Origin of the sequence: Arthrobacter terricola (genome assembly GCF_004354015.1) — a bacterium.
Classification (GTDB): domain Bacteria; phylum Actinomycetota; class Actinomycetes; order Actinomycetales; family Micrococcaceae; genus Arthrobacter; species Arthrobacter terricola.
Window position 1 is genome coordinate 57,672 of record NZ_SMRU01000019.1, and the last position, 57,671, is coordinate 115,342.

Annotated in this window: 54 protein-coding genes (2 of these 54 cut by a window edge); 30 read left to right on the forward strand and 24 right to left on the reverse strand. The window is 62.5% G+C overall.

From position 1 onward, the window contains the following. From E1809_RS16105 to E1809_RS16115, 3 genes are all read right to left on the reverse strand, one after another. Nucleotides 1-848, reverse strand: partial view of a flavin reductase gene (locus E1809_RS16105; RefSeq protein ID WP_133205255.1) — the beginning only. It extends 892 nt beyond the left edge of the window; 848 of the gene's 1,740 nt are visible here — the first part of the coding sequence; it begins with the start codon at nucleotides 846-848; its stop codon lies beyond the left edge, outside the window. Nucleotides 849-894: 46 nt separating this feature from the next. Beyond that, nucleotides 895-2,136: a styrene monooxygenase/indole monooxygenase family protein gene (locus E1809_RS16110; protein WP_133205256.1), complete on the reverse strand. Its 1,242-nt coding sequence runs from the start codon at nucleotides 2,134-2,136 to the stop codon at nucleotides 895-897. 146 nt (nucleotides 2,137-2,282) lie between these two features. Further along, on the reverse strand, nucleotides 2,283-3,077 hold the full coding sequence (locus E1809_RS16115; RefSeq protein ID WP_133205257.1) for an SDR family oxidoreductase: 795 nt from the start codon (nucleotides 3,075-3,077) through the stop codon (nucleotides 2,283-2,285). A 314-nt stretch (nucleotides 3,078-3,391) separates the two neighbouring features. On the opposite strand from E1809_RS16115, the gene E1809_RS16120 reads away from it, so the two are divergent. Together E1809_RS16120 and holA are read left to right on the forward strand one after the other, a co-directional pair. Beyond that, nucleotides 3,392-4,375, forward strand: coding sequence for an AraC family transcriptional regulator (locus E1809_RS16120; protein ID WP_133205258.1), 984 nt, complete (start codon nucleotides 3,392-3,394; stop codon nucleotides 4,373-4,375). A 90-nt stretch (nucleotides 4,376-4,465) separates the two neighbouring features. Then, complete coding sequence (gene holA, locus E1809_RS16125) at nucleotides 4,466-5,482, forward strand: DNA polymerase III subunit delta (protein ID WP_133205259.1); 1,017 nt, start codon at nucleotides 4,466-4,468, stop codon at nucleotides 5,480-5,482. A 127-nt stretch (nucleotides 5,483-5,609) separates the two neighbouring features. Here the strand turns inward: holA and rpsT are convergent, their stop codons facing one another. Continuing rightward, nucleotides 5,610-5,870, reverse strand: a complete 261-nt coding sequence (gene rpsT, locus E1809_RS16130) for a 30S ribosomal protein S20 (RefSeq protein WP_133205260.1) — start codon at nucleotides 5,868-5,870, stop codon at nucleotides 5,610-5,612. A 170-nt stretch (nucleotides 5,871-6,040) separates the two neighbouring features. Beyond that, nucleotides 6,041-6,580 carry a type II toxin-antitoxin system PemK/MazF family toxin gene (locus E1809_RS16135; protein ID WP_133205261.1) on the reverse strand — a complete coding sequence of 180 codons (540 nt, stop codon included), beginning with the start codon at nucleotides 6,578-6,580 and terminating at the stop codon, nucleotides 6,041-6,043. A 146-nt stretch (nucleotides 6,581-6,726) separates the two neighbouring features. On the opposite strand from E1809_RS16135, the gene lepA reads away from it, so the two are divergent. After that, nucleotides 6,727-8,580, forward strand: coding sequence for a translation elongation factor 4 (lepA, locus tag E1809_RS16140; RefSeq protein WP_133205262.1), 1,854 nt, complete (start codon nucleotides 6,727-6,729; stop codon nucleotides 8,578-8,580). 63 nt (nucleotides 8,581-8,643) lie between these two features. After that, nucleotides 8,644-9,873, forward strand: a complete 1,230-nt coding sequence (hemW, locus tag E1809_RS16145; protein WP_133205263.1) for a radical SAM family heme chaperone HemW — start codon at nucleotides 8,644-8,646, stop codon at nucleotides 9,871-9,873. Nucleotides 9,874-9,935: 62 nt separating this feature from the next. On the opposite strand, the gene E1809_RS16150 is transcribed toward hemW, so the two are convergent. Both E1809_RS16150 and E1809_RS16155 read right to left on the reverse strand, forming a co-directional pair. Next, on the reverse strand, nucleotides 9,936-10,349 hold the full coding sequence (locus tag E1809_RS16150; protein WP_133205264.1) for a DUF4870 domain-containing protein: 414 nt from the start codon (nucleotides 10,347-10,349) through the stop codon (nucleotides 9,936-9,938). A 101-nt stretch (nucleotides 10,350-10,450) separates the two neighbouring features. Next, complete coding sequence (locus tag E1809_RS16155; protein ID WP_133205265.1) at nucleotides 10,451-11,311, reverse strand: DUF3097 domain-containing protein; 861 nt, start codon at nucleotides 11,309-11,311, stop codon at nucleotides 10,451-10,453. Between the two features lie 201 nt (nucleotides 11,312-11,512). On the opposite strand from E1809_RS16155, the gene hrcA reads away from it, so the two are divergent. The 3 genes from hrcA to E1809_RS16170 are packed head-to-tail and all read left to right on the forward strand — an operon-like array spanning nucleotide 11,513 to nucleotide 14,495. Then, nucleotides 11,513-12,526 (forward strand): heat-inducible transcriptional repressor HrcA, encoded by a 1,014-nt coding sequence (gene hrcA / locus E1809_RS16160; RefSeq protein ID WP_133205266.1) that lies wholly within the window; start codon nucleotides 11,513-11,515, stop codon nucleotides 12,524-12,526. Between the two features lie 59 nt (nucleotides 12,527-12,585). Further along, nucleotides 12,586-13,716: a molecular chaperone DnaJ gene (dnaJ, locus tag E1809_RS16165; protein WP_133205267.1), complete on the forward strand. Its 1,131-nt coding sequence runs from the start codon at nucleotides 12,586-12,588 to the stop codon at nucleotides 13,714-13,716. Nucleotides 13,717-13,718: 2 nt separating this feature from the next. Next, the gene (locus E1809_RS16170; RefSeq protein ID WP_133205268.1) at nucleotides 13,719-14,495 is read left to right on the forward strand and encodes a 16S rRNA (uracil(1498)-N(3))-methyltransferase; all 777 of its coding nucleotides are present in this window, start codon (nucleotides 13,719-13,721) and stop codon (nucleotides 14,493-14,495) included. A gap of 62 nt (nucleotides 14,496-14,557) precedes the next feature. Here E1809_RS16170 and E1809_RS16175 read toward each other — a convergent pair whose 3' ends face one another. Next, nucleotides 14,558-15,427, reverse strand: coding sequence for a GerMN domain-containing protein (locus E1809_RS16175; protein WP_133205317.1), 870 nt, complete (start codon nucleotides 15,425-15,427; stop codon nucleotides 14,558-14,560). 412 nt (nucleotides 15,428-15,839) lie between these two features. Between E1809_RS16175 and E1809_RS16180 the strand changes: the two genes are divergently transcribed. From E1809_RS16180 to E1809_RS16200, 5 genes are all read left to right on the forward strand, one after another. Further along, complete coding sequence (locus tag E1809_RS16180; RefSeq protein ID WP_133205269.1) at nucleotides 15,840-16,928, forward strand: PhoH family protein; 1,089 nt, start codon at nucleotides 15,840-15,842, stop codon at nucleotides 16,926-16,928. Further along, complete coding sequence (ybeY, locus tag E1809_RS16185) at nucleotides 16,925-17,398, forward strand: rRNA maturation RNase YbeY (protein WP_133205270.1); 474 nt, start codon at nucleotides 16,925-16,927, stop codon at nucleotides 17,396-17,398. Before E1809_RS16180 ends, ybeY begins: the two co-directional genes overlap by 4 nt. Then, nucleotides 17,395-18,726: a hemolysin family protein gene (locus E1809_RS16190; protein ID WP_133205271.1), complete on the forward strand. Its 1,332-nt coding sequence runs from the start codon at nucleotides 17,395-17,397 to the stop codon at nucleotides 18,724-18,726. Before ybeY ends, E1809_RS16190 begins: the two co-directional genes overlap by 4 nt. After that, a complete protein-coding gene (gene era / locus E1809_RS16195) occupies nucleotides 18,710-19,672 on the forward strand; it encodes a GTPase Era (protein WP_133205272.1) in 963 nt (320 codons plus the stop codon). The genes E1809_RS16190 and era overlap by 17 nt, the downstream gene beginning before the upstream one ends. A gap of 165 nt (nucleotides 19,673-19,837) precedes the next feature. Further along, nucleotides 19,838-21,313, forward strand: coding sequence for an LCP family protein (locus E1809_RS16200; RefSeq protein ID WP_205754215.1), 1,476 nt, complete (start codon nucleotides 19,838-19,840; stop codon nucleotides 21,311-21,313). Nucleotides 21,314-21,413: 100 nt separating this feature from the next. Here the strand turns inward: E1809_RS16200 and E1809_RS16205 are convergent, their stop codons facing one another. Beyond that, nucleotides 21,414-23,366 carry a M13 family metallopeptidase gene (locus E1809_RS16205; protein ID WP_133205274.1) on the reverse strand — a complete coding sequence of 651 codons (1,953 nt, stop codon included), beginning with the start codon at nucleotides 23,364-23,366 and terminating at the stop codon, nucleotides 21,414-21,416. Between the two features lie 251 nt (nucleotides 23,367-23,617). Between E1809_RS16205 and leuA the strand changes: the two genes are divergently transcribed. The 3 genes from leuA (at nucleotide 23,618) to E1809_RS16220 (ending at nucleotide 27,012) form a co-directional block, all read left to right on the forward strand. Then, the gene (leuA, locus tag E1809_RS16210) at nucleotides 23,618-25,357 is read left to right on the forward strand and encodes a 2-isopropylmalate synthase (RefSeq protein ID WP_133205275.1); all 1,740 of its coding nucleotides are present in this window, start codon (nucleotides 23,618-23,620) and stop codon (nucleotides 25,355-25,357) included. Nucleotides 25,358-25,441: 84 nt separating this feature from the next. Further along, on the forward strand, nucleotides 25,442-26,191 hold the full coding sequence (recO, locus tag E1809_RS16215; RefSeq protein WP_133205276.1) for a DNA repair protein RecO: 750 nt from the start codon (nucleotides 25,442-25,444) through the stop codon (nucleotides 26,189-26,191). Nucleotides 26,192-26,193: 2 nt separating this feature from the next. After that, nucleotides 26,194-27,012, forward strand: a complete 819-nt coding sequence (locus E1809_RS16220) for an isoprenyl transferase (RefSeq protein ID WP_133205277.1) — start codon at nucleotides 26,194-26,196, stop codon at nucleotides 27,010-27,012. 17 nt (nucleotides 27,013-27,029) lie between these two features. On the opposite strand, the gene E1809_RS16225 is transcribed toward E1809_RS16220, so the two are convergent. Genes E1809_RS16225 through E1809_RS16235 form a run of 3 tightly spaced genes read right to left on the reverse strand, consistent with a single transcriptional unit; the run spans nucleotide 27,030 to nucleotide 30,796 of the window. Further along, the gene (locus E1809_RS16225; protein WP_133205278.1) at nucleotides 27,030-28,103 is read right to left on the reverse strand and encodes an alpha/beta hydrolase; all 1,074 of its coding nucleotides are present in this window, start codon (nucleotides 28,101-28,103) and stop codon (nucleotides 27,030-27,032) included. Then, complete coding sequence (locus tag E1809_RS16230) at nucleotides 28,100-29,107, reverse strand: alpha/beta hydrolase (protein WP_133205279.1); 1,008 nt, start codon at nucleotides 29,105-29,107, stop codon at nucleotides 28,100-28,102. The genes E1809_RS16225 and E1809_RS16230 overlap by 4 nt, the downstream gene beginning before the upstream one ends. Before the next feature lie 9 nt (nucleotides 29,108-29,116). Continuing rightward, entirely contained in the window at nucleotides 29,117-30,796 is a 1,680-nt protein-coding gene (locus E1809_RS16235; RefSeq protein ID WP_133205280.1) for an FAD-binding dehydrogenase, read from the reverse strand. A gap of 69 nt (nucleotides 30,797-30,865) precedes the next feature. Between E1809_RS16235 and E1809_RS16240 the strand changes: the two genes are divergently transcribed. Continuing rightward, on the forward strand, nucleotides 30,866-31,933 hold the full coding sequence (locus E1809_RS16240) for a quinone-dependent dihydroorotate dehydrogenase (protein WP_133205281.1): 1,068 nt from the start codon (nucleotides 30,866-30,868) through the stop codon (nucleotides 31,931-31,933). 99 nt (nucleotides 31,934-32,032) lie between these two features. Here the strand turns inward: E1809_RS16240 and E1809_RS16245 are convergent, their stop codons facing one another. Continuing rightward, a complete protein-coding gene (locus tag E1809_RS16245) occupies nucleotides 32,033-32,632 on the reverse strand; it encodes a DUF3043 domain-containing protein (protein ID WP_133205282.1) in 600 nt (199 codons plus the stop codon). A gap of 120 nt (nucleotides 32,633-32,752) precedes the next feature. Between E1809_RS16245 and E1809_RS16250 the strand changes: the two genes are divergently transcribed. The 5 genes from E1809_RS16250 to E1809_RS16270 all read left to right on the forward strand — a co-directional run bounded on the left by E1809_RS16250 (nucleotide 32,753) and on the right by E1809_RS16270 (nucleotide 37,960). Then, on the forward strand, nucleotides 32,753-34,180 hold the full coding sequence (locus E1809_RS16250; RefSeq protein WP_133205283.1) for a dipeptidase: 1,428 nt from the start codon (nucleotides 32,753-32,755) through the stop codon (nucleotides 34,178-34,180). A gap of 206 nt (nucleotides 34,181-34,386) precedes the next feature. Beyond that, entirely contained in the window at nucleotides 34,387-34,773 is a 387-nt protein-coding gene (locus E1809_RS16255; RefSeq protein ID WP_133205284.1) for a HesB/IscA family protein, read from the forward strand. 184 nt (nucleotides 34,774-34,957) lie between these two features. Further along, entirely contained in the window at nucleotides 34,958-35,830 is an 873-nt protein-coding gene (ctaC, locus tag E1809_RS16260; RefSeq protein WP_133205285.1) for an aa3-type cytochrome oxidase subunit II, read from the forward strand. Nucleotides 35,831-35,840: 10 nt separating this feature from the next. Then, nucleotides 35,841-37,562 carry an aa3-type cytochrome oxidase subunit I gene (gene ctaD / locus E1809_RS16265; protein WP_133205286.1) on the forward strand — a complete coding sequence of 574 codons (1,722 nt, stop codon included), beginning with the start codon at nucleotides 35,841-35,843 and terminating at the stop codon, nucleotides 37,560-37,562. Continuing rightward, nucleotides 37,559-37,960, forward strand: coding sequence for a cytochrome c oxidase subunit 4 (locus E1809_RS16270; protein WP_133205287.1), 402 nt, complete (start codon nucleotides 37,559-37,561; stop codon nucleotides 37,958-37,960). Before ctaD ends, E1809_RS16270 begins: the two co-directional genes overlap by 4 nt. Nucleotides 37,961-38,060: 100 nt before the next feature. On the opposite strand, the gene E1809_RS16275 is transcribed toward E1809_RS16270, so the two are convergent. Further along, a complete protein-coding gene (locus E1809_RS16275; RefSeq protein ID WP_133205288.1) occupies nucleotides 38,061-38,354 on the reverse strand; it encodes an HPr family phosphocarrier protein in 294 nt (97 codons plus the stop codon). A 163-nt stretch (nucleotides 38,355-38,517) separates the two neighbouring features. Between E1809_RS16275 and E1809_RS16280 the strand changes: the two genes are divergently transcribed. Beyond that, the gene (locus E1809_RS16280; protein WP_133205289.1) at nucleotides 38,518-39,309 is read left to right on the forward strand and encodes a GntR family transcriptional regulator; all 792 of its coding nucleotides are present in this window, start codon (nucleotides 38,518-38,520) and stop codon (nucleotides 39,307-39,309) included. Between the two features lie 128 nt (nucleotides 39,310-39,437). Here the strand turns inward: E1809_RS16280 and qcrB are convergent, their stop codons facing one another. The 4 genes from qcrB to ctaE all read right to left on the reverse strand — a co-directional run bounded on the left by qcrB (nucleotide 39,438) and on the right by ctaE (nucleotide 43,772). Further along, entirely contained in the window at nucleotides 39,438-41,111 is a 1,674-nt protein-coding gene (qcrB, locus tag E1809_RS16285) for a cytochrome bc1 complex cytochrome b subunit (RefSeq protein ID WP_133205290.1), read from the reverse strand. Next, nucleotides 41,089-42,159 carry a cytochrome bc1 complex Rieske iron-sulfur subunit gene (qcrA, locus tag E1809_RS16290; protein WP_133205291.1) on the reverse strand — a complete coding sequence of 357 codons (1,071 nt, stop codon included), beginning with the start codon at nucleotides 42,157-42,159 and terminating at the stop codon, nucleotides 41,089-41,091. The genes qcrB and qcrA overlap by 23 nt, the downstream gene beginning before the upstream one ends. A gap of 99 nt (nucleotides 42,160-42,258) precedes the next feature. Next, nucleotides 42,259-43,047 (reverse strand): cytochrome bc1 complex diheme cytochrome c subunit, encoded by a 789-nt coding sequence (qcrC, locus tag E1809_RS16295; RefSeq protein WP_133205292.1) that lies wholly within the window; start codon nucleotides 43,045-43,047, stop codon nucleotides 42,259-42,261. A gap of 86 nt (nucleotides 43,048-43,133) precedes the next feature. Next, the gene (gene ctaE, locus E1809_RS16300) at nucleotides 43,134-43,772 is read right to left on the reverse strand and encodes an aa3-type cytochrome oxidase subunit III (protein ID WP_133205293.1); all 639 of its coding nucleotides are present in this window, start codon (nucleotides 43,770-43,772) and stop codon (nucleotides 43,134-43,136) included. 148 nt (nucleotides 43,773-43,920) lie between these two features. Between ctaE and trpD the strand changes: the two genes are divergently transcribed. Beyond that, nucleotides 43,921-44,979, forward strand: coding sequence for an anthranilate phosphoribosyltransferase (gene trpD, locus E1809_RS16305; RefSeq protein ID WP_133205294.1), 1,059 nt, complete (start codon nucleotides 43,921-43,923; stop codon nucleotides 44,977-44,979). A gap of 36 nt (nucleotides 44,980-45,015) precedes the next feature. Here the strand turns inward: trpD and E1809_RS16310 are convergent, their stop codons facing one another. Next, nucleotides 45,016-45,297 (reverse strand): Lrp/AsnC family transcriptional regulator, encoded by a 282-nt coding sequence (locus E1809_RS16310; protein ID WP_133205295.1) that lies wholly within the window; start codon nucleotides 45,295-45,297, stop codon nucleotides 45,016-45,018. Nucleotides 45,298-45,356: 59 nt separating this feature from the next. Then, the gene (locus E1809_RS16315; RefSeq protein WP_133205296.1) at nucleotides 45,357-45,755 is read right to left on the reverse strand and encodes a DUF3054 domain-containing protein; all 399 of its coding nucleotides are present in this window, start codon (nucleotides 45,753-45,755) and stop codon (nucleotides 45,357-45,359) included. 142 nt (nucleotides 45,756-45,897) lie between these two features. Between E1809_RS16315 and E1809_RS16320 the strand changes: the two genes are divergently transcribed. From E1809_RS16320 to E1809_RS16330, 3 genes are all read left to right on the forward strand, one after another. Beyond that, entirely contained in the window at nucleotides 45,898-46,269 is a 372-nt protein-coding gene (locus tag E1809_RS16320; RefSeq protein ID WP_133205297.1) for a VOC family protein, read from the forward strand. Between the two features lie 103 nt (nucleotides 46,270-46,372). Beyond that, nucleotides 46,373-46,846: a VOC family protein gene (locus E1809_RS16325; protein WP_133205298.1), complete on the forward strand. Its 474-nt coding sequence runs from the start codon at nucleotides 46,373-46,375 to the stop codon at nucleotides 46,844-46,846. Between the two features lie 108 nt (nucleotides 46,847-46,954). Then, nucleotides 46,955-47,374, forward strand: coding sequence for a VOC family protein (locus tag E1809_RS16330; RefSeq protein ID WP_133205299.1), 420 nt, complete (start codon nucleotides 46,955-46,957; stop codon nucleotides 47,372-47,374). A gap of 128 nt (nucleotides 47,375-47,502) precedes the next feature. On the opposite strand, the gene E1809_RS16335 is transcribed toward E1809_RS16330, so the two are convergent. Beyond that, nucleotides 47,503-49,035: an LCP family protein gene (locus E1809_RS16335; protein ID WP_205754217.1), complete on the reverse strand. Its 1,533-nt coding sequence runs from the start codon at nucleotides 49,033-49,035 to the stop codon at nucleotides 47,503-47,505. Nucleotides 49,036-49,146: 111 nt separating this feature from the next. On the opposite strand from E1809_RS16335, the gene E1809_RS16340 reads away from it, so the two are divergent. Next, nucleotides 49,147-49,779 carry a LysE family translocator gene (locus E1809_RS16340; protein ID WP_133205300.1) on the forward strand — a complete coding sequence of 211 codons (633 nt, stop codon included), beginning with the start codon at nucleotides 49,147-49,149 and terminating at the stop codon, nucleotides 49,777-49,779. Between the two features lies 1 nt (nucleotide 49,780). Here the strand turns inward: E1809_RS16340 and E1809_RS16345 are convergent, their stop codons facing one another. The 3 genes from E1809_RS16345 to E1809_RS16355 form a co-directional block, all read right to left on the reverse strand. After that, nucleotides 49,781-50,182 carry a GbsR/MarR family transcriptional regulator gene (locus E1809_RS16345; RefSeq protein WP_235835642.1) on the reverse strand — a complete coding sequence of 134 codons (402 nt, stop codon included), beginning with the start codon at nucleotides 50,180-50,182 and terminating at the stop codon, nucleotides 49,781-49,783. Nucleotides 50,183-50,297: 115 nt separating this feature from the next. Then, nucleotides 50,298-51,920, reverse strand: a complete 1,623-nt coding sequence (locus E1809_RS16350; protein WP_133205302.1) for an ABC transporter permease — start codon at nucleotides 51,918-51,920, stop codon at nucleotides 50,298-50,300. Next, nucleotides 51,917-52,903, reverse strand: coding sequence for an ABC transporter ATP-binding protein (locus E1809_RS16355; protein ID WP_205754218.1), 987 nt, complete (start codon nucleotides 52,901-52,903; stop codon nucleotides 51,917-51,919). Before E1809_RS16355 ends, E1809_RS16350 begins: the two co-directional genes overlap by 4 nt. A 124-nt stretch (nucleotides 52,904-53,027) precedes the next feature. On the opposite strand from E1809_RS16355, the gene E1809_RS16360 reads away from it, so the two are divergent. From E1809_RS16360 to E1809_RS16370, 3 genes are all read left to right on the forward strand, one after another. Then, nucleotides 53,028-53,798, forward strand: coding sequence for a MerR family transcriptional regulator (locus E1809_RS16360; RefSeq protein WP_133205303.1), 771 nt, complete (start codon nucleotides 53,028-53,030; stop codon nucleotides 53,796-53,798). A 194-nt stretch (nucleotides 53,799-53,992) separates the two neighbouring features. Then, complete coding sequence (locus E1809_RS16365) at nucleotides 53,993-55,045, forward strand: 3-oxoacyl-ACP synthase III (RefSeq protein ID WP_133205304.1); 1,053 nt, start codon at nucleotides 53,993-53,995, stop codon at nucleotides 55,043-55,045. Next, nucleotides 55,039-57,671, forward strand: partial view of an alpha/beta fold hydrolase gene (locus E1809_RS16370; RefSeq protein WP_133205305.1) — the 5' portion only. The gene runs 58 nt beyond the window's last position; 2,633 of the gene's 2,691 nt are visible here — the first part of the coding sequence; its start codon is at nucleotides 55,039-55,041; its stop codon lies beyond the right edge, outside the window. The genes E1809_RS16365 and E1809_RS16370 overlap by 7 nt, the downstream gene beginning before the upstream one ends.

A 57,671-nucleotide genomic window follows, 5' to 3' on the forward strand; every position in this document is an offset into this window, starting at 1 on the left:
GCGGAGCGGACTGTAGGGGTAATCCGGCCCAGAAGCGTTGCTCCGGCATCGGTGAGGCTTGCGCCTGCAAAGTTCTTCGACTCGTGGGGGAAGAACTCATCCAGGATTTCCAATGAGCGGCTTAGCTGTTCTTCGGGCGTAGTTACATCAGTCCATCTATCCATGGGACCGCCAACAACGCCTTCGAAGACCATCATTTGGCACGGACCGGATACGGTCAGCCCGGGAAAGGTAAAGAACTCACCGACTCCGGGCACCACTGACATGCGGATACTGTCCGGGCGTTGTTCGTCAGCGGCCGAGGTGATTGAGACGTAGTTGAGGGCCAGGACCCTTTGCGGCCGATCAAAAGGGGACTTCGACTTGTCTTTGGGGAAAATCTGGCCGATTTCCCCTTTCCCGGTGCTGACGATGATGAGCTCATAGTCGCGTGAGAGTTCCTCCAGCATCCGCGGGGTCACCTTCTCTATCCGGAAGTCACCTCCGGCGGCAACGAAGGTCTCGATCCACGCAGCGCTTTTGATCCGCTGGTCAATCGAGTGGGCCGTCCCCTCCAAGGGGGCCCCCCACTCGATCCGCTCCGTTGCCGAATCGCCTTCAACGCGCAGTGTCAGCGCGTTGATTCCGGGGACGGTCCCGCCGTCGTAGAGGCCTGATAGCGCCGGACTGAGTTGCGCTTCCGCGGCGAGCGCGGTCGAGAACACGCATTGGCTGGACATGACCCTGCCCGTGCGGATCTGGGCTGCCGAGCGGTCGGAGAACAGGGTAATCGCATAGCCCTCGCGTTGTAGGCCCAGGGCCAGCTGCGCACCGGATTCACCAGCACCGACAATTGCGATTTTTCGCATCTTAGGTTTCCTTCATGACGGGATGTGAACGGTTAGGACGGGGCGGTCAGGACGCGGCCACGGAGGTCACGCTCTCCAGATATGCTGCGGCTTTGTCCGGGTACATGAACCATTCCTGGAAGTCCGGCGGGTTGTTGAAGCCGTTGGCGAAGCGGTGGGCGATTTCGGGTGACTGCCCGGCCGCGCCAAGAAGTTGAAGAACGTGGGGCGGCGGGGGCGCCAGCAGGGCGTTCGTCCACTGCGCAACATGCTGGGCATAGTTCCAGTATTTTTCGAACGTTGCCTGCATGAAGTCCGCGTCAAAGTCGCCTTCTTCGTGCTCCTTGATGCTCTGTAGGTAGGATGCAGCGCATTTGCTGGCATTGTTGGAGCCCTGCCCCGTGATGGGATCATTCAGGACGACGACGTCCGCCAGGCCAAGAACCTTCCGGCCGCTAGGCAGCGTCGCGATGGGGTGGCGGACGGTGGGCGCGAATCGGCCCTGCAGGAAACCATTGGGGTCGGTCAGTTCGACGTCGGCTGCGCGGTCAGCTTCCCAAGGCAGGAATGTCTCGAGGATGTTCTTGGACGTCTCCAGGTGTTCCTCGGCCGAGAGGCCTTTCCAGCAATCCATGGGTCCGCCGGGGACCCCTTCAAAAACCATGATTTCGCACGGACCGGTGGTGGTGAGGGCCGGGAAAGCGAAGTACTCGCCGACGCCGGGAATCAGGTTGAAAGAGACAGCAGAGAACTCCGGCCTTGGTTCCAGGCCCCTGACGTAGGTCAGGGCCAAGGCGCGTTGCGGAGCATCGTAGAAACTGCGGACGGCGTCGCGAGTAAAAAGCTGGGCAATCTCGCCCTTGCCTGCGGCAACGATCACCAGGTCAGAGTTGAGAGTGTAGCGTTCAAGGTCCTCTACGCCGGCGTCTTCGAAGATGAGTTCGCCCCCTTGGGACACAAACTCCTCCATGAACCGGGGAAATTTGACCCGCTGGTCGATGGATTTCGCCGGGTTGTCCAGACGGGATGCCCAGTTGATGGCCTTTTGTCCCGGGACCTCCGGATGCGGGATGGTGAAGGAGATCCCGTCGACAGTTGGGGCATCAGGCCAGAAATCCAGCCCGAACCTCCTTTCGTGTTCCAGGGCATCATGGAAGATGCATTGGCTTGAGGAGACTTTGCCTTCGTGGATTTCTTCCGCGGTGCGGTTGGAGATTGTGGTTACTGCGAATCCTGCATTCAACAAGCCGATTCCAAGCTGCAGGCCTGACTGCCCGGCTCCGACGATGGTGATGTGGCGCTGTGTCATAGTGTTGCCCTTGTCTCTCTACTGTCTCGGCATCCGTGGATGTATGGGGGAGTGGCGATTTGGCCCGGTCTCCGGGCAGGCTCGGGAAAGATTTGCTCCCATCCCGGGAGGCCCATGTGCACGACCGTGATCGCGTTCATTTGTCGTCACCTCGTTTCGGCGGCGAGTAAGGGGATGGTTTCTTCGGCGCGTTCCGGACCCAATGCGGAGTACCCGCCGTCGACCGCCCAATCAGCGCCCGTCACGAAGCTCGCCGCGTCGCTGGCGAGGAAGGCGACGACAGCTCCGATCTCTTCGGGCCGTCCCACCCTCTTCAGGACGTGGAAGGGGGCCGCCACGGCGTCCGTTTTGTCGAGGCTTCCATTGCTCAGTGAATCCATGATGTTGCTCCAAACCCATCCCGGACTGACCGAGTTGACTCGGATGTGGTCTTCGGCAAAATCTACTGCCATGCTCCGGGTCAGCTGGACGAGCGCGGCCTTGCTGGCGGGGTAGAGCCAGCGTCCCGTCTGGGCAACGGAACTGGAAATCGAGGTGAAGTTGATGATCGCTCCGTGCTGCGAGGCCCTCAGGTAGGGCCGTACTGCCGTGCTTGCCATCACGGCGCTGACCAGGTTCACGTTCAGTGCCTCGAGCCAGTCGCCGCGGTTGGATCCTGCACCGTCATCTTTGTATGTGCAGGCGAGGTTGACCAGGATATCGATGCCACCATACAGCGCCGCGGTGTCCTTCATGAGCCGGGAAACTGCAGCGTCATCCGTGATATCCGTGTGAGAAAAACTGATGCCCCCATCCAAGGAGTCGAGCTGGGCGCCGCCTTTGGCATCAATATCGGCTACAACCACAGTGGCCCCTGCCTCGCGCAGCGCTGTGACGACGCCCTGGCCGATCTTGGTTACTCCGCCTGTGACGATAGCGGTCCTGCCTGAGAGTCCTGACATGGTCAACCCTTTCATTGTGATGATCTGGTGTCTGTTCCACATGACGCTCGTCATGCCCGGTGGAGCGGTTACTTGCCAGCGAGCCTGGGAGTTGGCTTTGGATGAGTCCGTTCCCATTCCATGCGGCGCTCGTGTACGAGTTTGACGTTCTTCATCTCGCTGCTCACCTCTTCCAACGGGATGTTGTTATAGCTTTTCCGTGACCTGCGTCATACTTGTTCTAAAAGTGACTCTATTCACGCCCCGGAACCCGGTATATCCAGTTGGCGCAGGGCGCATCCAAAAAACGCAAACGAGGAAGTCAGGTGCGCGAGATGGCGAGGATTCTCCCGCGCGACGTCCTAAGAGGCCGCCCAACCGTCGTCGCAACCGATGTTGACGATGCTCACCAAAGGATTGCTGAGCTGTTTTGTGGCCACGACCTTGTTCCGCAAGCGCATGTGAAGTCCGTTGACATGAAGCTTCGGTCCCTCCACCGCGGTGATGTTGGGATTGAGTACCTTGATTACGGTGCAGAAGTGCGAATTAACCCGGAGGGCCTGGAGGACTTCCATCTGGTCCAGATTCCCCTCGCTGGACACGCACGTTTGAATGTGGGCTCTGAAACCGTGGACTCCAGCCCCAGAATGGCGACTGTTCCCCCGGTCGACCGCCCGTTCTCTATGACTTGGGACAGCGGAACACCGCATTTGATCGTTTACATCAAGCGCATCGCCCTCGCCTCAGTCGCCACGCAGCTATACGGCGAAAAGGCGCGGGACGGCGTGCCCCTTGGCTATGCGCTCGACCTTGCAGCTTCTCCTGGACGCGCGTTCTTGAGGTCGGTTGTGGAACTCCATGACGACATGATCAGCCAGGGCTCCAGCACTGCCCCCGTCTTTGTTCAGCAACTGCTCGTGGATACCATGCTGTCCCGTTTGCTCATGGCGATGGAGGGGGCGCCCGATGGAGGCGAAGGCGGCAACACGGATTCCAAAAGCCTGCTGATCCGAAGATTCCGGGAGCTACTGGAACGGCACGCCTCGGAAGAGCTTGCGGTCCCCGACATCGCCGAGAATCTGGGGGTTTCCGTACGGACCCTTCAGTCGGCCCTGCGCTCCGAGCTCGGCGCAACACCGTCTGAGGTCTTGCGGAGCGTACGACTGGACCGGGCGCGTGAAATGCTCCTCGCGGCCGAGCCGGGCCAGGAGACCATTGTTTCGATAGCCGAACGCTGCGGGTTCTCCCACCAGGGACGCTTTTCAGCCCTTTACCTGGATGCCTTCGGCGAGCTGCCCTCCGTGAGCCTTCGGCGGTAGCCGTGTCCGACGTCGTTGGGGGATCACCACGCGGTCTGCCCGACGTGGGAGACTGGGACTCTGCGAAAAACCATCTGGAAGGAAGCGACATTGGCTGCTGCCCAGGCCTCCAAGGCGAAAACTCCCGCGGCGAACACAGTCAGTTGGAGGGACGCCGCACCGTCCGCCGTCGTACTGGTCACCGGCCCGGAGGAGTACCTCGGAATCCGTGCCATGGACAGGATCCGCTCCCAGGTGCGTACGGTCTCGCCGAACGTCGAAGTCACCAAGCTCAATGCCGGAAGCTACGAATCCGGCACCCTTTCGATGGCCGTGTCCCCGTCGCTGTTCGACGAAGCGAAACTCATCGAAGTCGAAGGCTTGGAATCGATGAACGACGCTTTCCTCGCCGACGCATTGGCATACCTCGCGCAGCCGGAAAACGACGTCGTCGTGGTTCTTCGCCACGCCGGCGGCGTACGCGGCAAGAAGCTCCTGGATACGATCAAGTCATCGGGATGGCCCGTTGTGGACTGCCAACCACTGAAGAAGGACGCCGAGAAGACGGCCTTCGTCGTGGCTGAATTCAAAGCGGGGAGCCGGCGCATCGACGCCGAGGCAGTCCAAGCCCTCGTCAACGCAGTGGGAGCCAGCCTTTCCGAACTAGCTGCGGCTTGCAGCCAGCTGATCTCGGACTCCACAACGGCAGTGGACGCAGCAACTGTGGAGCGCTACTACGGGGGACGCGTCGAAGCCACTGCATTCAAGGTGGCAGATGCTGCCATGGCCGGCAACGGTCCGCTCGCCCTCTCAAGCCTCCGTCATGCCCTCGCCACCGGGGTAGATCCGGTGCCCCTGGTTGCCGCGCTTGCCGCCAAGCTTCGCACCCTCGCGAAGGTGGCGGGAGCGCAGGGGTCATCGGCGCACATCGCGAGGCAGCTTGGAATGCAACCCTGGCTTGTAGAACAGGCCCAACGGGACGTCCGGCGCTGGACTCCTGAGGGCCTGATCCGATCCATCCAGGTCACCGCGGAGGCAGATGCGCAGGTCAAAGGGCTGTCACGGGATCCGGTGTACGCCGTCGAACACGCAGTGACTGTCATCGCCACCTCGGCCAGGGGCCGCTGAGCTGCAACCCGGCCACCAGGCCCTGCCAGCGTCGCCCCCCTGACAGCGCCGCAGCGCCGTTAAATAAGCGAGGCCGGTACCCATCGGGTACCGGCCTCGCCTTCAGCTCAGTCGAACTGGAAAAACCTTAGAGTGCGCTGACCTTCTTGGAGATCGCGGACTTGCGGTTTGCAGCGTTGTTCTTGTGAATAACGCCTTTGCTGACAGCCTTGTCCAGCTTACGGCTGGCAGCAACAAGAGCCTTGGTAGCGGCTTCCTTGTCCGTGGACTCAACGGCAGTGTTGACGGCGCGGATGGCCGTCTTCAGCGCAGACTTGACAGCGTTGTTACGCAGGCGAGCCTTTTCGTTGGTGAGGATGCGCTTCTTCTGGGACTTGATATTAGCCACGTGTGTGAACTCTCTTGTTAATGCGGAAATGGTCTAGAGGGTTGTCAGGTTGGCCATCGACTGAGCGGCGTGGGGATGCCTATGGCAGCCAACCATGAGTGCCCGTCGACCTGCACGGACACACAGCCATAAATATTAGCAGACCCGGTGCCATTCCACGGATATTCCAGCTAGGCGGGATCGTGTCGTGCGCCCAGCCCGCGGGCCACGAGCTGGAATGTCCGCTTGTCCAGGACAGCGCCTTCCCGCCGTACGGACGACGGGTCCAGGCGTATCACCCGGTCAATCTTGACCTCGCTTGCGCGTCCGCGCGGATCCCAAGGACCGGCACCGATGTCCACGTAGTCGTCCGCGTGCCGCCCGTTGTCATGGTCCTTGCTGGTGAGCATCAGCCCCAGCAGCCACCCGCCGTCGTGACCTATCAGGAGGACCGGCCTGTCCTTCCCTTGCGAGTAGTCCTCTTCGTAGGGGACCCACGACCAGACGATCTCTCCGGGGTCGGGTTTCCCGTCGGGCCGGGGGGAGTAGCTCGGTGAGACGCGGCCACGGAAGTCGCCAGGATAGGGACGCGTACCGTGCCCGACGCCGGTCCCCGCGACCTGGCCGGGCTTTGTTGCGGGCCGTGTTCCGGCCGGGGATCCCGCGATCCGTCGAAGGTAGCCGAGGGAACCTTTGAGGAGCCTGCCGAGCAAGCTTTTGTTTGACGCCATGGCACCACCGTACTTTCGGCTGTATCACAATGCACAAGCGGCGCCATCTTCATGGGAGACTATAGGTTCAGATAAACGGCACGTGCCGGGCTGGTCCACACCAGTCCGGGGTTCAGCCGTGTGAGTGTCGACAGTAAGGACCCTGCGTGTCTCCCATGGCCCGCACCGCACCGGTGCCCGCCGCGACAGATCCGGCCATCATCCGGAACTTCTGCATCATCGCCCACATCGACCACGGCAAATCGACCCTGGCCGACCGCATGCTGCAGTTCACCGGCGTCGTCAAGCCCCGCGACATGAAGGCCCAGTACCTGGACCGCATGGATATCGAACGGGAACGCGGCATCACCATCAAGTCCCAAGCGGTCCGCATGCCGTGGGAACTCGACGGAACCAGCTATGCCCTGAATATGATCGACACTCCCGGCCACGTGGACTTCACGTACGAGGTTTCCCGCTCGCTCGCTGCGTGCGAAGGCGCGATTCTCCTGGTGGATGCGGCACAGGGCATCGAAGCCCAGACCCTCGCCAACCTCTACTTGGCGATGGAGAACAACCTCACCATCATTCCGGTACTCAACAAGATCGACCTTCCCGCCGCACAGCCGGAGAAGTACGCCGCAGAACTCGCCAACCTCATTGGCGGCGACCCTGAGGACGTTCTGCGCGTCTCGGGGAAGACGGGCGTTGGCGTGGAGGAGCTCCTGGACAAGATCGTCCGCGACCTCCCCGCTCCCGTGGGCGATGCCAACGCGCCGGCCCGTGCCATGATCTTCGACTCGGTCTACGACACCTATCGGGGCGTCGTCACCTACGTCCGGGTGGTGGATGGCATGCTGCACCCGCGCGAGCGGATCCAAATGATGTCCACCAAGGCAACCCACGAACTCCTGGAAATCGGCGTAAGTTCCCCGGAGCCCACTCCCTCCAAGGGCCTTGGCGTGGGTGAAGTCGGTTACCTCATCACGGGTGTGAAGGACGTTCGCCAGTCCAAGGTTGGCGATACCGTGACCAACCAGGCCAAGCCGGCTGCCAAGTCTTTGAGCGGCTACGCGGACGCCAAGCCGATGGTCTTCTCCGGCCTCTATCCGCTGGACGGAACGGACTACCCGGTACTCCGCGATGCGCTGGAGAAGCTGATGCTCAACGACGCCGCCTTGATCTACGAACCTGAGACCTCGGCCGCGCTTGGCTTCGGTTTCCGCGTAGGCTTCCTGGGGCTGTTGCACCTGGAAATCACCCGTGAACGGCTCGAGCGCGAGTACAACCTGGACCTCATTTCCACGGCCCCCAACGTGGAATACGAAGTAACTCTCGAGGACAAAAAGGTCGTCCACGTCACGAACCCCAGCGAGTACCCCGTAGGGAAGGTCGCTGAAGTCCGCGAACCGATGGTTTCGGCCACGATCCTCGCTCCCAACGAATTCGTTGGGGCCATCATGGAATTGTGCCAGAGCCGGCGTGGAGTCATGGGTGGCATGGACTACCTTTCCGAAGACCGGGTGGAAATCCGCTACCGCCTTCCGCTTGCCGAGATCGTGTTCGATTTCTTCGACATCCTCAAGTCGAAAACACGCGGCTACGGCTCGCTTGACTGGAAGGCCGACGGCGAACAGGTCGCCGATCTCGTCAAGGTGGACATCATGCTCCAAGGCGAGCAGGTTGACGCGTTCAGTGCCATCACCCACAGGGAAAAGGCGTACGCGTACGGCGTCATGATGACAACCAAACTGCGCGAGCTCATTCCGCGCCAGCAGTTCGAGGTGCCTATCCAGGCTGCGATCGGATCGCGCATCATTGCGAGGGAAAGCATCCGGGCAATCCGCAAGGACGTCCTTGCCAAGTGCTACGGCGGTGACATCACCCGTAAGCGCAAACTTCTGGAAAAGCAGAAGGAAGGCAAGAAGCGGATGAAGATGGTGGGTCGCGTCGAGGTTCCGCAGGAGGCGTTCATCGCAGCCCTGACCACGGACGAGTCGAAGGACAAGGCCAAGAAGTAATGCGGTTCGTCGCCCACACCGCCGGGCAGCCGCGCTGCGCGGAACGGGCACATGGAGGACACTTTGCCTAGCGTTTTGCCGCTCGGCGATCCGGCACCTGTGGACGGCCTGTTGCCGCCGCAGGTGCTCGACGGCGTAGGGTCGCGCAAGTTCGGGCTCTATGTGCACATCCCGTTCTGCGCGGTGCGCTGCGGCTACTGCGACTTCAATACCTACACGGCCACCGAGCTCGGCGGCGGGGCATCCCAAGCGGCGTATGCGTCGACGGCAGTCTCGGAAGTGGAGTTCGCGTCCCGCGCGCTGAACGCTTCGGGTCTGCCGCACCGGCCCTTGAGCACCGTGTTCTTCGGCGGCGGCACTCCCACGCTCCTGCCTGCTGAAGACCTCGCACGGATCCTCGGTGCCGCCGTCGGGCAGTGGGGCCTTGAGCCGGGAGCCGAAGTCACAACGGAAGCCAACCCGGACTCGGTCACCCGGGAGTCGCTCCAGCTGCTCGCGGACGCGGGCTTCACCAGGGTGTCCTTCGGGATGCAGTCGGCCGTTCCGCACGTGCTCAAAGTCCTGGACCGCACTCACACACCAAGCCGGGTTCCGCTGGTGGTCCAATGGGCGCGCGACGCGGGCCTTGCGGTGAGCCTCGACCTCATCTACGGAACTCCGGGCGAGTCGATGGCGGACTGGCGGACGTCGCTGGAAACTGCCCTGTCCTACGAACCGGACCACATCAGTGCCTATGCGCTCATCGTCGAAGACGGAACCAAGTTGGCAGCCCAGATCCGGCGCGGAGAAGTTCCGCAGATCGACGACGACGACCACGCCGCCAAGTATGAACTCGCCGATCAGCTGATCAGCGAGGCCGGCCTGGATTGGTACGAGGTCAGTAATTGGTCGCGTTCTCCCGAACAGGCCTGCAGGCACAACCTTGCGTATTGGCGTGGAGACGACTGGTGGGGCATCGGCCCCGGCGCCCATTCGCACGTCGGCGGCGTCCGCTGGTGGAATGTCAAACACCCCGCCGCCTACGCCAATCGGCTAGGGGAAGGCGTGTCACCGGCGGCCGGACGCGAAACGCTCGACGCCGGAACGCGCGAAGTGGAGCGCATCATGCTGGAGGCGCGGCTCGGCTCCGGCCTTGAGGTCGATGCCTTGGACAAGGTCGGTCGGCATGCTGTGGCCGGGCTGATCGCCGATGCATTGGTGGAACCTGCGGCAGCTTTCCAAGGCCGCTTGGTGCTGACCCTCAAAGGACGCTTGCTGGCCGACGCGGTTGTGCGTCGTATCCTTCCGGACTGACTCAAGCCCTCAGCTGGTGGCACCGCCCGAGGGACTGGTGCCACCCAGCCGGCAATCTTCCGCTACTTGATCCAGCGGAGGTTGAAGCGGTAGCGGTGGGGCTGGCCGTGGTTGACGCGGATCCCTGCGGATACCGAAAAGCACGCCAGGGCGACCCAGATGCCCGTCGCAATGACCGCGAACACGTTTCCGACCACGGGGAGCATGACCAGGAGGTTGGCGAGCACCGCGGCAACCGTGGGCGGCAGGCTGAAGTTCAACGCTTCCTTGGATTCCTGTGCCGTGAAAGGCCCGCGCTCACGGAAGATCAGGTAGATCAAGAGCGATGGCACGCAGCCAAGGATCCCGCCGAAGTGCGCGAGTGTTGCCCATTGGCGGTCCTCCGTGGCCGTCAACGGCAATGCATTGGCAGGAACGCCGTGGTACTGGGATTGGCCCGCTGAGGCATCCCGTTCGTCAGGAGCGTTGTCTGCCACTGTTTCTTCCTTCGGGTATCTGTCGGTGCGATGTTGCTGTCCCAGAATACTTGGTCGGCGCGAAATCAGGGGACCAACCCGGCAGAATCCGCATATGGCGATCAGGAAGTCGGTGCGGTCAGGAAGTCGATGACTTCCTCCACCCGGCCCAAGAGGGACGCTTCCAAGTCGGCATAGCTCCTCACGGCGCCGAGGAGTTTCTGCCAGCCAAGCCCGATATCCTCGGCCGTCTCATGCGGCCAGCCGAACGATTTCAGGATGCCTGTCTTCCAATCCGTGCCGCGTGCGATAGTGGGCCACTGCTCGATTCCCAGGACCTTGGGTCGGATGGCTTGCCATACGTCCACATAGGGATGGCCGACGATCAGGACATTTCCCGCGGCCCCTGGCAGCGTCATGGCGTCGGCGGCGATCCGGGACTCTTTGGAGTCCGGGACGAGGTGATCCACCAGGATGCCCAGCTTTCGGCCCGGGCCGGGGGAAAATTCTGCAATGGCAGACTTGAGGTCGTCCACGCCGTGGAGGGGTTCGACGACGATTCCCTCCACGCGGAGGTCGTCTCCCCAGACTTTCTCAACCAGTTCGGCGTCGTGCTTTCCTTCGACCCAGATGCGGCTCGCTTTCGCGACCTGGGCGCGCTGGCCCGCTACCCGAACCGATCCCGACGCCGTGCGGCCCGGTTGCTTCCCCACGGCGCCGGTCGCACGTGGCGCCGGAGGCAAGAGCTTCACCGCTTCCCCGTCCAGCAGGAACCCGAAACCGAGCTGGAAGGATTTGTTCTTCCCCCTACGGTCCTCCAAGACGACAACGTGCATGCCGCCGGACTTTTCGATCCTTGTGACGGCGCCGACCCACCCGGACTGGACGTCCTCGAGGACCATTCCCCGCTCCACGGGGACCTCGCGTAGTTGCCGTTTGGCTGGCTTTGCCAAGTCCTGCGGGCCCCAATTGTCATACGACACGGTCTTCACACCACTTTGCGCTAGGGATCGATCGGGATCCGGAACATTTCCGCCGGATCGCGCGGGAATCATGTTCGCCGCAAGCGGTACCAATGCTAACAACGCGGCGGCTCATACTAGACTTGTTAGCACTTGGGCATGTTGAGTGCTAATGGTTGAATACCCGTTGTCGAATACCGGGTCATTGAGTGGAGGTGGGGAGTGAGCGAGCCACGCAAGCTTGAAGTGTTGCGCGCCATCGTGGAGGACTACGTCCACTCCCGCGAGCCCGTCGGTTCCAAAGCGTTGGTGGAACGCCATCATCTGGGCGTATCAAGCGCCACCATCCGTAACGACATGGCCCTCCTGGAAGAGGAAGGCCTCATCGCTGCGCCGCACACAAGTGCCGGGCGGATACCCACCGACAAGGGCTACCGCCTGTTCGTCGACCGCATCTCCGAGGTCAAGCCTCTTTCACCGGCGGAACGGCGCGCCATCCATTCCCTGCTTGCGGGCCCGGACGACGTCGAAGACATCCTTGAGCGGACGGTCCGGCTCCTGTCGCAACTGACCAACCAGGTCGCCGTCGTGCAGTACCCGCACATCAGCCGCGCGCGCGTACGCCACATCGAGTTTGTCCTCTTGGCACCGCGCCAGGTTCTCGTAGTGCTGATCGCCGATACCGGCAAGGTTGAACAGGGCGTCGTCCAATCCGGCGCGGATACCTCGGACGAAGACCTCATGACATTGCGCTCCCGGTTCCTCGGAAGCATCGCAGGATCACAGCTGGACCTCATGCCGCAGGTCCTGCCATCGGTTGTCGCGTTGTGCCCGCCGGGCCTTCGCGGCTTGGCCGGCACCCTCGCCCACGGCCTGGAGCGTCTGGCTGACAGGAGCCGGGACGAGCGCATGGTCATGGCCGGAACCGCGAACCTGGCCCGCTCCAATGTGGACTTTCCGCTCAGCATCGGCCCCGTCCTCGAAGCACTCGAGGAACAGGTGGTCATGCTGCGCTTGCTCTCCGACATGGCCGAAGACCCGCGGGGTGTCACTGTCAGCATCGGCCGCGAGAACCCTTATGACGGTCTTTCCGAGGCCTCCGTCGTGGCGACGGGCTACGGTCCTGACAGCAGCGCCAAGATCGGCATTCTTGGGCCCACGAGGATGGACTACCCCAGCACCATGGCGGCAGTCCGTGCCGTCGCACGCTACCTTTCCCGGATTCTGGGCGGCTGAGTTTCCACGGAAACCCCGTTCGCAAGAAAACGCAATTCAACAAGGAAGAGATAACGACTTTGAGCAGCCACTATGACGTTCTAGGCGTCTCGCCGGAAGCGACAGGCGAGGAGATCAAGAAGGCTTACCGCAAGCTCGCCCGGAAGCTGCACCCTGACGTGAACCCGGGGGAAGGCGCCGCTGAGGAATTCAAAGCCGTGACCCACGCCTACGAAGTCCTCTCCGACCCCCAGAAGCGCCGCGTTTACGACGCCACGGGCAACGAAAACGGCACGGACAACGGCTTTGGAGGCGGCTACGCCGGCCAGGGATTCGCCTTCCAGGACATTTTCGACACGTTCTTCGGCGGAGGCGGCGGGGGCATGCACGGACCCGCGTCCCGCGTGCGACGCGGCCAGGACGCCTTGATCAGTGTCCGCATCGATCTCCGCGAAGCTGTTTTCGGTGTGAACAAGAAACTTGAAGTGGACACCGCGGTGGTTTGCCCCACGTGTGAAGGTTCCTGCTGCCGCCCGGGCACCCACCCGGAACGCTGCGATATCTGTGGCGGGTCCGGCCAGGTCCAGCGCGCGGTGCGTTCGATCCTCGGACAGGTCATGACCGCCGCCCCCTGTGGATCCTGCGAAGGCTTCGGCACGATCATCAAGGATCCTTGCAACGAGTGCAACGGCCAGGGCCGCATCCGCAGCCGCCGCTCCTTGACCGTCAAGGTTCCGGGAGGCGTGGCTACCGGCACCCGGATCCAGCTTTCCGGACAAGGCGAGGCAGGACCAGCCGGTGGCCCTCCGGGCGACCTTTACGTCGAGATCCGGGTCAACGCGGACGCTACCTACATGCGTGAAGGCGACGATCTCCATGCCACCCTGAGCGTTCCCATGACCGCCGCGGCCTTGGGCACCGAGCTTCAGCTGGATACCTTCGATGGTCCCCAGGAGATCGACGTCAAGGCTGGTACACAGGCAGGCGAAGTCATTACTTTGCGCGGGCTCGGCGTCACCCACCTTCGCGGCTACGGCAGGGGAGACCTCAAGGTGCACCTGCACGTCGAAACGCCGGTGAAGATCGACGCCGCCCAGGAGGACCTGCTTCGCCAACTCGCCAAGTTGCGGGGGGAGCAGTTCACCGAGGGGAAGCTCGTGGCGAGCGGCGGTGTGTTCGCCAAGCTCCGGGACAAGCTCGGTAACCTGTAGCGGTGAGCAACCCCGTATTTTTTACGCCGGAGGGAACCCTGAACGGATTGCGGCCGGGTGATTCCTTCGTGCTCGACGGCTCCGAGGCCAAGCACGCCGTCACGGTCAAGCGCCTCGAAGTAGGCGAAAGCGTCGATATCGTCGACGGCGCCGGGACGCGGCTCGTTGGAAGCGTCACGGCAGCGGGCCAGGGCAGCCTCACGGTGCTTGCCGTGGATGTGCGGGAAGAGCCGCAGCCCGCGGTCCGGCTAGTTTTGGTGCAGGCCCTCGCGAAGGGCGATCGCGACGAGCTTGCAGTCGAAACGGCGACGGAACTCGGGATTGACGCCGTGGTTCCGTGGCAGTCCGAGCGTTCGATTGTGCGCTGGAAGGGGGAACGGGCCGCGAAGTCGCACGCGAAGTGGCAATCCGTAGCTGCGGCGGCCGCCAAGCAGGCCAGGCGCGCCTGGATTCCCGAGGTTCGTGCCGCCGTCGACGGTTCCGGCCTGGCGTCGGCAGTTGCCGCTGCCGACCTCGCGATCATCCTCCACGAAGACGCGAAGCGCCCCTTGCGCGATGTCTTGGAAGATTGGAACGGCCGGACTTCGCATGGCGGTGCCGGGGCGGCGCGGGAGGTCTTGCTTATCGTTGGACCCGAAGGCGGCATTTCGCCAAGGGAAGTGACCAAACTGAGCGACGCCGGAGCGGTTACGGCCTTGCTGGGCCACCATGTCCTTCGTTCATCGACGGCGGGACCGGCAGCCGTCGTCCTGGCGAGTGACATCCTCGGCCGCTGGTAGCAGAAGCGCGGTTCGGTAAAAGAACCCCGACGGCGGCAACCCGCCTGCCGCGATTGGGGCGGCTAGCGGACGTTGAATGAACGGGTGTCCGTCCCGACGTCGGAATTGTTGGCGCCCACGATGGAGACCCGCAATTCATATCGGCCGGCTCCAAGGCCCACCGTAAAGCTGAACGCCCCGGGTTGATCGGGAGCATTGGATGCCGAAGTCTGCCCTGCCAAGTAGGACGACTTATCGCCGTTGGAGTTTTCCTTCAGGATCTGCCAGTGCAGTTTCTTCGATGGATCCGTGCTCCGGCCGTTAAACTTCACGGGGCCAGACCCCAGGGTCATGTCCTCCTGCGGATCGATGATCCAGACCGGAGCTACCACTGAGGCGTCCCGGACCATCGGATCCCCGAGTTTGACCTGGCCGAATGCCATGTAGTTGGTGTGCCCGTCAACAAGGATAGTGACCTGGATCTGTTGACTGGTGTCGATCAACCCCGCACTGGCCGCAGCGGCGGTGGCAGTGTAGACGAGTTGTTGGACCGCCTTCTGGGCCGCGTCGGCGTCGAGGTTCGAATTGAATGCATCGCGCGATACGTCAACTGTGACCACGTTCTTACCGGAGATCGAGGTCGCGAGGTCGCTCGGGTTTTGCCACGGGGTGAAGAAATCGTGGTCCAGCGGTTTCTGGGACATCATGATCCGAAGGGCGGTGGTGACCGGATTTTCATTGCCCGGATTGTCACGAAACTCGCGGTACAGGTAGGTATCGTCGCCGCTCTTGCCGATCCAGTACACGGGAACCTTGTTCGACGCCTGGGTGGTTTCGAGGGGAGCGTTGCTGGCCGGAGCGGCTTGGAGGGCCAGTGACGAGGCGGGGCTCGTCGTGGTTCCCGGACCGCTGCGCTCGGCGACACACCCCGTCAGCAAAAGGGCAGCCACCACGGAGCCCGCAAGCGCGGCGGAACGCTTCCGCTTGCTCCGGGCCTGGGGACATTCGGCTGGCCTTGTGATGATGGTTCCTGCTCGTCGGGCGCCGGGGCGCGGGAATAGCGTCTCCGCAAAAACGGGGAGCCGGGCTGTTTTGCCCACAAATCAGCTTGTCACAGTCTCCACGCCGGACATCGGCATTTCGACGGTCTGCCTTCGAACTGCAACCCGATTGATACGTGGCCGATGCGGAGTTGATATCAAAGGGGTCGGAAGGCGCCCCGGGCGCGACATTGACAGTGGCTGGCGTAGGATTGAAATCACTTCCGAGCCCGTAATGCAGGCCTATCCGGCGAACGGGACTTCGAGAAGAACATCGAGGCACACGTACCCAAACCGGAGGAGCACAGGCCGCAAGGCCAGCACTATGACAGAGTCATTGAACGGGCGGCCCCGGGCCGGCAGCGTTGATACAGGTCCGGCAGAGTTTCCACACTCAGTACCGGGCGCCCGGACGGAAGTTGTTGTATTCGACAACTCTGATCAGATGGTTCAGACGCTAGGCAGCCATGACGAAGCCTTGCGCTACATCGAAGCCCAGTTCCCGGGAGTCGACTTCCATGTGCGGGGCAATGAGCTCTCCTTCAGCGGTCCTTCCAGCGATGTTCCCCGGATCATGCGCCTCCTGGAGGAAGTGCGCGGCCTTGTCCGCAAGGGAACCGTCATCACGCCTGATGTCCTGCAGCAGCTCGTTTCCTTGCTGCGGAGCCAAACCTTGCAGAATCCCGTCGATGTCCTGACGCACAACATCCTTTCCAGCCGAGGCAGGACGATCCGGCCGAAAACCCTCAACCAGAAGGGTTACGTCGATGCCATCGACGACAACACCGTGATCTTCGGCATCGGGCCGGCCGGTACAGGCAAGACCTACCTCGCAGTGGCCAAAGCGGTCCAGGCCCTGCAGCTCAAGGAAGTCAGCCGGATCATCCTCACGCGACCCGCCGTCGAGGCAGGGGAGCGGCTCGGTTTCCTGCCTGGAACGCTAAGCGACAAGATCGACCCGTACTTGCGTCCGCTGTACGACGCACTGCACGACATGATCGATCCCGAGTCGATTCCGCGCCTGATGGCAGCGGGAACCATCGAGGTTGCGCCCCTCGCGTATATGCGCGGCCGCACCCTCAACGACGCATTCATCATCCTCGACGAAGCCCAAAACACCACCGCGGAACAAATGAAGATGTTCCTCACGCGGCTTGGTTTCGGTTCCAAAATGGTCGTTACGGGGGACATCACGCAGGTGGACCTGCCCTTCGGCGCCACTTCAGGCCTTCGCATCGTCGAGGAGATCCTCAGCGGAATCGAGGACGTGAACTTCACCATGCTGGACGCGTCCGACGTCGTCCGTCACCGCTTGGTGGCCGACATCGTCTCGGCGTACAGCCGCTGGGACGAAAAACACCGGGTACGTGCACAGCACACGCCCACGCACGACAAACGGGGAGAACGCCGATGAGTATCGAAGTCAACAACGAATCCGGCGTCCAGGTCGACGAAGCGCAATTGGTGACGCTTTCGCGATTCATTTTCGAACGCCTCTACATCCACCCGCAGGCCGAACTATCGATCCTGCTCGTGGACGAACCCGCCATGGAAAAGCTCCACATTGAGCTCATGGACGAACCCGGCGCCACTGATGTCCTGTCCGTTCCCATGGACGAATTAACGCCGGGAACACCCGGGAAGCAGACTCCCCAAGGCATGCTTGGGGACATCGCAATCTGCCCCCAAGTAGCCGAGGTACAGGCACGAAACGCGGGGCATTCGACGCAAGACGAGATGCTCCTGCTTTGCACCCATGGAATCCTGCACCTCCTTGGCTTCGACCATGCCGAACCGGAGGAGAAGGAAGAAATGTTCGGCCTCCAGCGTGAGCTGCTCTCCGCGTTCCTCGGTAAGGACGCCCCCATGGAGACTATGCAGTGACCTCGATCATCCTGGTCGGCATGGCGTTGGTGTTCTTGAGTTTCGTCGCCTTGCTGACCGCGGCGGAGGCTGCGTTCAACTTTCTGCCACGCCATGAGGCAGAACAAGCCATCGTCAAAAGCAGGGGCAATTCCCTGCGCAGCATCCTCGCCCAACCCGTCGCCCACATTCGCGCCTTGAGGTTCTGGCGCATCTGGTTCGAGATGGCGTCCGCCGTGGCCGTAGCCGTGGTCATCCGCAGCCTCCTGGACAACGTATGGCTTGCCGGGCTGGCGGCGACCGGCATCATGGCCGTGATCGGTTTCGTGTTGGTCGGCGTTTCTCCACGGCAGCTCGGACGTGCCCATTCCGCGGGGATCGTCCGCTTTTCGGCCCCGCTCATCAGGTTCCTCTGCTGGATCCTCGGCCCCATTCCGGCGTGGTTGGTGGCCATCGGCGTCGCGGTTGCTCCCGGAGCGCCGAGCGGCGACGACGCCTTCTTCAGCGAAGAAGAATTCCGTGAGCTCGTGGACCGCGCCACTGAGTCGGACATGATCGAAGACAGCGAGGCGGAACTTATCCAGTCGGTCTTCGATTTCGGCGACACGCTGGTCCGCTCCGTTATGGTTCCGCGCACGGATATCGTCAGCATCGACTCCGGATCGAGCCTGGAGCAGGCCATGGCTTTGTTCCTTCGTTCGGGCTATTCGAGGATCCCGGTCATTGGAGAGAACGCCGATCAGATCCGTGGAATCCTCTACCTGAAGGACGTTGCCGCGGCATTGCACCGCCCCGAACAGACTTCCGGCCGGCAGGACGTCGATTCCCTTGTGCGCGAGGCCCGCTTCGTGCCGGAATCCAAGCCCGTCAGCGATCTCCTCAGCGAGCTCCAGCAGGAAACCACCCATGTTGCAGTGGTCATCGACGAATACGGCGGAACAGCAGGACTCGTGACGCTCGAGGACCTCATCGAAGAGATCGTCGGCGAAATCGTGGACGAATACGACGCCACCGCTGCGGAAGTCATCGACCTTGGCAACGGAACATACCGTGTCAGCTCCAGGATGAGTATCGATGACCTCGGGGAACTTTTCGATATCGACCTCGACGACGACGAGGTGGACACCGTGGGCGGCCTCATGGCCAAAGCACTCGGGAAGGTGCCGATCGTGGGCAGCGCCGTGGAAATCAGCGGGATCTCCCTCAAAGCCGATAGGCTGGAAGGCCGGCGGAACCGGGTAAGCCATATCATTGCGGCAGCCATTCCAAAAGAAGACACTGACCTTGAAGACCTTCTCGACGAGGGCGACACAACGCAACAGGGAGTTCCACGTGAGCAAGCACAATAAGAAGCTCGACGCCGATCAGGACTTTGGCGGCTTCCACGCAGGATTCTCTGTCCTTGTCGGGCGGCCGAACGCGGGCAAATCGACCCTTACCAACGCTTTGGTGGGCCAAAAGGTGGCGATCACGTCCGCCAAGCCGCAAACCACCCGGCACACCATCCGGGGAATCGTCCATCGCGAAGATGCCCAGCTGATCCTCGTCGACACGCCCGGCTTGCACCGTCCGCGCACCCTTCTTGGCAAGCGGCTCAACGACCTCGTAGCCGACACCCTTTCCGAAGTGGATGCCATCGGTTTCTGTTTGCCCGCCAACGAGAAAATCGGACCCGGCGACAAGTACATCGCGGCCCAGCTCGCCGCCGTCGGCCGCAAGCCGGTTGTCGCTATCGTGACCAAAACCGACCTCGTGGACCGGCAAGCCCTGACCGAGCAGCTTTTGGCGGTGGCGGAACTCGGCCGTGAAGTCCTCGGCGAACAGGGCTGGGCGGACATCGTTCCGGTGTCCGCGGCCGACGGCTTCCAGGTAAGCACTGTGGCTGACGTCCTCATCGGCCACATGCCGTCCTCTCCGCCGCTTTACCCGGACGGGGAGCTGACGGATGAGCCCGAGGCCGTCATGGTGGCGGAGCTCATCCGCGAGGCCGCCCTGGAAGGCGTCCGCGACGAGCTTCCGCACTCCTTGGCCGTCGTCGTTGAGGAGATTGTTCCCCGCGAGGGCCGCTCGGAAGACAACCCGCTGCTCGATGTCCGCGTCAACCTTTACGTCGAACGGCCGTCCCAAAAGGCCATCATCATCGGAAAAGGCGGAAGCCGCTTGCGTGAGGTGGGCACGAACGCCCGCAAGGGGATCGAAGCCCTCCTCGGAACCAGGATCTACCTGGACCTCCACGTCAAAGTAGCCAAGGATTGGCAGCGCGACCCGAAGCAACTTGTGAAGCTGGGATTCTAGCGGCGGGAATTTCCCGGTGCCGCCCCGTAAAATGGTGCGAATCCCATTTTCCGAGGAAAGGTTGAGCGAGTAGTGCGACGCCGCGATGCGCGCGTGGACAAGCCCGGCACCAAAGGTGCACCCGGCCGTACACGCCACGGGGAAGCCTCCGGCACCCCCCGCCACATGAACGCTCTCAAGCAGCTTCCGCTCTGGCTCAGGATTTCGGCAGCGACGGTGTCCATCCTCGTCGTCGGCGGAATCGCTTTCGCCGCCTACTGGGTGTACCGCTTGCAGTCGAACATCAGCAAGGCCCCTTTGACGGCCGGTGCCGTCCGGACCGAGGCCGCTGTCAACGATGCCACCGACCGTTTGCAGATCCTCATTCTCGGCTCCGACACGAGGGACGGGAAGAACTCCGAATACGGTTCCGCTCGGGACTCCACAGGCTACGGCCAATCGGACGTCATGATGCTGCTGGACATCTCCGCGGACAATAAGCGGGTCAGCCTTACCAGCATCCCCCGCGACCTCCTGGTCAACGTGCCCTCATGCACAGACCCCAAAACGCACACGGTCTTCCCGGCGCACTCGGACGTGATGATCAACTCGGCCATGGCAGAGGCTGGCATCGGTTGTGCCGTGGACACAGTGAACCAGCTCACCGGGCTGGAAATCGACCACTTCATGATGGCGGACTTCAACGCCGTCAAGGAGCTCTCCAACGCAGTGGGCGGGGTGGATGTCTGCGTGAGCGACGCCGTCTACGACCCCGACTCCGGCCTCCGATTGCCGAAAGGTACCTCCAAAGTCCAAGGTGAGCAGGCCTTGGCCTTCCTGCGCACCCGCCATGGCTTTGGCGACGGAAGCGACCTTGGCCGGATCCAAGCCCAGCAAGGCTTCCTGTCCTCGTTGACGCGCAAGATCAAGTCGGACGGCACGCTCGCCAATCCGCAAAGCCTTCTGTCGATCGCCGACGTCGTGACGAAGAACCTGACCGTGGACGACGGCCTGGCCTCCGTGCAGGCGCTCCTGACGATCGGCAGCCGGCTCAAGGACGTTGACCTTTCGAAGGTTGCCTTCGTCTCGGTTCCCACCGAGCCTGCCGCGATCGATCCCAACAGGCTCCAACTGGTTCAACCGCAGGCCACCCAGTTGTTCGCGGCCATGAGGGCGAACCTGGACCTCACCAACCCCGGAGCTACCGCAGCCCCGACCGCCAGTGCCACGCCGTCCGCGGCACCGTCCAGCGCTGCGCCCGTGCCCAGTACCCCGGCTGCTCCGGCCTACGACAAGGCCCTCCAGACGGTCAACGTCGCCGACGGAACCGGAATAGCCTCGCGAGGCGAGGAAATTGCCTCGGCGCTGATTTCCGGTGGTTTCACCAAAGCCGGCCACTTCCTCGCGGCCGGTGTTGGCAAGACCGTCGTTTACTACGGGGCCGGTAATGCGGACGTCGCGTCGGATGTAGCAACCATGTTGGGGATTCCGGCTTCGCAAATCGAGCCAGCCACCGGTGTCGCGGGCGTGCAGGTTTACATCGGCACAGACTTCGATTCCGGCACCAAGTACGGGGTCGCCTCGGTTCCGGCCGACGTCGTCAAGCAGACGGCCAATGACTCCAAGTGCCAGGCAGTCAATCCTTACAACATCGCGAGGTAGCCTGGACGGCGAACGCCTCCATGCAAAAAGGGAAGGAGGGGCAATCGCCCCTCCTTCCCTTTTGCATGGCGCACTGTGGTGCCCTTGCGTCGCTGATCCGCTACCAGATACTGACGCGGTCCTCGGGCGACAACCACATTCCGTCTCCGTCTTCGACGGCAAACGCCTCGTGGTATGAATCGAGGTTCTTGGCGATGGCATTCGTCCGGAACTCGTTGGGGGAGTGCGGATCGGTGGCCACCCGCCTGATGGCTTCCTCGGGCCGGATCACCTGGCGCCAGCCGGCAGCCCAAGACATGAAGAAGCGCTGCTGTCCGGTCAGGCCTTCCAAAACAGGCGGTTCAGCGCCGTCGAGGCTCAGGAGGTAGGCCTTGTACGCAATTGTCAGCCCGCCGAGGTCACCGATATTCTCGCCCAGCGTGAGTTTGCCGTTGACCTTGTGATCCGGGGCCGCGTAGGGGGCAAGGGCATCGAACTGGGCCACGAGCTTGGCAGCCAGTTCATCGAAGGCCTTGCGGTCTTCTTCGGTCCACCAGTTCCGCAGCGCCCCACTTCCGTCGAATTGGGAGCCTTGGTCGTCGAACCCGTGGCCGATCTCGTGGCCGATGATGGCACCGATGCCGCCGTAGTTGACGGCGTCATCCGCATCAGCGGTGAAGAAAGGCGGCTGCAGGATGGCGGCCGGGAAGACAATCTCGTTCAACATCGGGTGGTAGTACGCGTTGACGGTCTGCGGCGTCATGAGCCACTTGTTCAGGTCCACCGGCTTGCCCACCTCATCGAGGTGGCGGTCGACGTCGGCATTATGCGCCCGCTCGACGTTCCCCAACAGGTCGTTGGGGTCGATCTCGACGGCGGAATAGTCGATCCACTCGTCGGGGAAGCCGATCTTGGGCCGGAATGCCTCAAGCTTCTTCAAGGCTTCGGCCTTGGTTTCCTCGCCCATCCAGTCGAGCGCGGTGATGCTTTGGCGATACGCCTCAATGAGCTTGGACACGAGGACCTGCATGCGCGCTTTGTATCCTTCGGGGAAATGGCGCTCCACGTAGATTTGCCCCACGGCTTCGCCGAGGGCGGCTTCGACGACGGCGACACCTCGCTTCCAGCGGTCCTTGTTCTGCGGTGTGCCACTCAGCGTGGTGCCGTAGAAGTCGAAATTGGTGTCGACGAAGACTGATGACAAGTAGGGAGCGGCAGCGTTAAGCACACGCAGGGCGAGCCATTCCTGCCAGGTTCCCAAGGGTTCCGAGCCGACCAGGGCGGCGGCACCGGCGAAAAAGTCCGGAGTGCTGACAACGAGTTCGGCGAATTTCTCTTCCCCGATGCGGGCGGCGTCGAACCAGGAGTCCAAGTAGGGGAAGAGTTCCCGGCTCTCGTCCGCGGTCTTGAGGTTGTAGGTCTTCTGCGGATCGCGCAGCGTGACGTTGTCCCAGTGGTGGGAAGCCAGGGCCTTCTCGAACGCGACAACCCTGCCAGCGGCAGCATCGCCGTCTGGGACGCCTGCCAAACCGAAGAGTTTGGCGACGTACTTTCCGTAGGCGGCCACAATGTCCGCGAACTTTTCCTCACGGTAATAGGACTCGTCCGGAAGGCCCAGGCCGCCTTGCCCGATGTACAGGAGGACGCGGTCCGGGTTCCCGGCGTCGGGTGCCGGGTAGATGGAGAAGAGCCCTGAGACGTCGGAGCGGAAAAGCCGGCCGGTCAAGGCGACGACTTCAGCCGGCGAGGTGGTGGCGAAAACCTCGTCAAGGCGGGCACGGATCGGATCCAGGCCCTTGGTTTCAGTGGCTTCTTCGTCCATGAAGCTGTTGTAGAGCCCTCCGACCTTCCGCTCGATGCCGCTGGCTTCCTCGCCCTTGGCCGCGGCCTCTTCGATGATTGCCCGCACTGCCAGTTCGGAACCGTCGCGCAGGGCGGTGAAGGTTCCTTCCAAGGGACGGTCGTCGGGAATGACGGTTGACTTCAGCCACGCGCCGTTGACGTGCTGGTAGAGGTCGTCCTGGGGCCGAACGCTTTCATCGATGTTGGACAGAGTAATCCCCGATTGTGGCACATGAACTCCTTCGGACGACGCAGCGCAGCTGGTTCCCCACCATCGCCGCGTCTGCATAGTGGACGTTGCTTCAGGTATTTCACTGTCATCATACGCACCCGTGTTACTGTGAAATGGTGCGTGCAGGAATGCTTCTCCTTAGCTGCCGCGGCGAGGCCTCGAAAGCGAACATTCGCTAGGCCAACCCTCGCTGCGGAGTTTGCTATGCCCGGCCAATCTTCCATCTGGATTTAGAGAAAAGGCCCCAAGTCATGCGCAACGCACAAAAGCCCTCCGGAATGCCCATCCACCGTTACGTCCCCTTCCAGGACCAGATCAACGTGGAACTGGCGGACCGCACGTGGCCGGACAAGACCATCACCAAGGCCCCGCGCTGGTGCGCCGTGGACCTGCGTGACGGCAACCAGGCACTCATCGACCCCATGAGCCCGGCGCGGAAGCTGAAAATGTTCCAGCTGCTGGTCAACATGGGCTACAAGGAAATCGAAGTCGGATTCCCGTCAGCGTCGCAGACCGACTTCGACTTCGTGCGCCAACTCATCGAAGGCGGCCACATTCCTGACGACGTCACCATCCAGGTTTTGACCCAGGCACGGGAACACCTGATCGAGCGCACCTACGAATCGCTGGTCGGTGCCAAGCAGGCCATCGTCCACCTCTACAACTCGACGTCGGTGCTGCAGCGCCGCGTGGTCTTCAACCAGGACGAGGACGGCATCCTGGACATCGCCCTGCAAGGTGCCCGCCTCTGCAAGAAGTACGAAGAGACGTTGGCCGACACCCACATCACGTACGAGTACTCGCCTGAGTCGTTCACGGGCACTGAACTCGAATACGCCGCCAGGGTCTGCAACGCGATCGCCGATGTCTTCGAGGCATCAGCGGACAAGCAGGTCATCATCAATCTGCCAGCCACCGTGGAGATGGCGACTCCCAACGTGTATGCGGATTCCATTGAATGGATGCACCGGAACCTGCACCCGCGCGATGGCATCATCATTTCCCTGCACCCCCACAACGACCGCGGCACAGGCGTCGCAGCTGCGGAGCTGGGTTATCTGGCCGGCGCGGACCGCATTGAAGGCTGCCTCTTCGGAAACGGCGAGCGGACCGGAAACGTGGACCTCGTCACCTTGGGCCTGAACATGTTCGTCCAAGGCATTGATCCAATGATCGATTTCTCGGATATCGACGAAGTCCGCCGCACCGTGGAGTACTGCAACCAGCTGCCCGTCCCGGAGCGCTCACCGTACGGCGGAGACCTCGTCTTCACCGCCTTTTCCGGTTCCCACCAGGACGCCATCAAGAAGGGTTTCGAAGCCCTCGAAAAGGACGCCGCGGCAGCGGGCAAGGCCGTGGACGACTTCATGTGGCAGGTTCCGTACCTGCCCATCGACCCCAAGGACCTGGGCCGCAGCTACGAGGCCGTGATCCGCGTCAACTCGCAGTCGGGCAAGGGCGGCGTGGCCTACCTGCTCAAGAACGAACACAGCCTGGACCTGCCGCGCCGCGCGCAGATCGAGTTCTCCGGCGTCATCCAGCATCGCACCGACACCGTCGGCGGCGAGGTCAGCGGACCGCAACTGTGGGCGATGTTCCAGGACGAGTACCTGCCTGCGAGCACTGCCGAAGGGCAGTGGGGCCGCTATTCGCTGGGCGCGATCCGGACCGAAACCGATGAGGCCGGCGAACTCACGCTGCACGCGGCCCTGCGCGTGGACGGAACCGTGGTTGAACGGACCGGAACCGGCAATGGTCCTATCGCTGCGTTGCTCAGCATCCTGCGCGAAGACGGCGTGGACGTCCGCGTGCTCGACTACACGGAACACGCCCTGTCCGAAGGTGGAAGCGCCAACGCGGCTGCGTATGTCGAATGCGCAGTGGGGGAACGGGTCCTGTGGGGAGTCGGCATCGACCCCAACACGAGCACCGCGGCCCTGAAGGCAGTGATTTCCGCGGTCAACCGGGCAATCAGGGCCGTCCGGGCTTAGCCCTCGATCGCGCGGCGTCCACCAATAGGGCGCCGCGCGGTCCCGCCGGACCCGACTCCGTCCGGCGTGGTGCGAAGATTAACTGTGGCCAATTCCTTTGCAGCCCGTTCCTACCGGGACGACGCCGTCGTGCTCCGCACCCATAAGCTGGGCGAAGCCGATCGCATCATCACCCTGCTGACCAAGCACCATGGCCAGGTCCGAGCGGTAGCCAAAGGCGTTCGACGAACCAGCAGCCGCTTTGGCGCCCGTCTCGAACCGTTCATGGTGGCGGACCTTCAGTTGGTTTCCGGCCGAACCTTGGACGTAGTGACGCAGGCCGTGGCAAAGGGAGCCTACGGAAGTTCGATCGCGTCGGACTACTCGCGCTATACGGTCGCAGCCGCAATGACGGAAACGGCGGAAAAACTGACAGACGCCGACGCCGATTCGGGAACCGCCCAGTACAACCTCCTGGTGGGGGCCCTCGCCTCGTTGAGCCGTGCGGACCACCCACCAGAACTGATCCTCGACTCATACCTCCTTCGCGCTTTGGCGACGGGAGGGTGGGCGCCAAGCTTCACCGATTGCGCGCGGTGCGGAGCACCCGGTCCGCACACAGCCTTTTCCGCCCCCTTGGGCGGCATGATCTGCAACGACTGCCGACCACCAGGTTCGCCCGCACCGGCGCCCGAAACGGTGGTCTTGCTGGGTGCGCTCCTGACGGGTGATTGGGCGACGGCGGACGTATCGGAAAGCCCGCATCGCCGTGAAGCGGCCGGCCTGGTGGCGAGTTACCTGCAATGGCACCTTGAACGAGCATTGAAATCCCTCAAGCATGTGGAGCGAAGCTGAAAGTGGCACTGGGAAAAAAGAAGACGACAGCACCGCGCAAGGGCCCGGTGGTGGCCCCGTACCCGCATCCCTCCGGCGCCACGCCGCCGGTCATGCCTGCAGAGCTGATTCCGCGGCACGTGGCAATCGTCATGGACGGCAACGGGCGTTGGGCCAACCAGCGGGGACTGCCACGCATTGAGGGCCACAAAGCAGGTGAGCCCGCCCTGCTTGACGTCATGGCCGGTGCCATCCAGTTGGGCATCAAATACGTCAGCGTGTACGCCTTCTCAACTGAGAACTGGCGCCGTTCCCCGGAGGAAGTGCGGTTCCTCATGGGATTTAACAAGGACGTGCTGCGTCGCCAACGGAACCAACTCGACGATTGGGGAGTGCGGATTCGCTGGGCCGGACGACGTCCGAAGCTGTGGGGTTCAGTGATCAAGGAACTCGAGGACGCCGAAGAGTTCACCCGCGGCAACGACACCTGCACGTTGACCATGTGTGTTAACTACGGCGGACGCGCCGAAATCGCCGACGCCGTGGCAGCGATCGCACAGGACGTAGCCGACGGCAGGTTGAAGCCGGGATCGGTGAACGAGCGCACCATCCAGAAGTACCTGGACGAGCCGGACTTGCCGGACGTTGACCTGTTCCTCCGCAGTTCGGGCGAGCAACGGCTGTCCAATTTCCTTTTGTGGCAGTCCGCGTACGCAGAGTTCGTGTTCATGGACACCCTGTGGCCGGATGTAGACCGTCGCACCCTGTGGGACGCCGTCGAGATCTACGCGAAACGGGACCGGCGCTACGGCGGTGCCGTCGACGCCGCAACCCCGCGCTGACCGGGCTCACTTCAACGTCAGTCCGGATAGGACGCGAGCCAAATGGCGACATCGCGGTAAGCCTGTTGCCTGACGGTGCGCCGTGACAAGAAGACGTCATGGAGCGCGCCGGGGTAGCGGAAAACGGCTGTCCTTCGCCCCAGGCCCAGCGCCCGGCGGGCTGTTTGCTCAACGTCGATGACGGCGTCGACCCGCATGAGTTCGGCACTCCATTCGGCCTGTATCCGGGTACGTCCGGAGAGCAGGACGAGGACCGGGGCGTCAATGTTGAGTTTGCGTTCGACGGCCGCGTGCCCGGCGAGGACGGCCTTAGTCCAACCCGCGCGGATAGGGAAAGAGGCCCTTGGCCGCCACACGGGGTCCAAGGTCCACTCACCGTGGGCTTGGTTGCTCACGCTTTGCCAATACGCAGGCATTTCCGGGAAACGGAACGGTCGCTTCGGGTCCGTCCGGGCGATGGGCTCCACCAAGTGCATCGCGATGCTGCGAAAAAGGCTGCTTCCCTGAAGCTCGAGCCACGGCGAGTTCAACGTCAGCGTGGCAATCCGGCCTGGATTCCGGTTGGCCCACAGCGCGGCGATCAGGCCGCCCAGGGAATGCGCGATCATGTGGATGGTCGGAGCCTCCGAAATTCCGGTCCGCTCACGGAGATCCTGTTGGATGGCAAGTATCGCCGCGTCCAGGTCTTCGTCGTAGACCGTCAAGTCGGTGGCGTAGCCGGGAGTCTGCCCCGAGCGAAGGCTCCGGCCGAACTTGCGCAAGTCAACGGCATAGAAATGAAATCCCGAGGCCGTGAGGAATTCGGCAAGTTCGGTCTGCATGAAGTAGTCAGCCCAGCCGTGGATGTACAACACAACCCGGGGTGGACCTTCCGTGACGGGAACGTCGCGCCGGCGCCTGCGCCGGGTAAAGGCGGTCAGGGTGTCCAGGAGACCATGCGGAGCAGACAGCGGGGCATCCTTGCGCACATGCCGGACGAGCGTCGCGCAGACCGGCCCCTCGTCGTCGGGCAAAAGTTCCAACCCGAGCGCTTCGAATCCAGCCCCCAGGAAATCTTCTTGCCACAACGGCAAGCCCAGCTCTGTGGTCACGGCGTTTCCTGGATGCGTTGATGCTCGCGGCCGCTGATGTATCCGTGGACCCAGCGGCCCAGCCGCGCGTAGGCATCGGCGCGGACGGGACCGGCTGACAAGAACACATCATGGAGTCCGCCTTCCACCCGCTCCAGGGTGACCGACTGCCCAAGAGTCATGGCCCGGAGGGCCATCGTGTTGACGTCGAGCACCGCGTCCGAATGACGCATTGATTCCTGCCAGATCATTCCGTTCGCGCTGGATCCGGAGATGAGGACCAGGATGGGAATGTCTATCCGCAACCCACGGGCGACTTTTGCGTGCCCGCTGAGGACGGCGCTGAGCCATCCGGCGCGAACGGGAAAGGCCAAGGGAGGACGGTATTTGTCGTCGAGTGTCCACTCGCCTTCGGCGGAACTGCTGATGCTGCGGTAGTAGAACCCGCGCTCAGGCAAGCGCAGGATCGTCCTCGGGCGAAGCCGTGCCAACGGGCTGACCATGGTTTGGGCGGCCCGCCGCACCAAGGAACTACCGTGCATTTCCAACCATGGGCTGTTGAGGACGAGGAACTGGACGATACCCGGATACCTGCTGACCCACAACGAGGCAATCAGGCCTCCGGTTGAATGTCCCATGAGGGTCACGCAAGCACTTCCGCCGCTGACCTTCTCCTCTGCGCGGATCATCTCGATGGCTTGGGCAATTTCGGCGTCGTAATCGTCAAGGTGCTCCACGTAGCCACCCGGGGTGTCCGCCCGGAGGTTGCGTCCATGGTTGTGCATGTCCAACGCGTAGAAGCGGAACCCCAGCCCGGTCCAAAACTCTGCCAGGGCTACGTTGAAGAAGTAGTCGCTCCAGCCGTGCAGGAAAAGGACAGAACCATTCGGCGGGGGAGGGGTGGCCGGCATTCCTTGCGGAACGTGCCGGACCAGGGTGGCGCGGCGGACCACGCCGTCGGGTCCGGTTGCCTCGAATGCGTAACTTTCGAAGTCTGCGCCGAGGATGTCGGTCTGCCACTCCATGGGAACAGCTTAGACACTTGCCGCGGCATCACGCCCGGCCGCCCGTCCGGAGAAGAGGCAGCCGCCAAGGAAGGTTCCCTCCAACGCACGGTATCCATGGATTCCACCGCCGCCGAATCCGGCCGCTTCACCAGCGGCGTACAAGCCGGGAACCGGAACACCAGACATGTCGAGAACACGCGAGCGGAGGTCGGTCTGAAGTCCGCCAAGGCTCTTTCGCGTCAGGACTGACAACCGGACGGCGAGGAGAGGGCCGTGCCGCGGGTCTTCGAATCGGTGCGGCGGGGCGACGCGCATGAGTTTGTCGGTGGCGAAACGTCGCGCGGAACGGATGGCCGCGAGCTGTGGATCCTTACCGAGTCCGGAAACCACTTGACGGTCGCGGTCACGGATAAGCGACGCCAGCCCGCTTGGGTCAATCGACGCCGATCCGGTCAGGAGATTCATCTTTTCAGCCAATTCCACGGGCGTTCCTGCCTGCACGAAATCAGCGCCGTGGTCCAGGAATGCATGCAAGGGCGAATTCCCCGATCGAAGACGGGCGCCCAGAAGCCGGAGGTCCTTCCCGGTGAGGTCCGGGTTCTGTTCAGAACCGGACAACGCGAGTTCCTTCAGGGCAATCGTGCGGTTGCACACGAACCAGGAATGCGCATGGCCGCCCGCGAGGATATGCCGCAGGGCTCCCAACGAATCAAAACCGGGGAAGAGTGGGGCGGGCAATTGCCGTCCGGTCGCGTCCAGCCACAAGGAGGACGGCCCGGGGAGGATTCGGATGCCGTGCCGCGGCCAGACGGGAGAGTGGTTGCGGATTCCTTCGGGGTAGTGCCACATGCGGTCGCCGTTGATGAGGTTCCCGCCGGCTGCTGCCGCTGCGCTGAGGAAGTCGCCGTCGACCGAGGCGGGCACACCGCTCAGGAGTTCCTCCGGCGCTTCGCCACCGGGCCATTGCTTCCTGACCCTCGCATGGTTTCCGCCGATCCCGCCCGTCGTGACCACAACCGCGCCACCCGTCGCGTCAAAATGCCCGACGGCGGTCCTTGAGGACCCGTTTCCGCGTTCGGCCGGTGATGGCTCGAGGACCTCACCGCTCGCCCCGGTGACCCGGCCCGCCGTCGTCGTGATCGCCGTGGCGCGATGCCGGAAATGGAGGGTCACCCTGCCCTCCGCGAGGCCCTCATGCACTTTCGCGAGGAAAGGTTCCACCACTCCCGGGCCGGTGCCCCACGTGACATGGAACCTTGGAACCGTATTTCCGTGGCCCTGCGGGCCGTACCCACCGCGTTCAGCCCATTGGACCAAGGGGAAGAAGCGGACTCCCAGGCTGTGGAGCCAGGCCCGCTTTTCTCCCGCGGCAAAATCCACATAAGCCTCGGCCCATGATTTGGCCCACGAGTCTTCGGTCCGGTCGAATGCCGCAGAAGCGAGCCAGTCCTCCAGGGCAAGCGTCGCATTGTCCCGTACACCCAGCCTTCGCTGCTCCGGGGAACCGACCAGGAAGAGGCCGCCGAACGACCAATGCGCCTGCCCGCATATGGACGCGGCAGGTTCCTGGTCGAGGATCGCTACGCGCTTGCCCGCAGCATAAGCGTGCGAGGCCGCGACCAACCCTGAAAGGCCAGCCCCGATAACGACGACATCGGCCTCAATGTGCGCCGCGGAGTGAAGTGCACCACTTGGAATGCTCGACATCCGTACATGCTACCGCCGGGTAACCGCCTCCGGTTTGTTGCGCGGCAGCGAAACCGGAAAACTAGGAGCATGCGCGTTTACCCCACCTTCTTCAAGCTTGCCTTCTCCTGGATGGATGCCGAAAAAGCCCACAAGATCGGTTTCCAGGCGATTCGCCTTGCACACCGCTCGGGCGCCGGCCGGATCCTGGCCCGGATGACGGCCCCGCATCCCTCCTTGCGCACGGAGGCTTTCGGCCTGACGTTCCCCTCTCCATTCGGCCTCGCGGCAGGTTTCGACAAAGAAGGCCACGGCATCGAAGCCCTCGCAGACCTCGGCTTCGGACACGTGGAGGTCGGTACCATCACCGGCCAGGCACAGCCGGGCAATGAGAAACCGCGGCTATTCCGCCTCATCGAAGACAAGGCCGTGATCAACCGGATGGGGTTCAACAACGACGGCGCCGCGGCCGTCGCACCCCGGCTGAAGGCGGCGCGTGCCGCATTGCAGCGGTCAAACTCGGACGTACGTCCGGTGATCGGCGTCAACATCGGGAAAACAAAGGTGGTCGAACTCGACGACGCGGTGGCGGACTATCTCGTCAGTGCCCGCAGCCTCGCACCGGCGGCCGACTACTTGGTGGTGAACGTCAGTTCACCGAACACTCCCGGACTGCGCTTGCTGCAGAACGTCGAGACGCTCCGCCCCCTCCTGCGGGCGGTCGGTGACGCCGCGGACGAATCCGCCGGACGCCACGTGCCTTTGCTGGTCAAGATCGCGCCGGATCTGAGCAATGAAGACATCGACGACGTCGCACGCCTGGCATTGGACCTGAAGCTGGACGGCATTATCGCCACGAACACCACCATCGGGCGGGAAGGGCTGGCGTCCGATCCCGGCAAGGTGGAGGCATGCGGTGCCGGCGGCCTCTCCGGTGCGCCGCTCAAGGAGCGTTCGCTCGAGGTACTCCGTCGGCTCAAGGCCGCTGTGGGGGAGCAGTTGGTGCTCATCGCTGTTGGCGGGGTTCAATCCACCAGCGACGTCCAGGAAAGACTCGACGCCGGCGCAACGCTCGTTCAGGGGTACACGGCGTTCCTGTACGAAGGACCGTTCTGGGCAGCCGGGATCAACAAAGGCCTCGCGAAGCGTCGTCGCTAACCGCCAATACGGGAAAGACCCTGGACCGAATGGTCCAGGGTCTTTTTCATAGCTTTGCCATCCACTGCCACGCGATGGCGAATGGTTGGGGTGTCGGCCTTATGAGGGGTACTGGCCGCGCTGGACTTGGGGCTTGGGCAAGCGAAGGCGGCGGAACTGCAAGGACCGCATGCTGCCGTACCAGACCGTGCCGCGTTCCACTTCGCCGAACTTCTGCGCCAGTCCCTTCCGCAGCTTGCGGGAGAGAAGGAGGACATCAAGGAAAACGACGATGAACATCACCCAGAAGGCGATCAGCACATAGCTGAGGGTTTCGCTGCCCGACGGAATGATGAACGAAATCACCACGAACAACAGGGCACCGAACATAAGGTATTCGCCCAAGCTGAACCGGGCATCGACGAAGTCGCGGGCGTAACGTTTCTGGGGGCCCTTGTCACGTACCGGGAGATACTTCTCGTCACCGGTATCAAGTGCTTGGCGCATTTTCTGGCGCTGGTCTTGAACCGCAACCCGCTCCGCTTCCTTCGAAGCCTTGCGGTCCGTGGGTACCAAAGGGCGCTTGCGGGCAGCTTCCTGCGCCCTGCGCTTAGGTGTGGGTGCGCCCTTGCCGGCACCTGCACTCTTCAGGGGCGCATCGGCCGCAACCTGACCTACTGACTCTTGAGCGCTCGGCTCATCCTTTTTACGTCCAAACACCACTACAGAATACCTCGCAGGAACCTTCCCGAAGTCGAGGCGGCCAGCAACGGCGGATTGACCCCGCCACGCCGTCGGCACCCGTTCCCCGGCATGGGCGGCGACGGTAGTGTTTGGGCCATGACTTCAATGAATGCGGAGATCCCGCAGACCTTTTCAAACCGCGCCGGCACCATCAATGTGGATGCGCTCAAGTCTGCCGTAGACGCCACCTTCGACCACACCCTGGAACGGTTGAAGACCCTCGTGTCCATTCCCGGCATCGCGTGGCCCAGTTTCGACCCGGCGGAACTTGAACGAAGCGCCGAGACCGTCGCGGAATTCGTGCGCGAGGCAGGTTTTGCCGACGTGCAAATATTGCGATGCAACAAGACAGACGGCACTCCCGGCGGGCCCGCCGTCGTCGCCCGCCGCCTCGCCGGCCCCGGCAAGCCGACCATCCTGCTCTATGCGCACCATGATGTCCAGCCACCCGGCGACTCGACGCTGTGGAACTCCGAACCGTTTGTTGCCGAGGAGCGGGACGGCCGCCTTTACGGACGCGGAGCCGCCGACGACAAAGCGGGAATCATGGCGCACTTGGCCTCATACGCCGCTGCCACCCAGGTTCTCGGCGACGAATTCGGCCTGGGCGTGACGCTGTTCTTCGAGGGTGAGGAAGAGGCCGGTTCACCGACGTTCCGGACGTTCCTCGAAACGCACCGCGAGCTTCTCGCGGCGGACGTGATCGTCGTCGCCGATTCGAGCAACTGGAAGGTCGGAGTTCCGGCCCTCACCACCAGCCTGCGCGGCCTGGTGGACGGCACCTTCGAGGTGCGCGTCCTCGATCATGCCGTCCACTCCGGCATGTTCGGCGGCCCCGTCCTGGATGCCCCCACGCTGTTGTCGCGCCTGATCGCCACCCTGCATAACGACGACGGCAGCGTCGCCATCGAAGGACTGGTCGGCAAGGACGACGTCGTCGAGGACATCGACGAGGAGCAGTACCGCGCCGACGCGTCAGTGCTCGACGGCGTCCGGCTCGCCGGAAGCGGCAGCATCGCTTCGCGCCTGTGGACCAAGCCTGCCCTCTCGATCATCGGAATCGACGCACCCGCCGTCGATGTCGCCTCAAACACCCTGATCCCGGCGGCCCGGGCCAAGTTCAGCCTTCGGCTCGCGCCCGGCCAGGATCCGGACGCCGCTATGGACGCCGTGGAAGAGCATGTGAAAACCCACGCACCGTTCGGAGCGAAGGTGACTTTCACGCCGGGGGAGAGGGGCAACGCGTTTGCCACCGACACGGCATCGACGGCCGCGCGGATCGCCATGTGGGCACTTGGAGAGGCCTGGGGAGTACCGGCAGTGGAAATGGGGATCGGTGGCTCCATCCCGTTCATCGCCGACCTGACCGAGACCTATCCGGAAGTACAGATTCTTGTGACCGGCGTTGAGGACCCCGATTCCCGCGCCCACAGCGCCAACGAGTCGCTTCACATCGGCGACTTCCGAAACGCCGTGCTGGCGGAGGCCCTGATGTTGGCCCGATTGAACGTCGGAGGGCTGTAACACGGCGCGAATCGCCTGGGTGGCCGGGCTGCCCCGGCCACCCCGCGGGCTTGTTCCGGGAACAAGGCAAGTGTCCCCGCGGTTACGTTAGAAGTTATAGCTATGCGTCGGCTCGACGTAGCATGTAGCTATAACCCGCACGTATTTGGGTAAGGGCAGAATGCGCGGACGCGCGGCTGCCAAGAGCTTCATAAGAAGGTAGGCCAATGAGCACTGCAACCAACGAAAACAGCACCGGAGCGCAGGTCGCCGGCGGCGAGCTTCCCGAGCACGAGGTCATGCTGACCGACGTCGCTGCAGGCAAGGTCCGGAGCCTACTCGAACAGGAGGGGCGCACGGACTTGCGGCTTCGCGTCGCAGTTCAGCCCGGCGGCTGCTCCGGCTTGATCTACCAGCTTTACTTTGACGAGCGCTTGCTCGACGGCGATGCTGTCCGCGACTACGATGGCGTCGAAGTTGTTGTCGACAAGATGAGCGTGCCGTATCTCAGCGGTGCCAGCATCGACTTCGAAGACACGATCTCGAAGCAAGGCTTCACCATTGACAACCCCAACGCCGGCGGGTCTTGCGCCTGCGGCGATTCGTTCCACTAACCCGGAGTTTTTGCGCACTGTCGGCCCAGTTCAGGAGCGGGTTTAAACCCGCTCCGACGCACTGGGCCGACATGTCTGCGAAAACCGCTTGGGAGCGGTAAGCTCTACATCGGGTAGTAAAACTTTAGTGTGCCCGGTGGGGTTTTGGCCGGCCGGGCTGCAGCAACAAGAGGAAGGGCCGTCTGTGAGTTCGCAGAACCGAACCGGCAGCCGACGCAAACAGATCATTTCGATCACTGGCTTGGCACTAGCCGGCGCGTTGGCTTTGACCGGATGTTCACCAGAGGCAGCGAAGGGCTGGTTGCCCACCGATCGTGGGACTACTAGTAACACCGGCCGGATCATGGACCTCTGGGTCAACTCATGGATCGCCGCCCTGTCCGTTGGTGTCATCACCTGGGGCTTGATCATCTGGTGCATCATTGCGTACCGCCGCCGCAAAGGCACCACGGGATTCCCGAAGCAGCTCAGCTATAACCTCCCTTTGGAGGTCTTTTATTTGACCATTCCGCTGTTCATGGTCTTGGTGTTCTTCTACTTCACCGACCAGGACCAGCGTGCCATCGATGACCGCTCGCAGCCGGCCGACGTGACAATCGACGTCCGCGGCAAGCAGTGGGCGTGGGACTTCAACTACGTCAAGGGCTCGGTTATTTCCGAGGACCTGCACGAGGCAGGCGTCCAGGCCCACCTTACGGGCAACAACGTAGACAAGGACAAGCTTCCCACCTTGTACCTGCCGGTCAACAAGTCGGTTGACCTTGAGCTCAACTCCCGCGACGTCATCCACTCCTTCTGGGTACCGGCCTTCCTGCAGAAGCGCGACATGATACCCGGCAAGACCAACTACATCAGGGTCACCCCCACCCAAGAGGGAACCTATGACGGCAAGTGCGCCGAACTCTGCGGTGAATACCACTCCGAGATGCTGTTCCGTGTGAAGGTCGTTTCCGAGGCTGAATTCCAGGCACACATGGACCAGCTTCGCCAGAGCGGCAACACGGGTCTCCTCGATTCGAAGTACGACCGCAACCCAGACCTGAACGTAAAGAACTAAGGGAAGCGACGTGGCTACTTATACTCAATCCGCCGGGGTCCTTGATGCTCCGGTAGTACCGAAATCCAAGGGGCGCATCGTCGTCAACTGGATCACCTCGACTGACCACAAGACCATCGGGTACATGTACCTGATCGCGTCCTTCGTGTTCTTCTGCCTCGGCGGCGTGATGGCGCTGCTCATCCGTGCGGAACTGTTCGAACCGGGCATGCAGATCCTGCAGACCAAGGAACAGTACAACCAGCTCTTCACAATGCACGGCACGGTCATGCTGCTGATGTTCGCGACGCCGCTCTTCGCCGGCTTCGCCAACGTCATCATGCCTCTGCAGATCGGTGCTCCTGACGTCGCGTTCCCGCGACTGAACGCCCTGGCTTTCTGGTTCTTCCTCTTTGGCTCCACCATTGCGGTTTCCGGCTTCATCACCCCGCAGGGTGCGGCTTCCTTCGGGTGGTTCGCCTACGCGCCACTGTCCGACACCACCTTCACTCCCGGTGTTGGTGGCGACCTCTGGGTGTTCGGCCTGGCCCTGTCCGGTTTCGGCACCATCCTTGGTGCGGTCAACTTCATCACCACGATCATCTGCATGCGAGCTCCTGGCATGACGATGTGGCGCATGCCGATCTTCACCTGGAACACCCTCGTCACGGCCATCCTTGTCCTCATGGCCTTCCCGCCGCTCGCCGCGGCACTGTTCGCGCTGGGTGCTGACCGCCGCTTCGGTGCACACATCTTCGATCCGGAAAACGGTGGCGCCGTCCTTTGGCAGCACCTGTTCTGGTTCTTCGGCCACCCCGAGGTCTACATCATTGCGCTGCCGTTCTTCGGCATCGTGTCCGAGATCTTCCCGGTCTTCAGCCGCAAACCGATCTTCGGCTACAAGGGCCTTGTCTACGCGACCATTGCCATTGCGGCATTGTCCGTGACCGTGTGGGCACACCACATGTACGTGACCGGTTCCGTGCTGCTGCCGTTCTTCTCCTTCATGACCATGCTGATCGCGGTTCCCACCGGCGTGAAGTTCTTCAACTGGATCGGCACCCTCTGGCAGGGTTCGATCACCTTTGAAACTCCCATGCTGTGGAGCATCGGCTTCCTGGTCACCTTCCTTTTCGGTGGCCTGACCGGCATCATCCTGGCTTCGCCGCCGCTTGACTTCCACGTTTCGGACTCCTACTTCGTGGTTGCCCACTTCCACTACGTGGTCTTCGGCACGGTTGTGTTCGCGATGTTCGCAGGGTTCTACTTCTGGTGGCCCAAGTGGACCGGCAAGATGCTCAACGAACGCCTCGGCAAGATCCACTTCTGGCTCCTGTTCCTCGGCTTCCACGGCACCTTCCTGATCCAGCACTGGCTGGGTGTCGAGGGTATGCCGCGTCGTTACGCGGACTACATGCCGCAGGACGGCTTCACTTGGATGAACCAGTTCTCCACGATTTCATCCTTCGTCCTTGGCGCCTCTCTGCTGCCGTTCTTCTGGAACGTCTACATCACGTGGCGGAGCAACAAGAAGGTTGAAGTTGATGACCCCTGGGGCTTCGGTGCTTCGCTTGAGTGGGCCACGTCCTGCCCGCCGCCGCGCCACAACTTCACGTCGTTGCCTCGCATCCGTTCGGAGCGTCCTGCGTTGGACCTGCACCACCCGGAATTGGCGCAGAGCCACACCATCGATATCCCGAAGCCAGCAGCAAGCATGCTCGGCAACGCTGAGCAGGAGGACACTTCAAAGTGAGAGTCGAATCATGGATCTTCGGAGCAGGTACGTTCTTCTTCGTACCGGTCGCAATCGTCTACGGATTCCTGACCCACTGGACTGAATGGGTAGGCATCCTCGGCATCCTCCTTGTCGGTGGCCTGGCAGGCATGATCGGCGCCTACCTCGGCTTCACCGGCAAGCGCGTGGGAATGCGTCCCGAGGACCGCGCCGACGCTGAGATTCACGAAGGCGCCGGCGAGCAAGGCCACTTCAGCCCCTGGAGCTGGTGGCCGATGGTTCTCGGCCTGGCCTGCGCAGGCGGCTTCCTTGGCCTGGCCGTTGGTTTCTGGATCACGGCCGTTGCCGCTGGCCTGGCGATTGTGGCGCTGGTTGGCTGGGTCTTCGAATACAGCCGCGGAGACCACGCTCACTAGTAGCACCAACTAATAGCGGAGGGTCCCACCATAATGGTGGGACCCTCCGCTATTTTGCTTTAAGACGTCTATAGTCGCCGTTCAACATTAGGTTTGCCGCTTAGCGTCCTTCTACGGCCTCCAGGACGGCCGTGAGCGCCTTGAGGGCACCAGCGACCTCGTCGAGGGATCGGCCCGGCGGGAGAGCCTCTCCAGCGACTGAGAGAACCACCTCGCATCCGTGCCCGAAGTCTTCGGTCATAACTTCGAGCAGGGACCGGGCATCGACCGAATGCTGGCCGGGCTTGCGAATTGTCACAGGAAGTCCGGTCGCTGTCACCTCCCGCACGAAGACCGCGGCGGCACGCGCGTGAAGGCCGATCTCAGCGGCGACAATGGCTTTAAGCTCGGGCAAACCGGCTCCTCTAACTCCGACGGCCTCACGCCGACTGCTATTTTGATCCCTACAAGCGTAGCGCCGCGAACTGTATGCTCGATTTGTTTACCGGGCTGGTCTAGACCTGCGCCTGGTTTGGCATACCCTTGATCCATGGAAATCTTCTTGGCCGAAGACTGTCATGCCTGCTGAGGCTTCCCGCATAGTGGGGGAGATCGACCGCAAAAGCGGAACTCCGATTTACATACAACTCAGGGAAATCCTGCGTACCTACATCGCCGAATCATGCCGGCCCGGCGCCGCGTTACCGTCCGAGCGGGACCTTTCCGAACGCTTCGGCTTGGCAAGGATGACCGTTCGCCAAGCTATCGACGCGCTTGTGGGCGAAGAAGTCATCGAACGGGTTGTCGGACTTGGCACGTTCGTCCGCAAGCCGAAACTCGACCTTCAGGTGAAACTGACTTCGTACAGCGAAGAGATGCAGCGCCGCGGCATGGTGCCTGCTGCCAAGGTTCTGAGCTTCGAGCAGATCGCCGCGAGTGCGTTCTTGGCACGGGAACTCCAGCTCGAGGAGGGAACGCCATTGGTCCGCTTCAGGAGGCTCCTCCTTGCCGACAACGAACCCATGAGTGTGGACGAGAACTTCATCCCGGCGCATCGGGTACCAGGGCTTCTGGACGAAGCACCGCCAACATCGCTCTACAACGTCCTGAGCGAGAAATATGGCCTGGTCATGGAGTGGGGTGAAGACATGATCGAAGCAACAGCAGCATCACCGTCAACCGCGCGTCTCTTGAACGTCGACGTCGGTACGCCGTTGCTCAAAATCCAGCGCCACGCCTTCGTAGCACGTTCCATGGTGGACTATTCCGTTTCCTACTACAGGGCCGACCGATACAAATTGTGGGTTCCCCTCCAGCGGCCGGGAGTCCGGTCCACCCGGAGCCAGGCCACAGGCTACCGTAACCACTAGTCCGATGCGGCTGGATGCCGTGGTTAGGGCATCCAGCGTTGGGCAACATCGGGGCAAACAGACATAAAGAAAGCGAGAGAGGGTCCCATCCATTGGATGGGACCCTCTCTCGTTGGTATCAGCGGAAGCTAGTGGCTCAAAGTCCTCTGCTCGTCGCCGGACTCGATGGCTTCGTGGTGGCCGTGGCTGTGAGCTGCTGCCAGCTCAGCCGGAGTTGCAGGAGCAACGCGGTCTTCGAAGAACCACCGGGAAAGAGCGGCGCGACGCTTTTCCTTGCGGGTTACAACGCCATGCTCGTTCGGTTCTGCAGGCAGCGGAACCGGGGATTCGAAGCCCACGAGCCTGTACTGCTTGTAGTCGTTCAGCGGGGCGTGGACCTCGATGAACTCGCCGTGGGGCAGGCGCACAATACGACCGGTCTCGCGGCCGTGCAGCGCGATTTCGCGGTCCTTGCGTTGGAGCGCCAAAGCCACGCGCTTGGTCACGATGAACGCAAACACCGGTCCGAGGAAGAACAGCGCACGCAGCCAGTACGTGACGTCATTCAGGGCAACGTGGAAGTGCGTTGCAATGAGGTCGGAACCAGCGGCAGCCCACATCACGCAGTACCAGGTGAAACCTGCGACGCCGATCGCGGTACGGGTCGGAGCGTTGCGCGGACGGTCAAGCACATGGTGCTCACGGTCGTCCTTGGTGATCCAGCGTTCGATCCACGGGTAGGTGAACAGCACCGTGAAGATAATGCCGGCAGGAACAAGCGCGGGCAGCAGCACATTCAGGGTCAGCACGTGACCGAAAATGATGTACTCGAAGTGGAAGTCATTGACGACGCCAGGCATCAAACGCAATGCGCCGTCGACAAAGCCGATGTACCAGTCAGGCTGTGTACCTGCCGACACGGGGGAGGGGTCGTACGGACCGTAGTTCCAGATCGGGTTGATAGTGAACATGGCGGCCATGAGTGCGACGACACCAAACACGATGAAGAAGAAGCCACCGGCCTTCGCTGCGTAAACCGGACCCAGTGGGTAGCCGACGACGTTGCCGTCATTGCGGCCCGGGCCAGGGTACTGCGTGTGCTTATGCACAACCACCATGAAGAGGTGGATGACAATCATCAGCAAGATCATCGCCGGCACGAGCAGGATATGCAGCACGTACAGGCGTCCGATAATCGCCGTGCCCGGGAACTCGCCCCCGAAGAGGAAGAACGAGATGTACGTTCCGATCACCGGGATGGACTTGATGACACCGTCGATGATCCGCAGGCCGTTACCGGAAAGCAGGTCATCGGGAAGGGAGTAGCCAGTGAAGCCTTCAGCCATAGCCAAGATCAGCAGGACACCACCAACGACCCAGTTCATCTCGCGCGGCTTGCGGAAAGCACCCGTGAAGAACACGCGGAGCATGTGAACGCCAAGCGATGCCACGAACAGCAGTGCCGCCCAGTGGTGGACTTGGCGGAAGAACAAGCCGCCGCGGATATCAAAGGAAATGTTCAGGGAGGAGTTGTACGCTACCGACATCTCGACGTTGTACAAGGGCGTGTACGAACCCGAGTAGTGGGTTTCCGCCATGGACGGGTCGAAGAAGAACGTCAGGAAGGTACCGGACATCAGGAGGATGACGAAGGAGTACAGCGCCACCTCACCGAACATGAACGACCAGTGGTCAGGGAAGACCTTCCGGCCGAACTCGCGCAGGATGCCGGATCCGCCGACGCGCTGGTCAACGAAGTCAGTGATGCGGCCGACTTTGGTCTTGGCCGTGAAGGGGACTTCAGCTGTTGATGAGGCGCTCATGCTCGTCACGCTCCCAGTAACTCGGTCCTACAGGTTCTTTGAAGTCGCTCGTCGCAACGAGGTAGCCCTCGGCGTCTACCGAGATGGGCAGCTGGGGGAGCGGACGGCTGGCGGGGCCGAAGATGACCTTGCATTCCTTGGTGAGGTCGAAGGTCGACTGGTGGCACGGGCACAGCAAGTGGTGTGTCTGCTGCTCGTAAAGGGCGACAGGGCAACCGACGTGGGTGCAAATCTTGGAATACGCAACAATGCCGTTGTAGTTCCAGGTTTCGCGGCCCTTGGAGATGGTCAGGTCCTCGGGGTTAAGGCGCATGAGCAAAACCACGGCCTTGGCCTTCGCGCTGAGCTTGCCCTCGGGGAGCTCGTTCAAACCTTCCGGAATCACGTGGAACGCGGAGCCGATGGTGACGTCCGATGCCTTGATCGGTGTGCCGTCGGGGTCGCGGGTGAGGCGCTTGAGCTTGCCGTCCTGGGGTGCCCACATGGTGTGTGCGAGCTTGTCGTCCGGGCGCGGACCGAGGTCGCCGAACACGGCCAAGGCCGGGAGCGGTGCCAAGGCGACAGCGCCCAACAAGGTGTTGCGGATCAGCGGGCGACGCTTGATGCCGGTTTCCTCGACGATGTCGTCGACGATGCGCACGGCTGCCTGGCGGTCTTCCTCGGTGCGGATCGCGTGGCGCTCTTCCGAGACTTCGTGGTCCGGCATAAGGGCCTTGGCCCAGTGGACAATACCGGTACCGATGCCCAACATCGCGAACGCGGTGCCAAGACCCAGCAGCAGGTTCTGGGTCCGGATAGTAGCGATCGATCCATCGGTGTGCAGGTCGATGGCAAAGTACGACACTAGGAAGATCACCGTGCCGATGACGGAGATGCCAAACAAGATGGCTACCTGACGTTCGGCTCGTTTTGCGGCTCTCGGGTCCGTGTCAGCCAGGCGCAAACGGTGCGGAGGAAGTCCAGGATCCTGGAACTTCTCCACAGCATTCTGACCAGCCGTAGCTACGGTGCCCGAGTGGTTCGGACTGCCGTCACTATGGTTGCCCATAATTCGCCTCATCCTTCTCTCGTTGTCCCGGCGGAACCGGGTTAATGTTCAATTCAAAACTGCTGTGGGGACAGCAGAAGCTGGTGGTGCGGGTGTGTGCTACGACGTACGCGACGTCAGCCAAATGGTGAAGGCGATGATGACGCCGAGGCCTGCTACCCAGACAAAGAGGCCTTCCGAGACCGGACCCAGCGAGCCGAGGTCGGCGCCGCCCGGAGAACCATTCGCTTCAATCTTCTTCAAGAAGGTGATGATGTCGCGCTTGCCCTCAGGAGAAATGTTGGCGTCATTGAAGACAGGCATGTTCTGCGGACCCGTGGACATGGCTTCATAGATGTGCTGAGGTGTCACGCCAGCAAGTGCGGGTGCGAACTTTCCTCGGGTCAAAGCACCGCCGGCAGCTGCGGCGTTGTGGCACATGGCGCAGTTCGTGCGGAAGAGCTCGCCACCCTTGGCAGCATCTCCGTTTGCGTCAAGCAGGGAGGCATCAGGGATTGCCGGGCCGGCGCCGAGGGAGGCGACGTATGCTGCCAGCTGCTGTGTCTGCTGGTCGTTGAACTGCCGCGGCTTCTCCTGGGCCTGGGGTCCGTTCATCTGCATGGGCATACGGCCGGTGCCAACCTGGAAGTCAACCGCGGCTGCGCCCACGCCGACGAGCGACGGAGCGTCCTTGGATCCGCTGGCACCCATGCCGTGGCAAGTGGCGCAGTTGGCGGCAAAAAGCTTGCCACCTTCCGAGACGTCGCTAGCGCTTGCGGTAGTGGTGTCTGCTTTCGCTTGGTTGACCGTTGTAGCAACGGCGTAAAGCCCACCAGTGACGAGGAGTCCCAGCAGCAGCAGAGCAATTGCTGCCAGTGGATGACGTCGCTTCTGCGAGAGTGCCTTCACGTGGTGGTTCCTTTTTTCGAGACTGCGTCGGCTCCGGGAGCCGTTTCTTTAAAATTCATGCTCTTGTGGAAAGAGTCGGTGCTGGTCTACTTCAGGACGTAGATGACCAGGAAGAGGCCGATCCACACAACATCCACGAAGTGCCAGTAGTACGAGGTGACGATTGCCGAAGTCGCTTCAAAGTGTCCGAACTTCTTGGCAGCGTACGCACGTCCGATGATGAAGAGGAACGCGATGAGGCCGCCGATGACGTGCAGGCCGTGGAAGCCCGTAGTCATGTAGAACGAGGAGCCGTAGGCGTTGGCCGAGAGGGTGACATGCTCCGAAGTGAGCATGGCGTATTCGGTGGTCTGGCCGGCAACGAAGAAGGAGCCCATGAGGAACGTCAGGATGAACCACTCGGTCATTCCCCAACGGGTGATCTGCAGTAGACCGCCCCGGCGGCGAGGCTCGAGGCGTTCGGCAGCGAACACGCCCATCTGGCAAGTAAAGGAGCTGGCCACGAGGACGATCGTGTTCACGAGCGCGAACGGGAAGTTGAGCTTGCTGGTTTCTTCAGACCACAGGGCGCCCGAAGTGGAGCGCAGGGTGAAGTACATGGCAAAGAGACCGGCGAAGAACATCAACTCACTGGAAAGCCACACAACGGTTCCAACGGATACCAAGTTGGGGCGATTCAGCGTCGGGTGCGCCGGGGTACTGGGGGCATGGGTCGCAGATGTCACAAGGACATTATGTCTATAAAAGTCCGGACTTCCCAATGCAAACCGCCTTTTGGGGGGACTTTTTCTACAAACACGCGAAATCGCGCGGAAAAGTTCCCGGACTACTTCGCATTGGTCACGGAGCGGTGTAGATCGCTAGCATCAAGTCGTGACTTCACAGGCAACTGCACAGCAGGCAAGCAACTCGTGGCCAGGACTTATCTCCGCGATGCTCAAGGGACAGGACCTCTCCGTCCAGAACACGGCATGGGCAATGAACACCATCATGTCCGGAGAAGCCGCCCCGTCCCAGATTGCCGGTTTCCTGGTTGCCCTCAGGGCCAAAGGCGAGACGGTGGAAGAAGTCACCGGCCTCGTCGAGGCCATGCTGTCCAATGCCAACCCAGTGAACATCCCCGGCGAAAAGCTGGACATCGTAGGCACCGGCGGGGATCAGCTGAACACCGTCAACATCTCCACGATGGCGGCCTTGGTGGCGGCCGGCGCGGGCGCGCGCGTGGTGAAGCATGGCAATCGGGCGGCGACGTCGTCGTCGGGTTCCGCCGATGTGCTCGAGGCGTTGGGCGTCAGGCTCGACCTGCCGATCGACCGCGTTGCCCGCAATGCCGAGGAGGCAGGAATCACTTTCTGCTTCGCGCAGGTGTTCCACCCCTCGTTCCGCCACACTGGCGTGGTGCGGGCGGAATTGGGAATCCCGACCGCGTTCAACTTCCTTGGTCCCATGACCAATCCCGCACATGTACAGGCGTCGGCCGTGGGCGTGGCCAACGCCACGATCGCACCACTGATCGCCGGGGTCCTGGCTCGCCGCGGCAGCCGGGGACTGGTATTCCGCGGCGAAGACGGTCTGGACGAACTGACCACCACAGGGCCGTCGACAGTCTGGGAAATCAGGAACGGACAGGTGGCGCAGCTGTCATTCTCGCCATCAGATCTTGGAATCGCCCCCGCGACCGTAGCGGACCTCCGGGGCGGGGACGCAAAGGCGAATGCCGCCGTCGTACGCGAAATACTGGGCGGTAAGCCGGGAGCGGTCCGAGACGCCGTGCTGCTCAACGCCGCCGCCGGCCTGGTTGCCTTCGACCTCGCTGCCGAGGGTCCCTTCCTGGAACGTATGGAGTCGGCGCTGCGGCGCGCGGCTGAATCCATCGATTCCGGCGCCGCGCAGCGCGTGCTGGAAACTTGGGTGGCGCTCAGCCAAAGCTGATCGCCGCGCCGGCAATCACACGGCGCCGGGGGAGGACTACTGCTCGAACCCCAGCGAAAATGCGGCGTCGAGATCGTGCTTCGAGTAGGCGCGGAAGGCAATGTGGGTGGTCGTGTGGACCACGGCGGGCACCTTGGAGAGCCGGTCCGCAATGACGTCCGCCAATTCTTCGTGCTTTGCCACCCGGGCCACTGCGATGAGGTCCCATTCGCCCGTCACCGAGTAGACCTCGCTGATGCCCTTGATGGCGGAAATCTCCTCGGCCGTTTCGGGGATGCGCGAAGCGTCGGTCTTGATCAGGACAAAAGCGGTGATCACTGGGAGGCCTTTCCGGAGTGCAGCAGCGGACGTTGCAAGCCTAGTGCATCCAAGGGCCCTTAGCCCCGGGGCGTCCGGGTACGGAACCGGACCCCGAGTGCGATCACGGCGCGGTACCCCAGGAGCAGGGTCGCAAGGCTGATCAAGGCCACGATGATGAACGCAATAACAACAACCTGACCCGTGATCGCCCGGAGGATCATCCCGACCGCGACGGTTCCTATCCACACAGCGACCCCGGCAGGCCAGAGGGAGAACGGCGCACGCCACACGCGTACCACCAGCCAAGCGACAGCAGCGCCGGCAAGGAACGGCCAAGCTGTGGCGAAAACGCCGATGATAACGTCGGGTCGCTGGTGCGCATCACGGCCGATGGCGGCAAAGATCAGGATGAGGACGACGTCGGCCACGGCGGAGACAAGGGTGGAACGCGAAACAGCGGTTTTGGCAGCAGGCATGGAATCGACATTATCCCGCCGGGCCGGTCGAGTTCGAACCGGGCGCTGGTTCGAAGCGAAGCCGGAACCGGCCCGGCAAGCCCTTGTGCCCCCGTGGCGCACCTGCAAGCCTTGAATCCGGAACTGCGATACGGAGGCCGACGTGAGGTTGATCCAAGTTGCCCAGAGAGCGGTCGACCTGGATCGGGCGTCGGACTTCTACTCCCGGCTGCTCGACGCCGAGCCGAGCGGCAGATTCGATCCGCCCGGACTCCTGTTCTTCGATCTTGACGGTATCCGGCTCCTGCTGGACCGTGGCGCACCGGCCGCGCTGATCTACCTGGACGTGGCTGACGTCCGGTCTTCGCTCGAGGAATTCCGCAGCCGAGGCGTCCGGGTCCTCCAGGACGCGCAATTGGTCCACCGGCATTCCGACAACCGTTTGGGTCCGGCCGGAACCGACGAATGGATGGCGTTCATCGAAGACAGTGAAGGCAACACCCTGGGCCTCGTGACCCGCTACCAACGGGGCTGAGCAGACGCCGCTGTGGGCATTGTGTCCGCGGAGGACGCCGACTAGCGTTCAGACCGAAGCCGGAGACTGGAGGCCGGCCAGGCGGAATGGAAGGACATTCATTATGCAGAAAATCACTACGTGCCTGTGGTTCGATTCCCAAGCCGGGGAAGCCGCGGAGTTCTACACAACACTGTTCCCTGGTTCTTCGATCGGAAAGGTCCTGCGGAGCGGCGATGCCGGTCCCGGACCGGCCGGACAAGTAGTGACCGTTGAGTTCGAGATAGAGGGCAGGGAGTTCGTGGCCCTCAACGGCGGCCCGATGTTCAAGTTCACCGAAGCCGTCTCGCTCGTGGTCAATTGCGATACCCAGGAAGAAGTGGACCGCTACTGGGATGCGCTGACCGAGGGCGGCGAGGAAAGCCAGTGCGGTTGGCTCAAGGACAAGTTCGGCTTGTCCTGGCAGATCGTCCCCAAGATCTTCCCGGAGCTTCTTTCAGGCCCGGATCCCGACGGCGCGCAACGGGCCATGGCCGCGATGCTGCAGATGAAGAAGCTGGACATAGCCGCCCTCCAGAGCGCCTACGACGGCGCCTGAAAACCGAGAGGACGCGAGGATGCATCGCCCGTAGTTGAGTCCATCGGGAGCTGTTAGCATGACCACAAGGCAGCTCATCCGGCCGCCACAACCCTGAGGAGAAATGCAATGCCCACGAACCTCAACCCGTACATCAGCTTCCGCGACAACGCCAAGGACGCCATGGTGTTCTACAAATCCGTTTTCGGCGGAGAGCTGACGCAAAGCACTTTTGCTGAATTCCATGCGAGCGAAGACCCTGCCGAAGGCGACAAGATCATGCACTCGGCCCTCACCACCGGCAATGGAATGGTCCTCATGGCCGCGGACACCCCGAACAGCATGGAGTACAACCCGGGCAACAACATTTCGATCTCGCTGAGCGGCGAAGACGAGACCGAACTTCGCGGGTACTGGGACGGACTGGCCGACGGCGGAACTGTGACTGTCCCGATGGAGAAGGCACCGTGGGGTGACGTTTTCGGAATGCTGACGGACAAGTTCGGCATTGCTTGGCTTGTCAATGTATCCGGAGAGCGTTCCGAATAGCCAAGCAGCCCGACGGCGGTGAGGGAACCGCCGTCGGGATCGCCTCCTTCGGGGACGGGAAACCACAAGGGCGCCCTCCGGTCCGCAACGCGGAACGGGGGCGCCCTGTCTTCGGCTGAATCGTAAAGCTAGCCGAGCGGGTTGGTCGTCTGGCAGGTCTGGTCCTGCGCGGTTTGGTTGACGACGTCGCTGGGCTTGGCTGCCGGGAGTGTGGGCTTGTCGCCTGTGGCGAAGTCCTGCCCGGCGTAGACCTGGACACCCTGCACAGTGTTTACCTGCTGAATGCTCGACGCCGGCAACCCGAACATCGCAGCGACATCCGCGGCGACGTCGGCAAACCCGGCACCGTAGTAGACCATGGTCTGTGCCCGGGTTTCAGCCTGGATCCGGGACAGCTTGGTGAAACCGGCGTTTGACAGGATCGTTCCGATCTCCTGGCTCCTCCCGCTCACGCCTGTTCCATTGGCTACGGTGATCGGCTGGAGTGCCTTGCTGTAGGCAGCTGTCGGAGTCCCGGCAGCGGTCGGGGCCGCCAATGGTGCCGCGCTTGCTGCCGGCTGGCTAAGGTCGGCGCTCTGCTTCAACGCAGCGAAGAAGTTGCTTGCCGCCGGTTCGTCGAGGTCGAGGCGGTTGGGGTCGGACGTCGCCGGCACATTCGGCACAGTGATGAAGTTGACCTTGGCGGGGTCGATGTTCTTGAGCCGGCCGGCGATGGTCAGCAAGGCGGGAACCGAAGCAAGCCCGTCGTCGACCGTGAGGTTCTTTGTCACCGTGTCAGCAATGGTGAGCATCTTCTGGGGGTCGCTCAGCGTCCCCTCGGACTTGAGCTTCCGCACCAAGGAGCCGAGGAACGACTGCTGGGCTTTAATTCGTCCAAGGTCACCGCCGTCCGTGAACGCGTGCCGGGTCCGAAGGAAGGCGAGGGCCTGGTCACCTTCGACCTGCGAAGTGCCCTTGGGCAAATGAAGTCCCGATTCGGGGTCGTCCACAGCGGAGCTGACGCAAACGTCCACGCCTCCGACTGCCTTCGAGAGTTCCGTTACGGCGTTGAAGTCGGCCATCATGAAGTGGTCGACTTCCAGGCCCGTCAGCTTGTTGACGGTATCGACGGCGCAGCCGATTCCGGCCTCAGCCATCGCACTGTTGATCATGGCATTTTGCCGTTCGGGATAATGCTGGCCGGTCTTGCTGTCAGTGCAGGCCGGAACATCAACCAGTAGGTCCCGCGGAAAGCTGATGACGTTGACGTGGTTATTGTCCGCCGAGATGTCCACAAGCATCATGACGTCGGATTGACCGTAGCCGGACGATTGGTCCACGGTACCGAATTGCCCGTTCTTGCCGCTTCTCGTATCGGTGCCCAAGATGAGGATCTGGAGCCGGTCCTTACTGTCGTCGACCGGACCTTCCGTCCTGATTCCTCCGGCTCCCAAGGCGGATTTTGAGATGTTCGACTGGAGCCGCCACACCCAATACCCGCCGAAAGCGACTACTGCCACCAGCAGTACGGCAACTACGGCGCTGGTGATCTTGAACCAACGTGGCGCAGTGCGGAAGCTGAATCGCCGGCGGCTGCGGACGGCCAATTTGCCCTGACCTGGATAGCCGACGGGTCCTGTCTGGCTCGGATCCGGGTTGGGTGCATCGTGGGGAGTTACCAAAAGGGACTACCTCTCCAGGGGGAATAACGGTCGGCCCCATTGTAGCCGGGGGGTCTGGGAAACGGCCGAACTTCGTATCCTATAGCACACTTGCGGTGATTGAATAGGACAATGACTTTCCCTTCGTTGGCGGCATTCATCGGGCTGTGCGCAATTTTGGCGCTCACCCCGGGGCCCGACTCGTTCCTGGTCTTGAGGTACAGCCTTTCGAATGCCCGGTCCGGCCTATCCGCCGCGTTTGGTTCGTCCCTCGGCAGCATCTTCTGGGCGGCACTTGTTGGCATTGGATTGGCGGCCTTGCTGGAACAATCCGCCGAGGCGTACCGGATAATGAAAATCGTGGGTGGCTTGTACTTGATCTACCTCGGCGTCACCGCGTTTATCCATAGCCGACGCATGCAGCACGGACCGTTGGACGGCGAGCGCACTGTGAAGAACTCCTCAATTCGCTCAAGCTTCCTCGCGGGTTTGCTCTCGTGCATGCTCAACCCGAAGGTTGGCCTGTTTTTCCTTGCCATCGTTCCCCAATTCCTGCCGACGGGGAATGCGTCCTTTGGCTTGACGATGCTGCTCGGGGTCATCGACTTCGCCGTTTCGATGATCTATCTCGGAGTCTTGTCCTTCGTGGCCACCAAGGCGGTTCTCTGGCTGAAAAAGCCGTCCGTCACCAAGGCAATGGAACGCACCTCCGCCGGGATTCTTGCCACGCTGGGCCTTGGGACTGCCATCTCGGCGAACAGCTAGGTCACTTGCGGTTTCTTTGCTGTTCCCATTCCTTCATGATTTCGGGCATCCGTGCGTCCAGGAACCTGTAGAAAGCCGCCATCTCGTCCAGCCTCCCGAAGGCTGTGGAGTCCTGGTTGCCTATTGCGGCCGTGGCGGTGTCTGCGAGGTCGGCCAGGGCCCGATAGATCGGGCGTTCGTGCGCGAACGCTGCCTCCCACGCATTGGGCGGGACTTCGTAGCGGTCCCTTCGGCTCCCGGGCTGGGCAACCCTTCGAACAATCGCGATCGATTGCAGGTATCGGACGGCTCCGGAGATCGCGGCCGCACTCACTCCTAGCACTTCGCCCAGCTCAAGCGCCGTAAGGCCGCCGTCCTCAGCGACGGTCAAGGCCATGAGGACCCGCGCAGGCATCTTCGGCATGCCGGCCGCGGTTAGGATAGCGGCCGATTGCTCGGCCGCCTCGCGAATCGTTCGCTCGTCTCGTGCCATCCGGTGTTCTTACCTCTCCCTTGGTTTCCAATTCACGTCACGGGATCTAAGCGGAGTTAAGTTCTCGCCGACGCATTGACGCCACAGCTACGGCGCCGACTGCAACTGCTATGCACAGCATCCATATCCCTCCGCTCCAATCGGTGGAGGTGCCGACGGGAACAGGGGAGTGGGTGAACGGAGACAGATCCCGCAGCCAGTCAGGCATCCCTACCAGTCCGCCGAACAGGCCAAATACCGTCCCGAGGCCAAGCAGGGTCCAGCTTAAGCCAATGGTCCAACCTGGCAACGCGACGAACACCAAGGCCAGTACCGTGAGGTACACCAGCGCTGCCGGCAACTGCGCCGCGGCCGCCGCAAAGGAATCTCCAATGCGCGCCGAGGCGTCGCCGACCGCGAGCGCGCTGACGCTCGACGTTATCGCACCGCTGAGAAGGACGAGGATGATCGACGCTGCGCCGACCGCTAGGTATCCCGTCAGCCATCGGTTCCGGGATACGGGCGTGGCGAGCACTTGTTCGGCGGTTCCTGCCACCTCTTCTTGGCGCATGCGGATGATCACCTGGGTTGCGCACGCCGCCGCAAGTATTCCTACCATCACAAAAATGGCGGAGATGAACAGTTGCACGAGGGAACCCTTTCCGCCAGGGATGAGGCTCGCCATGATCTTTTCCATATTCGGGTCAGCGTCTGCAGCGCCCGCGACCGCGTGCGCCAAGGTGCCGGTCAAGATGCCTGCGAAGGCGCTGCCGGCACACCAGCCCACAACGGTCGGCCATTGGAGTCGCCAAGCGAGACTTGTTGAGCTCGACAAAGATCCACGGGCGTCCATTCGTCCGGGGCGCCCTGCGAGCAAGCTTGCGCCGCTGTCACGCTGCGATTGAAGGCTGAAGACGAGTACGAGCAGGACAGCAGTGAAGGCCAGGCTCAAGAGCAGAGGCGTGAGGGTGTTCTTGTCGTAGGCAAGGGTTTGTTGGGCCCAGCCGATCGGGGATATCCAACTCCACCACGCCACGGTCGTATGGAGGTGGTCGGCAGACGGAGTACCCAATGCGTCACCGATGCCGCGAACCGCGTAGGCGGCCATTACGGCGGCCGCGGCTACGCCGTTTGCACCACGGGATGTGCGCATGAGCTGGGCGGCGAAGAGTCCGAAGGCGAGGAAGGAAAGTCCGACGGCGGCCGTCGCCGAGCCCGCGACGAAGGATCCCGCGACATCCAGACCACCGGCAACGAAGGCCAATGCGACAACAAGCCCGACCACGAGGTTGGCAACTGCACCATAGGCGACGGTGACGACCGTGGGCAGGGTACGACCTGCGGGAGTAGCGGCGAGGAGCTCGGCGCGTCCTGATTCTTCCTCGGCCCTCGAGTGCCGAACGGCCAGGAAGGTACTCATCAGGCCTACAAGCACCGCGATGAAAGTAAAGATGTCAAAGAAGATGAATTGATCAAGTCCACTGCCCTCGGGGGTGCCGCGGAGCATGAGGATGCTGGGATTAGCGACGGCAAGTTCCAGGATGTTTTGCCGGCCCGCCACGTCACCGTAGCTCTGTTTCACAGCTGAGACGGAGAATTCGACAAGGAGGCCTATACCGACTATCCAAATAAGCATCTGCAAGCGGTCGCGGCGCAACCGCTGCAGGAACAGGGTGACCACAGTGCTCATCGTGCGCCCGCCACCTTACTGGCCGCCCGCCGTCGGGCCTTACGGCCCGGAAGCTCAGCGGAAGATGCTTCGGCCGGAAGTATCTCGTCGCCGTAGTGCCTCAGGAACAGTTCCTCGAGCGACGGCGGTGCAACCCTGAGTCCTTTGACGTCGAGATCTGTGAGCGCCCGCAGAACCGGCGAGACGTTGTCGCTGTCGACGGTGAACTGTGCCCGCCCGTTGACCAGTGCCAAGTCATGGATTGTGGGTATGCGGGACAGGTCGGCTTCGGTCAGCCCGTTACGGGCGAACGACACTTCCGTTCGCGTCAGGTGGCGCAGTTCCGCCAGCGTTCCGGACTCAACTGTCTTGCCTGCGCGGATAATGCTTACGCGGTCGCAGAGTTGTTCGACTTCGGAAAGGATGTGGCTGGAGAGGAGAACCGTGCCGCCTTCCGACGCTGCACGGCGGATCTCCTGGTTGAAGACGCCTTCCATGAGCGGGTCCAGCCCGCTCGTGGGCTCGTCGAGAATGTAGGCATCCGCCGGGGACGCAAATGCCGCTACCAGCGCCACCTTTTGGCGGTTGCCTTTCGAATATGAGCGGCCTTTCTTGGATGGATCGAGCTGGAAGGCTTCGATCAGCCGTGCCTTTCGCGCAGCGTATGCGGCTTTGTTGTCAGTGCCGCCGCGAAGCCTGCTGAGCAGGTCGATCGCTTCGCCCCCTGAAAGGTTGGGCCACAGGCTGACGTCTCCGGGGACGTAGGCGATGCGCTGGTGAAGTGTAGTGGCGTCTTTCCAGGGATCCTGGCCAAAGACGGTCGCGCTGCCACCGCTGGTCCGGGCAAGACCGAGCAACACGCGGATGGTGGTTGATTTGCCGGCGCCGTTCGGGCCGAGGAACCCATGCACCTCTCCAGCGTTGACTGCGAGGTCAAGTCCGTCCAGTGCGCGGATCCGGCCGAAACGTTTCTCAAGGCCACGGGCCTCAATCACTGTGTTCATGGTTCGCACGCTACGCTCGATTCACAAAATTGTGAATGTTCTTAACGAATCTTTAATGTCTTTCTAAAAGTCCCGTTTTGGGCGGCTTGCACCTCACGTTACGTTAGGTTCTAACGTTGACCGCATGGAACAAGCGGGCAGCGGATCCCAATGGACAATCGGCGAGCTGGCCGAAGCGTGCGGAGTGAGCGTACGAGCCCTGCATCACTACGACGAGATCGGCCTGTTGAGGGCGAGTAGGCGGACAGCCTCGGGCCATCGGCGCTACACCGAGCAGGACGTGCGGCGGTTGTACAGGATCCGCGGGCTCCAGATGCTGGGCCTGCAATTGGCGGAGGTCGGCTCCACGCTCGAGTCACCGGTGGACGACCTCATGTCGCTTCGCACGCTTCTGGAGAACCAGTTGGCCCATGTCCGCCGCCAAGCCGACCAGCTCAAGGAACTCGAAGGACGCATAGGGCAGATGCTGACCCGTTTGGACGGCCCTGCCATGCCCGCACCTGAACTATTCATGTCAACGTTGGAGATGATCGCAATGCTCGAAAACCACTTCACCCCGGAGCAACGCCAGGAACTGGCAGCACGAAGGGCCGTTCTCGGTGCCGACAAGATCGAGGATGCCAAGCGTCGGTGGGTGGGCCTCATGGAGGAAGGACTCGGCTATGTCCGCGACCAGACTCCCGTGTCGGATCCGGCGGTGCGGAGCTGGGCGCGTGCTTGGGACGAAATCGGTTCCATGTTCCACTCGGGCGAACAGACGAAGGCTGCCGCCCGGTCCATGTGGCAAAAGGAAGCGCCTGCATTGAGCGAAAACCTCCCATGGTCCGCGACCGACCTCGCCGGCCTCATGGACTATTTGGCGAAAGTTCGTCATCATCGCGCCGCCGCAGAGTAACTGCAATTGCCGGTTTTGAGCGTTTCACGCTCGGCCGCTGCAAAGACTCCTAGGCTGGCGCCAATCGGGCTGGTGCGCTCCTTCGGTGGCCTCGTCTTTAAACATGCCCCGGGAGGCAAATGCGAAGTATCCGGGCTTGCACATGCATAGTTTAAGTTTGTGAGCTTGCACTTATGGGTAAAGTCACCGCATGAATGCAGGACGGAAACGAACAGGGGCTTGAATTGGCAGGGAATGCATCCTTCCGGCATAGGAACACCGCGCTGCTCTCGGTTAGCAGCGTCGAGGCTCCGAGGATTGTGAGTTCCACGGATTTCGATCGCAGGTTGGCATCGACCCTGCAGCGGCTGAAGTTCCCGCCGCGCCTGCTTGAGCGAGTGGCCGGAATAACGCAGCGCCGTTGGTGGGCCGCGGGGACATCGTTCGATGACGCCGCCGTCGAGGCCGGCGCGAAGGCCCTGGCAGAGGCCGGCGTCGAAGCGTCTGAAGTCGGGCTGTTGATCAACACCTCGGTCACGCGTCGCAACCTTGAACCGTCCGTCGCAGTGAAGATCCACCACGAACTCGGCCTTCCGTCGTCGGCCATGAATTTCGACTTGGCGAACGCCTGCCTCGGGTTCGTGAACGGCTTGATTCTGGCGGCCAACATGATCGACTCCGGCCAAATCAGGTACGCAGTCATCGTGAATGGCGAGGACTCCCAGGGCACCCAGGAAGCCACCTTGGCACGATTGCAGAGGCCCGAGACCACAAGGGAAGACTTCAATCGGGAGTTTGCCACTCTCACGCTCGGATCCGGGGCTGCGGCAGCCGTGCTCGGCCCATCGGACGAGCACCCCGGTGCCCACAGGCTTGTCGGCGGAGTAATGCGTGCCGGTACCGAACATCACGAATTGTGCGTGGGAGGGATCGACGGCATGGCCACCGACACGAAAGGCCTGCTCGACGGCGGTCTGCAGCTCGTCGTCGAGGCCTGGCATGAAGCCCAGCCGGAATGGGACTGGGCCACTATGGACCGCTATGTCACCCATCAGGTCAGCAATGCTTACACACAGGCGATCATTCAAGCCATTGATCTGGACCCGGACAAAGTTCCGATCACCTTCCCGCACTGGGGCAACGTTGGCCCCGCCTCGCTTCCCATGACACTTGCGGCCGAGGCGCAATCCCTCACCGCCGGCGACCGGATCCTGTGCATGGGAGTCGGTTCCGGGCTGAACACAGGCATGGTGGAAATCGTTTGGTAGGCGCTAATTGGCCAGGCGTCGATCCGGACTGGTCCCGGACAGTCGAGGTGAGGTCCACATCCGCAGTCGACGCGCCAGGAACAAACCGCCACTGGCACCTGTTGGACAACGGTGCGCAACTCGCCCGCCGCGGCCTCGTTCCCGCGGGAACCCTGCTTTGCGTCCATGGAAACCCGACGTGGTCGTATCTGTGGCGGACACTGCTGGCCGCCGGATCGGACGCCACACATCCGTGGCGCGCTATCGCCGTGGACCAATTGGACATGGGCTACTCGGAGCGCACCGACACGTTCCGTCGCCTGGCGGACAGGATCAACGACCTGGGTGACCTCACCGACGAGCTGGGCCTTGCGGGGCCGGTGGTGACAGTCGGCCATGACTGGGGCGGCGTGATCAGCCTTGGCTGGGCCTTGGCGCACCAGGACCAGCTCGCCGGCGTCGTACTGACCAACACGGCCGTCCACCAGCCGTCCGATGCGCAAATTCCGTCGGCTTTGCGGCTCGCCCTGCACCCGGCGGTGCACGGGTGGGGGACGACGACGTCGGACGCCTTCCTGCGCGTGACGCACTCGCTTGCGAAACCCGCGCTGTCCCTGGACGTCCGAAAGGCGTACATGGCGCCCTACCGCGGAGTCCGACGTCGGGCAGGGGTAGGGAACTTTGTTGCCGATATTCCCGTCGACGCTTCCCATCCCAGCTACGCCGCGCTCAGCGGCGTAGCTGAAGGCTTGCGCGGGTTGAAGGTCCCGGCACTGATGCTGTGGGGTCCCAGGGATCCCATATTTTCCGACCGGTACCTCAAGGACCTGATCGGTCGTCTCCCGCATGCGAAGGTGCACCGATTCGAAGGCGCCGGGCATCTCGTAGCCGAAGACCGGGATATCGCCACACCGGTTTTCCAGTGGCTAGCCGCGCGCGGCAATGCCAGCGACGGCGATTCTCCGACCACGGAAACCACAATAAACGACGACGGGAGACCGCGGGACGCCTCCGGGCTTGCGGGATTCAGGCCCCTTTGGCACCTCCTCGCCGAGCAGGCCAGCGGGCCGACCGGTGAAGACACCGCCGTCGCGGAAATGGCTCCGGACGGGACGGTCTCCCGTTCGCTCAGCTGGCAGCAGTTGGACCGGAACGTCCTGGACCTCGCCGCGGGATTGCAGGAAACCGGCGTGGAAAGCGGTAGCCGGGTAAGTCTCATGGTTCCGCCCGGAGTGGACCTGGCTGTCGCCCTTTACGCCTGCCTGCGGCTGGGCGCGGTGGTGGTAGTGGCCGACGCCGGGCTAGGCACCGAGGGCCTAAGCCGTGCCGTAAAGGGCGCCACCCCCGATTTCATCATCGGAATCGACAAGGCGCTGGCCGCGGCGTCGGTACTCGGCTGGCCGGGACGCCGGATCAGCGTGCGGGACCTCCCGGCCACCCGTCGTCGAGCCCTGCGCGTCGAGACGTCCCTCGCCGCACTCGCCCGGCAAGGTTCGGGACGCGGTTCGGGGATGCCAACGCATGTTTCGGACCCAGCACTTCCAGCCGCGGTACTTTTCACGTCCGGCTCGACCGGACCCGCCAAAGGCGTGCTCTATACCCACAAGCAGCTGTCCGCCATGCGCGATACCGTCGCCGAAACGTTCGGGATCCGCCCGGGTGCCCGGCTTGTGGCCGGTTTCGCTCCGTTCGCCTTGTTGGGCCCGGCGCTCGGAGCCGTTTCCGTGACGCCGGCCATGGACGTCACTGCGCCCCGCACTTTGACCGCCCGAGCGCTGGCGGACGCTGCCGCAGCCATCGACGCCACGGTGGTTTTTGCCTCGCCGGCGGCTTTGCGGAACGTCCTTGCGACCCGGGATGGCCTGAACGGGGCCGGGCAAAAGGCCCTGGATGGCGTCGAATTGCTGCTGTCAGCCGGAGCGCCCGTCCCGGAACCGCTCCTGGCGGAAGTGCAACGACTACTGCCGCGGGCTTCGCTGCACACACCGTACGGGATGACCGAAGCGCTGCCGGTCACCGACATCAGCCTTGAACAAATTCAGGCCGCCGATGCCGACAGGACTGCCGGCACCGTGAGGGGAGCGGGAAATGGCGTGTGCGTGGGGATATCTGTGCACGGGGCGCGCATCGCCGTCGTCCCGCTGAAGCCGGACGGCACGGCGCCAGGCTCCCGCCTAGTGACGGAGGCAGGAGTGACCGGCGAAATCGCGGTCAGCGCCGCACACGTCAAGGAAGCTTACGACAGGCTATGGCTGACCCAGGAGGAAAGCGCCGATGTGCCCGGCTGGCACCGCACCGGTGATGTCGGGCATTTCGACGCCGCCGGGCGACTCTGGGTGGAGGGGCGCCTTGCCCATGTGGTGACGGCGCCGGGTGGTGTGGTGACGCCCGTGGGCGCCGAACAGGCAATCGAAAGACTGGACGGCGTTCGGATGGCTGCCGTCGCCGGGGTCGGTCCGGCAGGAACGCAAGCCGTGGTCGCCGTCGTCGAGACCGTTCCTCCCGCACGCAATGCCGGACCCGCTGCGCCGGAACTCGCAGGGCGGGTCCGCGACGCAGCGCGGAAGGCCGGCGTCGAGGTTTCCGCCATTCTTGTCGTTCCCGCGCAACCCACCGATATCCGCCACAACGCCAAAATCGACAGGAC

Excerpts from the sequence above, each read along its gene's own strand:
- E1809_RS16110 (WP_133205256.1), bottom strand. The coding sequence starts at position 2,136 with ATGACACAGCGCCACATCACCATCGTCGGAGCCGGGCAGTCAGGCCTG.
- E1809_RS16115 (WP_133205257.1), bottom strand. The coding sequence starts at position 3,077 with ATGTCAGGACTCTCAGGCAGGACCGCTATCGTCACAGGCGGAGTAACC.
- E1809_RS16120 (WP_133205258.1), top strand. The coding sequence starts at position 3,392 with ATGGCGAGGATTCTCCCGCGCGACGTCCTAAGAGGCCGCCCAACCGTC.
- E1809_RS16135 (WP_133205261.1), bottom strand. The coding sequence starts at position 6,580 with ATGGCGTCAAACAAAAGCTTGCTCGGCAGGCTCCTCAAAGGTTCCCTC.
- E1809_RS16180 (WP_133205269.1), top strand. The coding sequence starts at position 15,840 with ATGACAGAGTCATTGAACGGGCGGCCCCGGGCCGGCAGCGTTGATACA.
- ybeY (WP_133205270.1), top strand. The coding sequence starts at position 16,925 with ATGAGTATCGAAGTCAACAACGAATCCGGCGTCCAGGTCGACGAAGCG.
- E1809_RS16200 (WP_205754215.1), top strand. The coding sequence starts at position 19,838 with ATGAACGCTCTCAAGCAGCTTCCGCTCTGGCTCAGGATTTCGGCAGCG.
- leuA (WP_133205275.1), top strand. The coding sequence starts at position 23,618 with ATGCGCAACGCACAAAAGCCCTCCGGAATGCCCATCCACCGTTACGTC.
- E1809_RS16230 (WP_133205279.1), bottom strand. The coding sequence starts at position 29,107 with ATGGAGTGGCAGACCGACATCCTCGGCGCAGACTTCGAAAGTTACGCA.
- E1809_RS16235 (WP_133205280.1), bottom strand. The coding sequence starts at position 30,796 with ATGTCGAGCATTCCAAGTGGTGCACTTCACTCCGCGGCGCACATTGAG.
- E1809_RS16240 (WP_133205281.1), top strand. The coding sequence starts at position 30,866 with ATGCGCGTTTACCCCACCTTCTTCAAGCTTGCCTTCTCCTGGATGGAT.
- E1809_RS16250 (WP_133205283.1), top strand. The coding sequence starts at position 32,753 with ATGACTTCAATGAATGCGGAGATCCCGCAGACCTTTTCAAACCGCGCC.
- E1809_RS16255 (WP_133205284.1), top strand. The coding sequence starts at position 34,387 with ATGAGCACTGCAACCAACGAAAACAGCACCGGAGCGCAGGTCGCCGGC.
- E1809_RS16280 (WP_133205289.1), top strand. The coding sequence starts at position 38,518 with ATGCCTGCTGAGGCTTCCCGCATAGTGGGGGAGATCGACCGCAAAAGC.
- qcrB (WP_133205290.1), bottom strand. The coding sequence starts at position 41,111 with ATGAGCGCCTCATCAACAGCTGAAGTCCCCTTCACGGCCAAGACCAAA.
- qcrA (WP_133205291.1), bottom strand. The coding sequence starts at position 42,159 with ATGGGCAACCATAGTGACGGCAGTCCGAACCACTCGGGCACCGTAGCT.
- E1809_RS16315 (WP_133205296.1), bottom strand. The coding sequence starts at position 45,755 with ATGCCTGCTGCCAAAACCGCTGTTTCGCGTTCCACCCTTGTCTCCGCC.
- E1809_RS16325 (WP_133205298.1), top strand. The coding sequence starts at position 46,373 with ATGCAGAAAATCACTACGTGCCTGTGGTTCGATTCCCAAGCCGGGGAA.
- E1809_RS16330 (WP_133205299.1), top strand. The coding sequence starts at position 46,955 with ATGCCCACGAACCTCAACCCGTACATCAGCTTCCGCGACAACGCCAAG.
- E1809_RS16340 (WP_133205300.1), top strand. The coding sequence starts at position 49,147 with ATGACTTTCCCTTCGTTGGCGGCATTCATCGGGCTGTGCGCAATTTTG.
- E1809_RS16345 (WP_235835642.1), bottom strand. The coding sequence starts at position 50,182 with ATGCCGAAGATGCCTGCGCGGGTCCTCATGGCCTTGACCGTCGCTGAG.
- E1809_RS16350 (WP_133205302.1), bottom strand. The coding sequence starts at position 51,920 with ATGAGCACTGTGGTCACCCTGTTCCTGCAGCGGTTGCGCCGCGACCGC.
- E1809_RS16355 (WP_205754218.1), bottom strand. The coding sequence starts at position 52,903 with ATGAACACAGTGATTGAGGCCCGTGGCCTTGAGAAACGTTTCGGCCGG.
- E1809_RS16360 (WP_133205303.1), top strand. The coding sequence starts at position 53,028 with ATGGAACAAGCGGGCAGCGGATCCCAATGGACAATCGGCGAGCTGGCC.
- E1809_RS16365 (WP_133205304.1), top strand. The coding sequence starts at position 53,993 with ATGCAGGACGGAAACGAACAGGGGCTTGAATTGGCAGGGAATGCATCC.